Below are 54995 nucleotides of genomic sequence, written 5' to 3'. Positions count from 1 at the left end.
AAGCCCTGTGGAACCACGACTTCGTAGCCCCAGGTCTGACCGCTCTGCCAGCCATCCTTTTTCAAGTTGTTGGCGGTCGAGAAAATCAGATCGGTCGGGTTGTCCACCACGTCACGGCGACCATCGCCGTCGCCGTCCACCGCAAAGCGTTTGAACGCGGTCGGCATGAACTGGGTCGGGCCGAATGCGCCGGCCCAGGAGCCGCGCATCTGTTCAGGCCTCAGATCGCCGCGATGCAGGATTTCCAGAGCAACCAGAAACTCATCCTTGAAATAGGCCTGGCGGCGGCCGACGCAGGCTAGCGTCGCCGTCGAGCGCAGCACACTGCGATCGCCGATCATCGTCGAGTAGTTCGACTCGATGCCCCAGATCGACGCGACGATGTAGCGATCGACGCCGTAGGCCTTCTCGGCCGCATCGAAAATGGTCTTGTACTGCGCCAGCACCTCGCGGCCCTTGGCCATTCGGTTGTCGTTCACCAGGATGTCGAGATAGTCCCAGATCGCCTTGGTGAATTCCGGCTGCGAATCCATCAGGTCCATGATTCGCAGATCCGGCGTCAGCCCGGCGGTGAAACGCTGATAGCTGTCCTGCGAGATGCCGCGGCGTGCGGCATCAGGCCACAGTCCGGCAATGCAGTTGTCGAAATTACCAGCGGCCTCGCGGATTGCCTGTGCAGTCATCAGCGGATGGCCGGATGCGCCGTCCTCGCCGCTCCAGGGCTGCGCTCCGGGCGCGCCGGGCAGTGCCGCCTGTGGCGGCGGGTCCTGGGTCTGCGACGATCCGCTAAAGATATTGTCGAACAGGCTGAAAGGGCCGCTCTTGCTCTGCGCCTGCGCCGCCACGGGCAGGGTTACCGTAAGCAAAACTGCGCCGAGCGCAGCTACACCGCATGTCAGGCTACGCGCCATCTTCGTCGCAGATTTCATCACTATCCATCTCGGGAATCTGACCGGAATTTGGTCATGACTGTGGCATGACAGGAGGCCCGGCGAGGGTTTCCATCAGCTTAACACTATTCCAGTTTTGCGTGGCTGGGCGAACGTGCCGCGCGGCAGAAAGGATAATTGCAGACATGTAGCCCGGCACCACACATCCGCCTTTGTTCCCGGTTGCAAACGGAACCAGCAGGCGCAATCTTCGTTGGCCTGCCTGCGTCGTTCCCCTCCAAGGTCATTGCAAAGTCCCCTGATGAAAATTCGCAAAGCCGTTTTTCCGGTCGCCGGCCTCGGCACCCGCGTCCTTCCCGCCACCAAGGCGATGCCGAAGGAAATGCTGACTATCGTCGATCGGCCGTTGATCCAATATGTGGTCGACGAAGCCCGCGAGGCCGGCATCGAACATTTCATCTTCGTTACCGGCCGCAACAAGGGCATCATCGAAGATCACTTCGACCGCATGTTCGAGCTCGACGAGACACTCAAGAGCCGCAACAAGTCTGCCGAGATCGAACAGCTGGCGCTGTCCCAGCCTGCCGCCGGCGCCATGAGCTTCACGCGCCAGCAGGCGCCGCTCGGGCTTGGCCATGCTGTGTGGTGTGCCCGCGATATCGTCGGCAATGAGCCCTTCGCCGTGGTGCTGCCGGACGAACTGGTGCTGAATTCCCCGGGCTGCCTGAAGCAGATGGTCGATATCGCGGGAGCGCTTGGCGAAAAGTCCAACCTCGTTGCCGTCGAGGAAGTCCCGATGGACATGACGCATCAATACGGCATCTGCGGTGTCGGCGAGCGCCACCCAACTCACGAAGCCGCTTTCACCATCGACGGCATGGTCGAGAAACCCCCGAAGGGCACCGCGCCGTCCAACCTTTCGATTACCGGCCGCTACATCCTGCAGCCGGAGATATTCAAGATTTTGGAGACCCAGGAGCGCGGCGCGGGTGGCGAAATCCAGCTCACCGATGCGATGATCGGCCTCGCCAAGAGCCAGTCGTTCTACGGCGTGGAATTCGAAGGCGAGCGGCACGATTGCGGTTCGAAGTCGGGCTTCCTGCGCGCCAATATCGCGTTCGGCCTGCAACGCCCTGATCTGCGCGAAGGTCTGCGCGCCGAAATGCTGCGTTACCTCGGAGAGTAAGCGCTAGGCTGCAATCGCCTGGTGCGCATCGCCTGCGATGACACACTGGTTGCGGCCTGCGGCCTTCGCCGCATAGAGCGCCTTGTCGGCAGCTTCGACCAGTCCCGTCCACTCCATCGTCACCAGCGGCTTCACGCTGGCGACGCCGATGCTGACCGTGAGCATCGCAGGATCGGCCGGCACCTGTTCGACGCGACGTCGAATGGTTTCGGCAACCTCATAGGCATCCTGCACGGTCGCACCGGGCAGCAGCACGGCGAACTCTTCCCCGCCATAGCGCGCGGCACAGTCGCCGGCCCGCTTCGCCGCTCCTGCGATGCAATTCGCGATCGCGATCAGGGCAGTGTCTCCGGATTGATGACCGAAGCTGTCGTTGAAAACCTTGAAATGGTCGGCGTCGATCAACAGCAGTGCCATCGGCCGTGAATGCCTGATGGCGCGACGCCATTCCAGCTCCATCGCCGCATCGAATTTGCGGCGATTGCGCAGTCCAGTGAGACCATCGGTCGTGGCCAGTTCTTCGAGCTTGTGCTCTGCGTGTGCGCGGCGGCCTATTTCGCGTGCCAGAAACAGTGTCACCGCGGTGATGAAGATAATCAGCGCCAGCATGATGCCGCCGATCTTGATCGCCTGCTGATACCACAGACTGTAGATGCCGGCCCACGGCCGGCCGACGATCACGAGCAACGGCCGACCGCTGTCGCGCCACACATAGAGGCGCTCGATCTGGTCAACGACACCGACGCCCGAATACGACCCGTTGGACCGGCTCAGCGCCCGCATCACGCCGGGGGTCTTGCTCAGATCCCTGCCGACCACGTCGAGATCGAACGGCGTACGCATGATGACGACGCCGTCGCGGCGGATCACTGTGATGTTGTCGTCCTTGTTCAGCCGCAAGCGGCCGAACAGATCATGAAAATAGGCGAACCGGATGGCACCCGCGACGACGCCGGCAAAATTGCCATCGACGTCGGTGATGCGGCGGCTCAGCACGACGGAATACGCGCCCCGGTGCAGCATCGGTTTGCTGACATAGAGCCCGCGCTCGCCGTCGAACTTGTGTACCTTGAAGAACTCTTCGTCGGCACTGCTCTGCTTGGCAGGATCGAGCGATGCCGCATCGATGATAAGATCGCCATGCGCATCGAACACCTGAATGGATGCGAACTGGCGCGCTGATGCCGCATTGTCGAACAGGATCAGCTGGCGCATTTCCTTGCTGAGCTTGTCGATCTCGGGCGTATTGATGCCGGAAATGACAGCGCGCAACGACAGATCGTATTGTTCAACGGTTCGACCTATATCAGAATCGATGGAGGTGGCGAGGTTCTCGGCAGTCTGTCGCGCGAGCGCTTCCTCGCCGCGGCGCATATCGAGCATCACAGTGCCGCAAACGGCCGAAAAGCCAATGATCGTGACCAGCGACGACAGAATCAACAGCTTGGCCGATAACGGCCAGCGTCGAATTCCCGTGCTTGCATTGCCCGACTTCATCATGTGCTCCGTACCCCACGGATCGCACGCGAATGCTTGCCGAGCGCTTAAGTACCGGCTTTGGGTTCCACACGGCGTTAACGAACGGTTGCGGAAAATGCTCGGATGACGCACTTCCGATGTCGATTTACCGAAATCGCGCTGTAGCGCCTGATCGCGCGGGCGCGTATGACGTTTGCGAGATTATACCGAGGACAATTCCGTGCCTGACTACGACCTGCTCCGCGCCTACCTGGCCAGCCAGACCAAGGACGAATTCGTGCTGAGCATGGATGCGATCGAGGAGATCATCGACGACGCGCTGCCGCGCGCGTCGCACCGGGCCTCGTGGTGGGAGACCGAGCGCGCGCCCGATGAGCACATGCCGCAGCGCGAGGCCTGTATCGCAGCCGGCTTCATCGCCATCCGATTGCCCGATGGCTCCGGTGTGAAATTTCGCCGGAAGACGGCCAAGTTCATGCGGAAGTGGAATTAGGACGAGCGACGTGGCGCCCAGCGATTTTTGACCGCTATCGCTGCAGTCTCACACCCAGCATCACCACCGTCGAGGCCGTGCTCGCGCCAAGGATGTTTGAATCCAGGATATCGCGGCGCACCTGCGCCTTGAGCTGGATTTCACGGTTCAGCTTGTAAACGAGATCACCCTGCAGCGAGTAGATCTTATCGAAGCGGAAGTTTTCCTGATAGTCCTGCGTCACGTAAGTGAACTTGCCCGTGGCCGTCAGCCAGCGCCGGAAGTCGTGATTGACCTCAACCGTATAGGTGCGTGTGAGAATGCCGGGAACGCCGGGCACGGTGGTCTCGTCGATCGACGTGGTCGAAACGAATTTCGCAGTCGTCAGCGGTGTGGCCGTCCAGATCAGCGACGCTGACGTCAGCAGGCCCTTGAGAACCTCCAGCCGCGTATCCGTATAGCTGCGCGCTGCATAACCGATTGAGGCTTCGCCCGTCAGTAGACGCGTGAATTCAAACGTCGTGCCGGCCTTGATATAGCCGCCGCTGGAATCCCTGAGATAGCCGAAGCGATCCGCCCGATCGTCGTGCACGCGCACATCGCCTTGGACTTCGGCGAACGGCTTCAGACCCGGCAGCACTTCATAGGTGGCGCGGCCGACGCCGCCATACTGATTGAAATTACGGTCATTGTTGTTGGTCTGGGTGCCGTCGGTCAGTTTCGAATCCTGATAGACAGTGCGATCGACGAGACCATCGACCTTGATCTGAAGGCGGTTGAAGTCCTTCTCGACCCCCAGCGACCCACCAGTCGTCGTGAACAGCGGGAACTCCTTCAAGCCGGCCTGAATGTTCGGGCTGCCCGGATTATCCGCGCCGACCCGCATACGCATTTCGCTGTTAACGCGCAGGTCGCGGGCGACATCGAGACGACCGGCGATCTTGCCGTTGAATTCGGCGCGATCGACATTTTCGGGTGCCGGCGAAGTCTGGAATGGCGCTGCGGGAAACTGCTTCTCATAGCCGGTGAAGGATCCGCGCAGATCCACGATGATCGAGTGCCGCGTCCAGTCGGTTGCGGCCAGCAGCTCCGGCGCGACCTTGTAGAACGACGACCCCTTCGGCTGCACGAAACGCGCCGGATTGTTGTCGAAACCGCCATAGATTTCCACGGCTGACTTCACGAGAAAGCTGCCGACGCGCACGCCGGTCGGGGCATAAGGATCGGGATCAATCGGCAATCGCCGGCGCGGCGGCTGACCCACCACGGTGCCGGCAACCGACGGCGCAACGGGGGGCTTGGCGGCCTTGGCCGATGGCGGTGACGGCCGCGTCTCGGGCACCAGCGGCGGCGGCGGGCTGCCGGGGCCCACTGGCGGCTTCGGCTTCTTCGCGCCCGGATAATATTTGGTCTGCTTGCGCTTGCGGTTGAGCGCATCGAACCCGGTGCCGGCGGCGCCCGATGCAGCGGGCAGCGGCGGCGTGATGATCGATTGCGGGATGCGATCCGGCGATAGCTGGCTGGTCTGCAGCGTTCCAGTTGGCTGGAGCGGCGCATCCGTCGTTCGGCGCGTCGGCAGATTCTGCGGTGACACGAAACCGCCCGGGACCGGCGCCAGCAGGTCTGACGTCAATGCTTGCGAGAATGCCGGAGATGGCGTGAGGAGGCTCAGGCACAGACATGCCGAAACCGCGCCGTTGGCCCAGGCGCGGTTGCGGCGGTCGCGTACTCGACCCATCCTCACGATCAGAAAAACTCCAACACTATCAAAAGCTTACAAAATCAACCAAGAGCGACGCCGGAGGCGCGCGCGACAACTCATGGTTAAGGGAGTTAAAACGCTTATGGTTAATGGCCCGTTGAGATCGCATCGGCGGGGTTTCGCCAGGCAGGCCCAGCCGTGCTAAGAGGACGGCGACACAGCCGGACAATTTACGGCCCCAGGATGCTATTGATGCCCCTCTCCAAGACACCCGGCCTTCCGACGAAAACGACGGCAGCGATGAGCGATCAGGCCATTGAAGCGATTGCCTCGGCGCTGCGTACGCTGGAGGCCGAAGCCAGCGGCGTCACTGCGCTGGCCACCGCGCTGCAATCCGACCTCGGCCCGGCCTTCGTCGCGGCCGCCGACCTGATCCTCAAGGCCAAAGGCCGCCTGATCATCACGGGCCTCGGCAAGTCCGGTCATATTGGCCGCAAGATCGCCGCGACCTTCGCATCGACCGGTACACCCGCCTTTTTCGTGCACGCCGCCGAAGCCAGCCATGGCGATCTCGGCATGATCACGCCCGACGACGTCATCATGGCGCTGTCCTGGTCCGGCGAGCAGCCGGAGATGAAGAACCTTATCACCTATGCCAAGCGTTTCAGGATCGGCGTGGTCGCGATCACCTCCGAAGCCACCTCGACGCTGGCCGAGGCCGCCGATGTCGCGCTGACGCTGCCGAAGGCGCGCGAGGCCTGCCCGCATAATCTCGCGCCCACGACGTCGTCGCTGATGATGCTGGCGATGGGCGATGCGCTGGCGATCGCGCTGCTGGAAGGCCGTGGCTTTACGTCGGTGGATTTCAGCGTGCTACATCCCGGCGGCAAGCTCGGCGCAATGCTGAAATACACCCGCGACCTCATGCATTCAGGCGACGCCGTGCCGCTCAAGCCGCTCGGCACCAAGATGTCCGATGCGCTGGTGGAAATGTCCTCGAAGGGCTTTGGCTGCGTTGGCATCACCGATGGCAACGGCCATGTGGTCGGCATCGTCACCGACGGCGATCTCCGCCGTCACATGCGCGCCGACCTGATGACGGTTTCGGTCGATGAAGTCATGACCAAGAATCCCAAGACCATCAGCCGCGACCTGCTCGCCGGCGAGGCGCTGGGAATCCTCAACTCGTCGAAGATCACCGCGCTGCTGGTGACGGACGCCAGAAAGCCCGTCGGCATCGTGCATCTGCACGATCTGCTACGGGCGGGCGTGGCGTAAGCCACGTTAGCTTGCAGTTCGCAGGAACCTTGCCGCATTCGCTTCGAGTGGCAATGCCAAGCCGTTCGCGATGTACGACACCGTACGATAGAATCCACACAGCAGGATGATCTCGAAGATTTTCGCGTCATCGTAGTGAGCGGCCAGCGTCTTGAACTCCTCATCGCTGAGCGTGGCGCGGTGATGCAGCGCATCGACTGCCGCGATCAGAGCTTGTTCCGCTGACGACCAGCATGTCGCCTGTGAGTCACCGTCAACGGTCGCCTTCACCTCAGCTTCCGTCAGTTTCGCCGCTTCTGCAAAGGTCGCGACATGGACGCCCCATTCATATTCGCATCCGCTCAGTGCGCAGGTGCGATCTATGACAATCTCGCGCTCCCGCAGCGACAGCGGTCCACGATCAAGCAGGCCAGCTGCGCGAAATTTGCTCCATGCCCTCGGATGACCGGCGATCACGCGAAACAGCATCAGCGGCGGCGCCCCGCGCATGATCGCATCGAATTGCGTCTGAATGTCGGAAGCATAAGGCGGCTGCAGCGGCGCGATGCGTGACATGCCCAACTCCTGCGCTACAATAATCGTAGCGACATGCTACATATTCTGTAGCGCCCTGCAAGAGAGTAATGTGATGGCAAAGTCCGTTTCCAAGCCGCCCAGACGCGGTGTGCGCGGCTCAACGACCGGCCGACCGATCATGGCGCTGCTCGACCTGCTGGGCCGGCGATGGACGCTGCGCATTCTCTGGGAGTTGCGTGAGCGCTCCCGGACCTCGCGGGCGCTGCGCGAGGCTTGCGACGACGCGTCCCCTACCGTTCTCCAGGCACGCCTGAGCGATCTCAGAGACGCGGGTCTAATCGCGCTGCAGCCGGACGGCTATGGGCTGACGGATACAGGCCGGGAGTTGCAGGACACCTTCCTGCCACTGCATCACTTTGCGGAGCGGTGGAGCAAATCGCTGGCGGCTGACTGATCAGGCCACGTCCACCGTCAGACTGGCCCCATCCGCCTTCACGATCTTCACCCGCGTCCCCGCGGGCGTATCCGGCCCGCTGACGCGCCACACTGTGTCGTCGATCCGCACGATGCCCTCGCCGTCGATAATCGGCCGATCCAGCGTGCAGATACGGCCGACCAGCGCATCGCTGCGCTTGTTGAGGAACGGATTCGGATTGGCGCCGGGCTTCTGACGCGCGATGCGTCGCCATAGCGGCACGGCGGCGACGGCGAACAATCCGAACAGCAGGATCTGCACCTGCCATGACGGCGTAACGATGAAGGACAGCACGCCGACCAGGAATGCGGACAGCCCGAGCCAGAACATGAAGACGCCGGGCGCCAGCAGCTCCAGCGCCATCAGAAGCACGCCGAAGATCAGCCAGTTCCAGCTCCCCAAAGTGACGAACATTTCGGCCATTGCGAAATCCCTAGCTGCGCGGCGGCGTTGTACCCGCCGGCGGCACTGATCCGCTGCGGCGCGCGGCAGCCTGGGCCGAGGTCGAGTTCTCGCCGAAGGTCGCCTTGGCGATCTCGCCGATACCGGCCAGCGAGCCCAGCATGCTCATGGCTTCCACCGGCAGCATGATGACCTTCTGGTTCGGCGATTCCGCAAGCTGGCCGAATGCCTTGATGTATTTGTCGGCGATGAAGTAATTCAGCGCCGCAACGTCACCCTTCGAAATCGCCTCCGACACCACCCGCGTTGCGTTGGCTTCGGCCTCTGCGGAACGCTCGCGTGCCTCGGCGTCACGGAACGCAGCCTCGCGGCGCCCTTCCGCCTGCAGGATCTGGCCCTGCTTGGCACCTTCGGCACGGAGAATTTCCGACTGGCGCTGACCCTCGGCCTGCAGAATGTCGGCGCGCTTGACACGCTCCGCCTTCATCTGCCGGCCCATCGCCTCGACCAGATCGGCCGGCGGCACGATGTCCTTGATTTCGATACGGTTGACCTTGAGGCCCCATGGGGAGACGGCGGCATCGACGACGCGCAGCAGCCGCTCGTTGATCTCGTCGCGATGCGACAGCACCTGGTCGAGATCCATCGAGCCCATCACCGAACGGATATTGGTCATGGTCAGCACGATGATCGCCTGATTGAGGTCGGAGACCTCGTAGCTTGCCTTGGCCGCGTCGAACACCTGGAAGAACGCGACGCCGTCCACGGTGACGGTGGCGTTGTCCTTGGTGATTACTTCCTGCTCGGGGATGCTGATCACCTGCTCCATCATGTTCATCTTGCGACCGACGCGGTCGAAATAAGGAATGATGAGGTTGAGGCCCGGCGACAGCGTGCGGGTGAACTTGCCGAAGCGCTCAATGGTCCAGTCATAGCCCTGCGGTACGGTCTTCACACCGGCAAACAGCGTGAAGATGATCAGCAGCACAACGGCGATGGCGAAAATGTCGTAACCGGACATCAAAGTCTCCCTGCGGCAAAATGGACGCGCAACATATGGCGCCTCGTTGTTTTGTCGACGTGGAGGATTTTAAGGTTCGAAATCGGGAAAAGCGAGAGCGCCGACGTGATCGCGAGCCACGGACCTCTCAGCCGTCATTGCGAGGAGCCCTTGCGACGAAGCAATCCAGTCTTCGCTTGTGGCTTCTGGATTGCTTCGCTGCGCTCGCAATGACGTGGATGGGTTGGAGCGCCCTTAGATCCAGCCCTGCAGCTCGCGCAGCACAAGCTGGCGGATCGTGTCCATGCCCTCGTCGCTGTCGTTGAGGCAGGGGATCGCAGAGAATTGCTCGCCGCCATTATGCATGAAGATCTCGCAATTCTCCTGCGCGATTTCTTCCAGCGTCTCCAGGCAGTCGGCCGAGAAGCCAGGCATTACGACGGCAATGCGACGCACGCCGTCCTTGGCGAGCTGCTCGATGGTCTTGTCCGTATACGGCTGAAGCCAGGCATCGAAGCCGAAACGGGACTGGAAGGTCAGCAGCAGCTTCGGCGCGTCCGGTCCGAGCCGCTTGCGCAGCGCTTCGGTTGTGGCCACGCATTGCGCCTGATAGGGATCGCCCTTGTCGATATATTTCTGCGGCATGCCGTGGAACGACGCCACGATCATTTCCGGCACGAAGGACAGCGTCGCCAGATGCTTCTCGATCGAGATCGCCAGCGCGTCGATATAATCCGGCTCATCATAATAAGGCGGCGTGACCCGCAGGGTCGGCTGCGCCCGCATGGTGCCGAGCACGCGGAACACTTCGTCGCAGACAGTCGCAGAGGTCGCCGCCGAATATTGCGGATAGAGCGGCACCACCAGAATGCGGTCGCAGCCTTTTGCGGTGAGTTCAGCGATGCGGGAACGGATCGACGGATTGCCGTAGCGCATCGCCCAATCCACCACGAGATGGGTATGACTATCGAGCGAGGCTGCGAGCTTGTCGGACTGCGCACGCGTGATCGTCTTCAGCGGAGACTCGTTCTTCTCCGTGTTCCAGATCTTCACATAGTCCTTGGCCTTGCGGCGCGGCCGCGTGGTCAGGATGATGCCATTGAGGATCAGCTTCCACAGCAGGCCCTGGTTCTCGATCACGCGTGGATCGGACAGGAACTCTCTGAGATAGACACGCACGCCGCGGGTATCCGCCGTGTCGGGAGTTCCGAGATTGACCAGCAAGACGCCGACGCGTTCCGGTATCTCCAGGGTGGAGGCCGGTGGCTGCTCAAGGGAAACGACATTTGTCATGATGCCGGTGGCTTCGCGCTTTGGCTGGACCTTGTCAAGACGACGGACTGTCCATCAGGGCAGGACAGCGATCAGAAACAGGTGACGCGTTCGGCCGCGACATAGCCCAGCAGCAGGCCAACGCCGAACAGCATCACCAGCGCCGCCGCGCCGAACTCAATCCCCCGCATCACCAGCGCGCCACTGCCATCGCGGCCACCGGCCAGACGGCCGGCGAGACCCTTGGCGGAGACGGCGAGGACGGCAATGGTCGCCACGGTGATCGCGGTTCCCAGGCCCATCACGAAAGTCGCAGCGATGCCTGCCCAGAACATGCCCTGCGCCAGCGCGAAGACCAGCACGAGGATCGCGCCGGAACACGGCCGGATGCCCACCGTGAACACCGCCGATAATCCACGCGCCCAGCCGCCGGGGCCTGCGAGCTGATCCGGCGTCGGACCGTGGGAATGGCCGCAATGCTCGTCATGAACGTGATCATGATGACTGTCGTCATGGTGCACATGTGCTGAAGCCGTCGCCTCAGCATGCGCCGTATGGGCGTGCGCATGAGCATGCGCGTGGCCATGATGATGGTCGTGGTGATGGTGGTCATGGCCGTGATCGTGCGTATGCGCGGACGCGCTGGCATGCGCCATCGCGAGCTGCGGGCCAGCGGCCGGCAGCGACGGTCGCAAGGCGCGGACAAAGCCGCGCCCCTTGGTCCAGACCAGCCGCGCGCCGAACGCCGCGATCAGCCCGTAGCTCGCAATCTCCACCCAGCGCTCGGTGCTGCACATGGTCTTCGCCGTGACATTCAGCAGCCATGCGCCAATGCCCACGATCAACACCGCCACCAGCGCCTGCATCAGCGCCGAGACGAAGGACAATATGATACCGCGCTTGGCGGTCTCTTCATTGGCGACCAGATAGGACGAGATCACCGCCTTGCCATGGCCGGGGCCGGCGGCGTGGAAGATACCGTAGGCAAAGGAGATCGCCAGCAGCGTCCACACCGCGCTGCCGTCGGATTTTGCGGCACGGATGGTCGCCGACATCGCCCGGTAGAATTCGGACTGCTTGGTGAGCAACCAGCCGATGATGCCGCCGACTTGCGAGTCCGGCACGCCTTTCGGCGCACCGAACGGATTCTGCGCCAGAGCGTGATGCAGCGAAGCGTCGGTCATGGCGGCGACGACCAGCACTGCCGCACAAACAAGAACGACACTCCATCCGCTCGTCATGGCCGGGCTTGTCCCGGCCATCCACGTCTTCCGGATGCCGGTGTCTAGGCGTGGATGCCCGGGACAAGCCCGGGCATGACGCGGAGAGAGACCTGTCGATGAAGTTACACTCATGGGCAATCGACCGTGATCTTATTGGCGAACATGGCGCCGTAATTGCTGTTCTCGCCATTCATGAAAGTGTCTTCGTTCATGGTCTGCGCCTTGGCGGCGCCGTCCGACGGGCGCTGGATCGCCGTCGTACAGGAGGCCGGCGCGCCGGCGAGCTTGATCGGATCCTTCTTCTCAAGGCCGAAATCGACGAAGAAGCTTGGATCGAAGATTTCGAGCTCCATCTTCTTGGCCTTGAACGGCGTCTTGAAGGGCAGCGTGAAGTGCAGCACCAAAGCTGCATCACGCTTTTCCAGATAGTAGTCGACGGGATCGTTGAAGCGCTGCTTCTTGCCTTCCACCTTGGCGAAGGTGAAGAAGGCGAATTCCTTCAGCGACTCCACATTGGTCTGTGCCAGCGGCGCCAGTTCCTCGCGGGTATAGACGCCCTTTGTCTTGCTCTCGATGCCCTGCAGCGCATAGGTCGAGAACATGTCGTCGAACACCCAGGCATGACGCACACCTGTGATCGTGCCGTCCGGCGCGTAGATCAGTTCGCTCGATGCCGTGACGAAGACATGCGGGTGGGCGGAGGCAGCAGTGATGCCGCTGGCCAGCGCAGTCATGATCGCGATCAAACCCAAAAAGCGGTTCATCAGAAGCATCACCTCACGCCGCCTCAGGCTCTTCCAGCAACCCGCGCCGCCGCAGCAGCGCATCCGGCGCGGGGGCACGGCCGCGGAACGCTATATAGGCCGCCTCCGGATCGACCGAACCGCCCGACGAATAGATGTCGTCATGCAGCCGCTTGGCCACTGCGGGATCGAAGATGTTGCCGGCTTCCTCGAAGGCGCCGAAGGCGTCCGCATCCATCACTTCGGACCACATGTAGCTGTAGTAGCCAGACGCATAATGATCGCCGGAGAAGATGTGCCCGAACTGCGTCGGCCGGTGTCGCAGCGCGATTTCCTCGGGCATGCCGATCTTCTCCAGTTCCTTCTTCTCGAAGGCCGCGACATCTGCCGAAGCAGACGCCGGCTGGGTGTGGAATTCGAGGTCGATCAGCGCCGACGAAACGAACTCCACCGTGGCAAAGCCCTGGTTGAACTTGCGGGCAGCGATGAACCGCTTCAGCAGATCGTCGGGCAGCGGCTCGCCGGTCTGGTAGTGCTTGGCGAAAGTCTGCAGCACCTGCGGCTGCTCCTGCCAGTGTTCATAGAGCTGCGACGGCAGTTCGACGAAGTCGGTGAACACCGAGGTGCCCGACAGCGAGGGATAGGTGACGTTCGAGAGCATGCCGTGCAAGCCATGGCCGAATTCATGGAACAGCGTGCGCGCATCGTCCGGCGACAGCAATGACGGCTGGCCGTCTGTGCCCTTGGCGAAGTTGCAGATATTCAGCACCAGCGGCGCCACGTCGCCGTCGAGCTTCTGCTGGTCGCGCAGCGAGGTCATCCAGGCACCGGAGCGCTTCGACGGGCGGGCGAAGTAGTCGCCATAGAAGATCGCCTTGAGCGCGCCCGCGGCATCCTTGACCTCCCAGACGCGGACATCCGGATGCCAGACCGGCACGTCCTTGCGCTCGGCGAAGGTGATACCAAACAGACGCGTCGCGGTGTCGAATTGCGCCGCGATCATGTTGTCGAGCGTCAGATACGGCTTGATCGCCGCATCATCGAAATTGGCGCGGCGCTGGCGCAGCTTTTCGGCATAATAGCGCCAGTCCCAGGCGGCGAGCTTGAAGTTGCCGCCCTCCTCCGCGATCAGCTCCTGCAGCGCATCGCGGTCGGCGAGCGCGCGTGCGCGTGCCGGCTTCCAGACCCGCTCCAGCAGCCCGCGCACGGCCTCCGGCGTCTTTGCCATGGAGTCTTCCAGGCGATAGGCCGCGAAGGTCGGGAAGCCCAGGATCTTCGCGGTCTCCTCGCGCAGCTTCAGGATTTCGACGATGGTCTCGTTGTTGTCATTGGCATTGCCGTTGTTGCCGCGCTGGATGAAGGCCTTGTAGGCCCTCTCGCGCAGGTCGCGCCGCGCCGCGCTTTTCAGGAACGGCTCCATCGAGGACCGCGACGTGGTGATGATCGCCTTGCCAGTCATGCCGCGCTCGTCAGCCGAGGCCCTGGCCGAGGCGACGAAGCTCTCGGCGAGCCCATCGAGATCGCCTTCGCCCAGCTCCATGAACCACTTCTGCTCGTCGCCGAGCAGATGATGGCTGAAACTGGTGCCGAGATGCGCGAGACGCTCGTTGATCTCAGCCATCCGCGCCTTGGCGGTCTCGTCGAGGCCGGCGCCGGAGCGGTGGAAGCGGGTATAGGTCCGCTCCAGGAGACGCATCTGTTCGGTGGTGAGGCCGAGCTCGGCGCGTTTGTCGTGCAGCGCCACGATGCGGCCGAACAACACGGCATTCATCATGATCGGATTCCAGTGCCGCGCCATCCGCGACGACACGTCCTTGTCGATCTCCAGGATCGCCGGATTGGAATGCGCCGACACCAGATCGTAGAACACCGATGCCACACGGCTGAGCAACTTGCCGGAGCGCTCCAGCGCCGTGATCGTATTGGCGAAGTCAGGTGCGGCCGGATCGTTCACGATCGCGGCAATCTCGGCCGAATGGTCGAAAAACGCCTGTTCGAAGGCCGGCATGAAGTGCTCGGGCTTGATCTCGTCGAACGGCGGGGTCTCAAACGGGGTCTGCCAGGCTTTCAGAAGCGGATTTTCGAGACCTTTCGACGCAACCGGCGAGACCGACGTTTCTGACATAAGAAATCCTGCTTTGAAGCCCATAGAATGCGTCGATCTATACCACGCGATGGGGCTTTTTTGGGCCCTTTAGTGCTTGCCGCAGCAGGCTTTTTCGGAGAGATTGCGGCCCGAAACAGGACCTTGAGATTATGACCACCTCCACCGCCCCTCGCCGCATCTACTGGCCCAGCGTCATCACCGTCATCTCGGCGGCGATCCTGATCGGCGCGGAAGTGTTCGGCGCCGCCTTCGCGGGCGGCTGGGCGCTGTCGATCCTGTTCGGCCTCTCCACCACCGGCGAGCACATCCTGCAGGTCTGCCTGTTCCTGTGCGGCGTCGCCATCATGGTCGCCTTCCTGCGCACCGCCGCACGGATCGAGCCGTTCACCCGCCGCGGCTGATCGCTGCGTGCTCGCGCAGCTCCACTCTCTGGCTTCCTCACACTCGACTGTCATCGCCCAGCCAGGCGCGCAATTGCGTGCTTGAGTCGAGCGCCAGTCACCCGGGCTGCTCGTGATTCGTCGCTAGCTGTAGCGTTTACGGGATCCTTCCTCTCGCGGAAGAAGACACCGAGAGCGAGATGACAGCCGCACGAGAGGACGACTACAGGACCATGACGCTGGTGTAGTTCAGCACTCCACGCCAGCCCCAGACTACGCCAATTCCTTAACCGAACTTAACATCCGTTCATGTTGAGCGCGCTGAGTGCGTCTCGTTTGCAACGCTGCGCGATGGCGTTGAATAAAATGCCCCGCAGCCCAAAAAAATTGTTGCGTAGCAGGGTCAAAGAACCTATTTCCGGTCTTGCCCAATTTCGCACGTGCCTGTGGTCGTGTGTCAGTCGGTAGGTATCCGGACAAGAGGCCGGACAGCCGCCAAGGGATGAAGAAGCCGAGGGTCGTTCGCGGAGTTTTGCGAAAGGCCAGCATCTCTCTCCAGAGATGCCGTTGAAGGTGACTTTGTTCTTTGCAACCGTGACTGGCAGCCGGAGGCGAACCGGCGCACCTCGTTCTCAACGGGGGACGCGACTTAAAGCAACGACGGAGCGGGCTTTTTTGGTCTCTGCTGGCTTTCCAACAGCCAGCGCGAATACCGAAGAGGCTTGTCCTTCATTGCCAGGTGTGCGGTAGGGTCACCCCCAACCAATCCACGGCAGCACTTACGGTCTGTACTTTTGGCTTTGTCACGCCTCCATCGCGTGCCTGGGTCCGAAAGCGCTGAACCGTCATCATTTTTTGAACGTGACCCTTTCGCGGGGCCGTTTGGGAGAGTGCTATGACCGAACGTATTCAGGAATTCCTCCGCGCCCGCCGCAACGAGGGCACCGATGTTGAGCCGTGCCTCGTCGTCGACCTCGAAGTCGTGCGCGACAACTTCCAGAGCTTTGCGAAGGCTTTGCCTGATAGCCGCGTGTTTTACGCGGTGAAGGCAAACCCGGCGCCGGAAGTGCTGTCGCTGCTGGCCTCGATGGGCTCGTGCTTCGACTGTGCGTCGGTGCAGGAAATCCAGATGGCGCTCGACGCTGGCGCCACGCCGGACCGCATCTCCTTCGGCAACACCATCAAGAAGGAACGCGATATCGCGCGCGCCCACGCGCTCGGCATCGGCCTGTTCTCGGTCGACTGCGCCGCTGAGGTCGAGAAGATCGCGCGTGCAGCTCCTGGCGCCCGCGTGTTCTGCCGCATTCTCTACGATTGCGCCGGCGCCGAGTGGCCGCTGTCGCGCAAGTTCGGCTGCGATCCGGAAATGGCTGTCGACGTGCTGGACCTCGCCAAGCGTCTTGGCCTGGAGCCCTATGGCATTTCGTTCCATGTCGGCTCGCAGCAGCGCAAGGTGAAGGCATGGGACCGTGCGCTGGCGATGGCCTCGTCGGTGTTCCGTGACTGCGCTGAGCGCGGGATCAACCTGTCCATGGTCAATATGGGCGGTGGCTTCCCGACCAAGTACCTCAAAGAAGTCCCGGCGGTCGTGCAGTACGGCCGTTCGATCTTCCGTGCGCTGCGCAAGCACTTCGGCAACGCGATTCCGGAGACCATCATCGAGCCGGGGCGCGGCATGGTCGGCAATGCTGGTATCATCGAAGCCGAAGTCGTTCTGATCTCGAAGAAGAGCGACGAGGACGACGTGCGCTGGGTTTACCTGGACATCGGCAAGTTCGGCGGTCTCGCCGAGACCATGGACGAGTCGATCCGCTACGCCATCAAGACGCCGCATGACGGCGCCGAGATGACGCCCTGCGTGCTCGCCGGCCCGACCTGCGATTCGGCCGACGTGATGTATGAGAAGCTGCCGTATCCGCTGCCCGTGACTCTCGAGATCGGCGACAAGCTGCTGATCGAAGGCACCGGCGCCTATACGTCGACCTACTCGGCGGTGGCGTTCAACGGCTTCCCGCCGCTGCGCACCTTCCATATCTGAGCGTTGCAAATTTAAGTTCGCTCACTATATCCGGCATCCACCCCGGATATGACTAATCGGAGAGCCGGCCCGCCGGCTCTCATCCCGTCACCTTCCAATTCTGGATGACAACACTCCGTGTGAAAAACGGAGTGGGGACCGACATGCCATGACCGATCTGCACGAGACCGCCACCAACAACACTGTTGCTTTGCCCATCGCAGCCCCTTCGTACGAGATCCGTGCGGAACGTGGCTCCGACGTCGCCGCCCGTGAATCTCTGCTGGATGTGTGCTTCGGCGCTTCGCGCCATGCCCGCACCTGCCAGCGACTGCGTGACGGACGACTGCCCGCCGAAGGCCTGGCCTTCTCGGCGGTGGTGCAAGGCAGGCTGGTCGGCACGATCAGGCTTTGGCATGTCGACGCCGGGGGCCGAGCTGCACTGATGCTCGGCCCCCTCGCGGTCGATCCGGGTGCCCGCGACCTTGGCCTTGGCGCCGCGTTGATGAATCACGCGATCGCCGAGGCCTCGGCGCGCGGCCATGGCGCCATCGTGCTGCTCGGCGATGCCCCCTATTACGCGCGTTTCGGATTCTCGCCGGACAGGATGGCCGCGCTGGCGCTGCCCGGGCCGTTCGAGCGCGATCGCCTGCTCGGCCTCGAACTGAAGCCCGGAGCGCTGGATGGCGCCCGCGGCATCATCTTCGGAAGCGGTAAATGGGTCCGCAAGGCTGCTGAGCCTGCCGATCTGGCCCACGCAGCTTGATTTGACCACCAAGGCACGGCATTGCGGAGCTCACCTCTGCAGGAGAGCCCGGTAATGACGCGCAAACTGATTTCCACCGGATCGCCATTCGAAAAGACCGCTGGCTACAGCCGTGCGGTGGTCGACGGCGATTTCTGCTTCGTGTCCGGAACCACCGGCTACGATTACACCACCATGATCTTGCCGGTCGATGTCACGGCACAGGCACAGAACTGCTTCAAGACCATCGAAGCCGCGCTGAAGGAGGCCGGCTTTACCATGGCCGATATCGTGCGCGCGATCTACTACATCACCGACGCCAGCGACGCCGACAAGGTGTTCGCGGTGACCGGTGCCCATCTCGGCGAGATCAGGCCCGCTGCCACGCTTCTCGTGGTCGCCGGGCTCTACAAGCCCGAGATGAAAGTCGAAATCGAAGTCACCGCCAAGCGGCGCAGCTGATCGTCAACCGAGCGTCAGACACACCCGTTGGACGTCGCTGCTAGCAACGGCGCCATCGCCGGTTGACTTTCACTGCAGGATACATAGGTTTCGGCCATCATGACGAACCTGCCCCGCAACCGCTTACTGCTCCGCGCCGGTCACCTTCAAGCAGGAATGTGACCCGGGCGCACGCGCGCGTGCCGTCCGGGCTTGTTCGATTTCAGCATCCTCATCATTCTTGGCATGCTCGGGCGCTTTGCGCGCCGGGCGTCATTTGGCTGTGAAACCCATGATCCATTCCCTTCGCACTGAGCTGCCGCCCATCACACTCCGCCGCAGCGACCGTGAGCGTCTCGGCGTACTGGCCGAGGCCGCTGCAGAGAAATACCCCGTGACCGCCGACTTTCTGGCCGGCGAAGTTGAGCGCGCGACGATCGTGCCTGACACTCATCCATTGCCCGGAATCGTCGGCATGGAGTCCGATGTGACGTTCCGCGACGATATCAGCGGGCAGGAAAAGCACGTCACACTGGTCTATCCGACCTCCGCCGACGTGGACGCCGGGCGAATTTCGGTATTGACCCCGATCGGAGCCGCGCTTATCGGCCTTTCTGCGGGGCAGTCCATTACATTCGAGACGCCCTCGGGGGAACCACGTTCGCTGACCGTTCTCTCAGTCGGCATACGGCGCTGAGCTGCATTTAATACCGGCATCGAGATTTCATTCCCGAAATTTCATTCTGATGTCACATCGTCACTGTCCTTTCCCAACCGCGCACGACGCAGCGCGTTCATCTTGATCCTGTCTGGAGTTAGAAGCTGATGTCCTCATCCCCCGCCTCGCCGATCTACGCGAAGATCACTGGCCCCATCGTGATCGTCGGCTTCGGCTCGATCGGCAAAGGCATGGTGCCGATGATTGAGCGGCATCTCGACTACGACAAGTCGCGCATCACCGTGCTCGATCCCAAGGACGAAGGCCGCATGGCGCTGTGCGACAAGCATGGTCTGCGCTTCATCCAGCAGGGGCTGACCAGGGAGAATTATCGCGAACTGCTGACGCCGCTCCTCACTGAGGGCGGCGGCCAGGGTTTTTGCGTCAACCTGTCGGTCGATACCGGCTCGGTCGATATCATGGAGCTCTGCAACGAGCTCGGCGCGCTCTACATCGACACGGTCAACGAGCCCTGGCTCGGCTTCTATTTCGACGCATCGAAGGGCGCCGAAGCGCGCTCCAACTACGCTTTGCGCGAAACGACGCTGGCCGCCAAGAAGGCACGCAAGGCCGGCTCGACCACGGCCGTCTCCTGCTGCGGCGCCAATCCCGGCATGGTCTCCTTCTTCGTCAAGCAGGCGCTGCTGAATGTCGCTTCCGACCTGAAGCTCAATGCCCCCCAGCCGAAGACCAAGGCCGAATGGGCGGACCTGATGCGGCAGGCCGGTATCAAGGGCGTCCACATCGCTGAGCGCGACACCCAGCGCTCCAAGTCGCCGAAGCCGCCAGAGGTGTTCGTCAACACCTGGTCGGTCGAAGGCTTCCTCTCGGAAGGCGTGCAGCCGTCCGAACTCGGCTGGGGCACCCATGAAAAGTGGATGCCGGAGAATGCACACACCCATGAGGCCGGCTGCGGCGCTGCGATCTACCTGATGCAGCCCGGCGCCAATACGCGCGTGCGCACCTGGTGCCCGACGCGCGGCGCGCAATACGGCTTCCTCGTCACCCACAACGAGTCGATCTCGATCTCCGATTATTTCACAGTGCGTGACGCTTCGGGCACCGCGGTGTTCCGGCCGACCTGCCACTATGCCTATCACCCGGCGGACGATGCGGTGCTGTCGCTGCACGAGATGTTCGGCTCCGGCAAGATGCAGACGAAGCACCACATCCTCGACGAAAACGAAATCGTCGACGGTATCGATGAACTCGGTGTGCTGCTCTACGGCCACGACAACAATGCCTACTGGTTCGGCTCACAGCTCTCCATCGAGGAGACGCGTGAACTCGCGCCCTATCAGAACGCCACCGGCCTGCAGGTGACCTCCGCCGTGCTCGGCGGCATGGTGTGGGCGCTGGAGCACCCGACCGAAGGCATCGTCGAAGCCGACGAGATCGACTTCGAGCGTCTGCTGGAGATCCAGACACCCTATCTCGGCCCGGTGAAGGGCTACTACACCGACTGGACGCCGCTCGAAGGCCGCCCGGGCCTGTTCCCGGAAGATATCGACACGAGTGATCCGTGGCAGTTCAAGAACGTGCTGGTGCGTTGAACTGAGTGCTCAGCCTGAATGAGTAACGACGAAGGCGGCAGTGTCGGACACTGCCGCCTTTTTTGTACCTTCGCATTTTATGGTGAGGCTCTACCTTCTCCCCACGTCATGGCCGGGCCTGACCCGGCCATCCATCTTCGTTGGACGGTGCAGAAAGGTGGATACGCGGGTCAAGCCCGCGTATGACGTCGGCGTGTGAGGAGGCCCTGGACAGCTCACTTCGCCAGATAATCAAACGCCACTTCGCCCAATCCCAGCGTCAGGTCGCACTTGAAGTGCAACGCCGACACGACCTCTTTCACCGGCAACCGCGCCACATCCGCCAGCGCATGCGGGAACAGCCCGAGTGCCGCAGGTCCGGTCCACGCTTCCTTCAGATTGATCTCTTCCAGATGATAGCGCACCAGCTCGCAGATGCGCGGCGAGCCGTCCACATGCGGGATGATCTTCAGAATAAAGTTTGGCACCGTCAGCGCATGCATCACCGTGTCATGATCCACCGGCCGGTGCTTGTAGCCCATAGTGCCTGAAGCGCAGAGCACGGAGCCGTAATGCAGCGTGCCGACCAGCACGTCGCTCTCCACCACGATCTTCGGGGTTGCGCGCTTCTTCGGGAAGCCCCAGAGCTCGCGGCCACCGGCAATCGGCGCATCGTCGTCGAGATACATCGAATGGATATAGACGCCCTCGACGCCGTTGAGGCGGACCGGAATCGCCTGCCCGGTTTCGGTGTAGTCGCCGAAGCCGGTGGAATCGGGCATGCGGATGAATTCGTATTTGACGATGTTGTCGACGATCTCCAGCGGCTCCGGCACCACGGCCTGCAGCGCGTCCATGTCGGTACGATAGCTGATGATGAAATATTCGCGGTCGTAGAATTTGTAGGGCCCGCGCGGGAATGACGGATTGGTCAGCGGCATCGAATAGGCGTTACGCCTGATATCTTCGATCTTCATGGTGCCCCCTATGAAACTGTTGGCAGGGAGTATGAAGGCGGTCGATGAAACTGGCGAGACTATTGTGCGGGCAGCGTCAACAAACACCGTCCTCATCCTGAGGAGCGCGCTCTTCGCGCGCGTCTCGAAGGATGGCGGCACACTGGGAGAACCCGGCCTCATGGTTCGAGACGGCGCAAACGCGCCTCCTCACCATGAGGGACTTTGACAGCGACCTCGAAAGCTCCGCTATTTCATGGTGATCGGCGGCGCCGTTTTCTCAGCCGGCGCTGGTGGCAGCGCCGGCTTGGCGCCGGCATCGCGTGCTTCTGCATCCGGACGCGCCGGCTGCGGCGGCGTTTCCTGCGGGCGCTGGCCAGTGGTCGCGGGTTCTGCGGGGGCCGACGGCTTGTTTTCGGCACCAGGCGTCGACTGCAGTGGCGGCGTCGCCTGGGCAAATCGAGCGGATGGTGGCGTCAGCGTGAGCCGCGCCATTGCCGACGTCGATGCGCCCAATCCTGCTGCGGTCGCCAAGATCGCGATCGTGAAATACGTCCGGAACACGCGCGTCTGGGTCGTCGGGATCATGGCATCCACCGCAGTTAATGTGCGGTGACAACGGGAGCCGGCCGCCAAAGTTCCCGAGCCGGAAAGTCGCAGATCGCCTATGGCGCCCTGGACTTCTTCTGGACGACTAGTCCTTGGTGCTGACGTCCCATGTGGCGTTGCGCACGCCGGCATACGCCTCGAGCCGGGCGGCCACGGCATCCAGCTCCTTGGGATCGACGGCCGTCGAGACCAGCGTGGCCACGATCTCCTGCTGGGTGTCGCTCTGCTCGATCACATCGACATCGCCGACCGGATATTTTGCGGCTTCCAGCGCCTCCTGCAGGCGCTCGCGCATCTCGGGCACCACCTCGGGGGAGACCGTGAGCCGCACGTAATAGGTCACTTCGGACGACTTCGCGTCCAGCGGCGCCCGGTTGATCGCATTAACCAGCGGCCGCAGCAGCGTATTGCCGGCCAGCACGAAAACGGTAAGCGCGATAGCCTGTGCGATCATGTCCGCGCCGGCGCAGGAGCCCACCGCGGCCGAACTCCACAGCGTCGCTGCCGTATTGAGGCCGCGCACATTGGTGCCTTCCTTCATGATGACGCCCGCGCCGAGAAAGCCAATGCCGGAGACGACATAGGCGATCACGCGCACCGCGCCATCGGCACCGTGCAGCTGCATTGCGAGATCGACGAAAGCGGCCGCCCCGAGCGCCACCAACACATTGGTGCGCAGGCCCGCGGTGCGCTGGCGATATTGTCGCTCCGCACCGATCAGCGTGCCCAGCACAAAGGCCGTGGCCAGGCTGAGCAGCGTGTCGAGGAAGTCGTAAGTCTGGAATGTCGCCAAAAATCGCATGATGCCTGCATGCGTACAGGAAGTGACGGGCGGATGACAATGCCGCCTCGCACCAACCGTCGTGAACTCCCTCTCCCCACAGGGGAGGTGAAAGAGCTACAGCTCCAGCAGCCCGGCGTCGCCGTCCTGATCGGCAAAAGCCAGCAGCGTACCCTTGGCATTCCAGGCCAGCGCGCTGACGGGCTGCCCTTTGTTGGCCCGCACCAGAATTTCCGCGCCATCGGTCATGCGAACCATCAGGATAGTGCCGTCACTGTAACCGGCGGCCAGAATGTCCTGCTTGGGATGACAGGCCACCATGGTGACCTTGGCCTTGAGCGGCGCCAGCATCGCCGGCTCCTTGCCCATCGGGCCGTCCTTGCTGGCAAACGGCCAGATGATGACCGTATCGGCGCCCGAGGTCGCGAGACCCTTGCCGCCGGCGCTCCAGGAAATCGAGCGCACGCGTGCCGGATAGCCGGTCATGCGCATGTGCTTGCCGTCCACGAGACGCCAGCCATGCAGCGCCGGCTCATGCATCGCGGTGACCAGAAACTTGTTGTCCGGGCTGAAGGTCACGCCGAGATGCGAACCGGCCCATTCCAGCACTTCGGCATTGCCGGCCATGTTGGGAAACCACAGCGTCACGCCGTTGTAGTGGGCTATGGCGAGCCGCAACCCCTTGGGTGCAAATGCCAGACCGCCAACGGTCGATGGCACCTCGAAGAATTTCACCTCGCCTTTCGGCGCCTGCACGAAGGCCGTCTTGCCCGCCGACCACGCAACAGCACCGTCGGGATGCAAAGCTACACTGTCGATCCAGCGCCGCTTGGCGTCGGTCGCAAAGGTCGAGACTGTGCCGTCGCGGTCGAGCACGACGACCTTGCCGTCGTCGCAGCCCATCACGATGCGCTTGCCGTCGGAGGTCGAGCACAGGATGCCACCGAACGCGACCTCGACCGGCAACATCGCGCCTGCCGGATCGACCAGCGTCACCTTCTCCTCGGCGCCGACAAAGGCCGCCTTGTCGCCGAGAAAATGCACTGATGTGACCGACGCACCGATGGCCACCGGCAACACGCGGTCGGTGACCGAAACGATGGATTCCTGCTCCTGCAGCGGATTGAAATCGGACATCATCAGGCGGGGATGCAGCGTTCGAAGCCGTCGCGGATCAGCTGCTCGGGCAGATCGCGACCGATAAAGACAAGACGGCTTTCGCGCTTCTCGCCGTCCTTCCACGGCCGCTGATGATCGCCTTCGAGCATCATGTGGACGCCCTGAAACACGTAGCGGTCGTCGTCGCCGGAGAACGACAGGATACCTTTGGAGCGCAAAATCTTGCCGCCCTCCTTGGCCATCAGATCCTGCAGCCAGGGCATGAAGGTCGATGCATCGAGCGCCTTGTCGGTGCGCAGCGACATCGAATGCATGTCCTCGTCGTGATAGTGCTTCAGACCACCGTGGCCGTGATCATGATGGTGATGATGGCCGTGATCGTGGTCATGATGATCGTGACCATCGTCCGCATTGAGGAATTCCGGTTCGATCTCCAGAATACGATCGAGATCGAACGCGCCGCGCTCCAGCACGTCGGACAGCTTCACCTGCGCGCGTTCGGTCTTGTGCAGCTTGGCGTAGGGGTTGATGGCGCGGATGCGCGCCTCGACTTCGGCGAGCTCAGCCTTCGACACGAGATCGATCTTGTTCAGCACGATGACGTCGGCAAAGGCGATCTGGTTCTTGGCTTCCGGCGCATCCTTGAGGCGATCGCTCAGCCATTTGGCATCGGCCACGGTCACGACCGCATCGAGCCGCGCATGGGCCTGCACGTCTTCGTCGACGAAGAAGGTCTGCGCCACCGGCGCGGGATCGGCGAGACCCGTGGTCTCCACGATGATCGCGTCGAACTTGCCCTTGCGCTTCATCAAGCCGTCGAGAATGCGCACGAGGTCGCCGCGCACGGTGCAGCAGACGCAGCCGTTGTTCATCTCGAACACTTCTTCATCCGCGCCGATGATGAGATCGTTGTCGATACCGATCTCGCCGAACTCGTTGACGATCACGGCGTATTTCTTGCCGTGGTTTTCCGACAGGATGCGGTTCAGCAGCGTGGTCTTGCCGGCGCCGAGATAGCCGGTCAGCACGGTCACGGGAATTTTGTTGGCAGTCGCTTCAGACATGATCTCTCCGGCGGGGTCTTGTGCAGCGCCGGCAGCAGGGGTGCCCCTGCGCTAACTGGTCAGCGCGCTCGTCAGCGCCTTTATATTGTGCCTGACCATATCAATGTAAGTGGGTGCATCGCCGTTTTCGGGCGTCAGGCTGTCGGAATACAGCGTTCCGCCGATTTTTGCCCCGGTCTCGGCGGCAATCCGGCGCATCAGCCGGGGATCGGCGATGTTTTCCAGAAAAACCGCCGGAATTTTCGAGATCTTGAGCTGAGTGATGATGACCGCGATATCCTTGGCGCTGGGCTCGGAATCCGTCGAAACGCCCTGCGGCGCAATAAATTCGATGCCATAGGCCGCCGCGAAATAGCCGAAGGCGTCATGGGTCGAGATCACCTTGCGGTGTGCTTCGGAAATGGTGGCGATGGCCGCCTTCACATCACTGTCGAGGGCAGTCAGCTTCGCGAGATAGGCCTCGGCGTTCGCCTTGTAGATGTCGGCACCTGCCGGATCGGCCTTGGCCAGCGCATCGCGAATGTTTGCGACATAGACCTTGGCATTGCCCACCGATTGCCAGGCGTGCGGATCCTCGTGCGAGTCGAGCTTGCGCGGTGCGATGCCCTGGGTTGCGGTGACGATGACAGCCTTACCACCCGATGATTTCACCAACCGCGGCAGCCAGCCTTCGAAGCCGAGGCCGTTAACGACAACGAGCTTCGCATCGGCGATCTTTTTCGCGTCACGCGGCGTCGGTGTGTAGACATGCGCATCCCCATTCGGGCCGACCAGGGTCGTTACAGCGACTCGCTCGCCCCCGACATTGCGCACGAAGTCACCGAGGATAGAGAAGCTGGCGACGACATCGATCTTGTCCTGCGCCCGCGCCGGGACGATCGCCGTGACAAGCGACAGGACAGCAGAAAGGACGAATATGCTGGATTTCCGCATGACTGACACACCTACGCCTCAAGATGCCGGCCGGGGAACAACTGCCTTACCAAGCCACTGACATTGCCGAACAAAACCGAAAATACGTAGAGTACTGCGGCGACCAGAATGATCGCGGGACCGGACGGCACCTTGGTCTGGAACGACAGCACCAGACCGAAGTAACCGGAGACCATCGCGCTCGCGACGGAGATCATCATCATCCCCGTGATATCGCGCGACCAGAACCGCGCGATGCCCGCCGGCAGGATCATCAGCCCCACCGCGAGCAGCGTACCGAGCGCATGAAAGCCGTTGACGAGATTAACGACGACCAGCGCCAGAAACGCCAGATGCGCGGGTGCACCGGCGCGCGAGACAGTGCGCAGAAACACCGGATCGACGCATTCGATGACCAGCGGGCGATAGATCACCGCCATCACCACCAGCGTAATCGTCGCGTTGAACGCGATCACCAGCAGTGTCTGATCGTCGAGTGCGAGAATATTGCCAAACAGCACATGCAGCAGATCGATATTGGTGCCGCGCATCGAAACGATGGTGACGCCGACTGCCAGTGATACGAGATAGAACGCGGCCAGCGACGCATCTTCCTTGATGACGGTGACGCGCGACACCAGACCTGCCAGCAGCGCAACAGAAAAACCTGCAATCAGGCCACCAAACGTCATCGCGAACAGATTGAGCCCGGAAAACAGGAAGCCGATCGCAGCCCCTGGCAGGATGGCATGCGCCATCGCGTCGCCGACAAGGCTCATCCGCCGCAACATCAGGAAGACGCCGATCGGCGCGCCACCGAGCGCCAGCGCAACCACGCCGGCCAATGCGCGGCGCATAAATTCAAATTCGAGGAAAGGCGCGATCAGCGCATCGTAGAGCATGTCGATCAGGCCGCCCGCGAGTGTGCGGCATCGACAACACAGGTGCCGGCGCCATCGTCGAAGGCTTCGCACATGCGCCGCGCCTCCAGCAGGTTATCCGCCGTTAGCACCTGCTGCGTTGCACCCCAGGCCACGGAGCCGCGGGCAAGCAGCAACGTCTCCGGGAAATGCGAGCGCACCATCTCCATATCGTGCAGCGCCGCCAGCACCGTGCGCTTTTCTGCGTGCCAGTGACGCACCAGCGCAATCAGATCAGCCGACGTCTTGGCGTCGATCGCATTGAACGGCTCGTCGAGCACGATGACGCGCGCATCCTGCAGCAATACACGCGCGAACAGCATGCGCTGCATCTGGCCACCGGACAGCGTGCCGATATTGCGGTTCTCGAATCCGTTGAGGCCAACAGCGGTGAGGGCCCGTCCAATTTGCTCGCGTGCGTTCTTGCCAAGGCCGCCCAATATCCCCGTCGTGCGCCAAAGCCCTGTGCCGACGAAGTCGAACACCGAGATAGGGAATGTGCGGTCGATATCGACGCTCTGCGGCAGGTAAGCGATGTCGCGCGCCTTCAGGCCGCCAAGTGTGATCGCGCCCGTCAGCGGCTTCAGTATGCCGACGATGCCGCGAAACAGCGTGGATTTGCCGGCGCCGTTCGGCCCAACCACCGCGAGCAAACTGCCAGCGGCGATCTCGCCATTGAGGTGATGCACCGCCGGATGCCGGTCATAACCCAGCGTGACGTTCTGGAAAGCGAGCTGTGTCGTCATGATGGCCTCATCGCCAGCAGAACCACCGCCCAGAGCGCTGCGGAGACCGCCAGCGCAGCCCCCAGCCGTGCGGGCAACGTCATGCGCAGGATCGACCAGGGCGCGGGCTGGGCCGGATGCGGGCTTGCCGGGCCATGGCTGTGGGTATGACCGTGGCCGTGCGCGTGACCATGGGAGTGGTCATGACCGTGGGAATGGGAATGCGCCATGAAATCGGGCCTGAGCCAGTGGAAACCCGGCGCCAAAACGCCTCACTGTCATTTATGTTATATTATAACATACCGCAAGCCCGGAGCGGATCAGGCGAAATGGCGGACCAGCGCCAGGCCGGCAAAGAGCCCGGCAATCGACAGCACCACTGAGCCCAGCACATAGGCCAGGGCAAGGCCCAATTCGCCGCGCTCATAGAGCACTGCCGTATCCAGTGAAAAGGCCGAAAAGGTCGTGTAGCCGCCGAGGATGCCGGTCATCAGGAACAGGCGCCAGGGCTGCGAGGCCTCACCCTTGTAAGCGAGATAGCCGGCGATCAGGCCCATCACCGTGGAGCCAGTGATGTTGATGATGAAGGTGCCCCACGGGAACGCCGCTCCCATGCAGCGAGCGCAGGTCATGTTGATGACATGGCGCAAGGTGGCGCCAAGGCCGCCGCCGACAAAAACCAAAACATAATTCATCTAATACCCGCTGCGCTTAGTGGCTCACGTCATTCCGTTTTGCCGCAGCGTGCCTGCGGCGGCAAGTCGCAGCAGGTCAACCAAGACACGAAAACGTCACGACAACGAAAAAAGGCGGCAGCTTGCGCCACCGCCCTTCCCGCGCGTCATTAAACGCAGATCGAAAGCGATCAGACCGCCTTGCCGAACTGCTCGTCGACATATTCCCAGTTCACGAGATGATCGACGAACGCCTTGAGATAGTCGGGACGACGGTTGCGATAGTCGATGTAGTAGGAGTGCTCCCAGACGTCGACGCCGAGGATCGGGGTCGCGCCATGGACCAACGGGCTTTCGCCGTTCGCGGTCTTGGAGATTTCCAGCTTGCCGTTCTTGACCGAGAGCCAGGCCCAGCCGGAGCCGAACTGGCCAACGCCTGCAGCGGCGAAGTCGGTCTTGAACTTCTCGAGACCGCCGAGATCCTCGGTGATCTTCTTCTCCAGACGGCCGGGTAGCTTGTCGCCACCGCCGTTCGGCTTCATCCAGTTCCAGAAGTGGAGATGGTTGTAGTGCTGGCCGGCATTGTTGAAGAGCGCGGCATTCTTGCCGAACGAGCCCTTCACGATTTCTTCAAGCGATTTGCCTTCGAATTCGGTGCCCTTCAGCAGGTTATTGCCGTTGGTCACGTAAGCCTGATGGTGCTTATCGTGATGGAATTCCAGCGTTTCCTTCGACATATGCGGCGCGAGCGCGTCATAGGCGTAAGGCAGATTGGGAAGCGTGAAGGTCATGGGTCAAGATCCGCAATAATGGGAGAGTTGGCTTAACGGGAACCCTTATAGAAGGTTCCGCCCGGCTCCGACACTCCCATCTTTGCGATCCCCGATCGCTTCGCGATCAGGCCGCGCTCGGCATTGCGGCGGAGACGGCATCGCGCCGCACTGGCGGCTTCACATTCATCAGCATCTGGAAGCATCCGGCGATCATCCCGATCACGACGGCGAATTGCCAGGCACGATCGTAATTGCCGAGATGAGAGAAGATCATGCCGCCGCCCCAGGCGCCCAGGAAAGATCCTGCCTGATGGCTGAGGAAGGCGATGCCCGTGAGTGTCGCCATGAAGCGCAACCCGAACAGCTGCGCGACGAGGCCGTTCACCAGCGGGACCACGCCGAGCCAGAGCGACCCCAGCACGGCTGCGAAGACCATGGTCGTGGTCGGCGTCGCCGGAAAATAGAAATAAGTGGCGAGCGCCAACGAGCGAACGATGTAAATTCCGCCGAGCAAAATCTGCTTCGGATAACGGCCGCCAAGCCAGCCAAAGGCATAGGAGCCAAACACATTGAACAGACCGACTATTGCCAGCGCGGTGGCGCCAAGCGACGCGTCGAGGCCGCAGATCGCCAGATAATTCGGCAGATGCGTGGTGATGAATACTAGCTGCAGGCCGCAGACAAAGAACGACAACGCCAGCACGATATAACCGGAATGACCGAGTGCGGACTGCACCACTTCTCCCAAAGATTGCTGCAGCTCATCCGCCGGTGCGCGTTCGATCTTGTCAGACTGGCCAGCAAACAGCGCAGCGGGGAGCATCACCGCAGCGAGGCCGAGAAAGCCGATCAGCGCCACTTGCCAGCCCGCCGTCGAGATCAGCGTCTGCGCCAGCGGCGACGCGATGACGAGACCGAGCGAACCTGCAGCCGACACCGCGCCCATGGTGACGCTGCGCTTGGCGGCGGAGACGCTGCGCGAAGCTACCGTCATGGTCATGCTCGACGCCGTGCAAGACAGTGCGAGGCCGACGCAAAGGCCGGCGCCCAGGGTGAAAACCAGCGGCGTGGTCGCGACCATCATGAAGACGAGGCCGGCCGCATAGATCAAAACGCCGATGATCATCACGTGACGGGTGCCGAAACGATCGGCGATAGCACCGATGAAGGGCTGCGAGATGCCCCAGATCACGTTCTGCAAAGCGGTGGCCAGGGAGAAATCGGCCGTGGTGATGGCAGTGTCGCGCAGAATCGAGGGTTGAAACAGGCCGAAGCTCTGGCGCATGCCCATGGCCAGGCTGAGCAGCGTCGCCGCGCCGGCCAAAATCGCCCAGCGCTGGTATTTGGAGAGCTCCGCCTCAGTCATTCCAACGTTTCCTTGATCCCTAGAATATTATTCTCAGATAAGCACTGGATTCGACAGGTTTACTACCCTCGGACCGACCTATAAGGGCTGCACAAAGCGCAGAGGTGGCGACCGAAATGAGCATCGAAATCGAGATTGTGACTGGCGATGCCTCATGGCCGAGCGTCAAACCGCTGTTCGACCTCGCATGGCCGCGGGAGGCGGTCGAGAAACTGCCCTGGGGACACGTGATCTTCGCCTATCCCGAATTGCGGGTGATCGTCGAGGACGACGGACAGCCGGTCTGCCATGTCGGCCTGTATCGGCGCGAAGGCATGTGGAAAGGCCACAAGACGCGGATTGGCGGCATCGGCGGCATGGTGACACACCCGGACTATCGCCGGCGTGGTCTGGCCAGTGTGGCCCTGACCGCAGCATTGCATACGCTAAAAGACGAACGCGCCACCGATTTTGCGCTGCTGTTCTGCGAACCGCACAATGTGGATTTTTACACGCGCCGCAACTGGAAGCCGTTCACCGGCGAGGTCTATGCCGAACAGCACGGCGAGCGGGTACGCTTCGATGTCATGACCCCGCTGGTGTCCTACCTGAAGCGAGCGCCGCATGAAGGCGAGATGGACCTGTGCGGGCTGCCGTGGTGACCGCCATCGGTTGACCTGAGCAAGCTGCGTCAAATTGAATCGATCATGATCATTTGAGACGCTGAGTAGTCTCAAACGCATCGCCGCGGCATTGCACAAATCCCATTTCTTGTTATGCAGACCGCCTGATCCGAGGAGACACGCATGGCCGCCAGATTCACTGTTATGATCGCATTGCTGGGTGCAGTGTTCGCAGGCTCCGCTGCGCAAGCCCAATCGGGCGGCGAAGCAACGGGTGTCTGGCAGACCCAGGCCGGCGATGCACAGGTGCGGGTCAGCAAATGCGGCACCATCCTGTGCGGCACCGTCGTCTCGCTGCGTGACAAGATCGATCCGCAGACCGGCAAGCCGCCGATCGACGACAAGAATCCCGATCCCGCGCTGGCCAAGCGCTCGATGATCGGCATTCACCTGTTCTACGATATGCGCCCAACCGGAGCGAACACGTGGTCGGGCCGAATCTACAATGCCGATGACGGGAAGATCTATACCAGCAACGTGGCGCTGGTCGGCCCTAACACGCTGAAGGTCGAAGGCTGCGTCGGCGCATTCTGCGGTGGCGAGAACTGGACCCGCGTCGGCCGCTGATCAGGCGATCTCTTTCAAACTGACATAGCCTTCAATGCGGTGGCCGCCGAGGCATAGCCACCGCGCGCGCCGTCGATGAAATGTACGTGATCGCTGCGGATGGCTGACGGTGTGAAACACGTCATCATCGCAGCATCCTGGCGGTGCAGACCATAGCGCACCGTTCCTTCCGAGCCCGCCGCAACAAGACGCTGCTCCAGCGCGCGTTCGAGATCGGGCGTGCAATCCAGAATCATGCGCAGGCTGTCGTCATATTTGCGGAAATCTGAATTCTCGACCAGTTGCTGCACATAGGTCTTCGGCACGAACCCGCCGACGCTGATGCCGAAGCGCATCACGACGTAGACGAACAGGGTTCGCACGAGCACCCGTATGCGAAAACGCGCCAGCGAGTTCGCTCCTCGGCCGGCCAGAATCTCATAGCCCAGCCCTGCAGGCGGCCACCTCAGCGCTGGGCCGTCGGCAGGCACGGGACGGCCCGCATTAGGACTGCGTTCGACCAGTGCGATGATGTCTTCGATAACGCGACGAAATGCGGATGGGTCGGCTCCCGCTGCAGCCGTCACCAACACCGACAGAATCAAACCATGTGCCGATGGAATTTCCTCGAAGCGACATGAGAGCCCGGAGAGATCGGGATAGGTCCCGACAGGTGCCGGCGTCACCGCGAATTCGCCGCGCTTCATCGCGGCCTCTGCCCAGCCCAATCCGCCACCGGAAAACATCGCATAGGATACGTTCTTCGACGGCCCGAAGCGCGCCACGCGCACATCCACCCCCTGCGCGCGGATGTCTTTGATCGGCACCAGGGCCACGCGCATCGCGAGATCGAGATCGTGCTTCACCCAGGTGGCCGTTGCCGCCAATGCCCCGCGGGCGCGATCGAGATCGTCCGGCGAGACTGCGAAGCTCGCGCCATCGCCGCCGAACACGAAGGGGAATTCGCGGCCGTCCAACGCGTTGGTCACGGCAGCAATGACGGCAGCGCCGGCCATGTTGACGGCCTTGTAGCGCTGTTCGGCGATGGCCTTGGTGGATTCGACGATATCGGCGACGCCGATGATCCAGTCATCCGGCAGCGGCATGTACAAAGCCGGGTCCATCACCCGGTCGAAACCGTAAAATATTGAAATGCCGTCGTAAAACGCGCTGACGCCGGTCGTCATGGTGCGAAATGATCCTGCGACAACGTTGCGTCAACCCAATGACGCTCCCAAGTCAGGACTCATAGCACGCAATTTCGACGAACGTGCGGTATCAGCAATCCAAAGTCGTCTGCCGCTCCCATTCGGTGAGCTGACGGCAGTGCTCATTCCAGTCGCTGTGTTTGAGCTTGAGATACGATCCGACCACGACCTCGCCGAGTTGATCCTTCAACACCGCGGACGCTTCGAGCGCGCGCAATGCATCGAGCAGGTTCAGCGGCAGCTGCTTTGCCTTCGGCGCCTTCGCGCCTTCCGTATACATATTGATGTCGAGGCGCGGGCCGGGATCGCGGCTGTTGGCCATGCCGTCGAGGCCGGCGGCCAACAGCGCCGCAGGCAGCAGATACGGATTGACCGCGCCGTCGGGCAGACGGAATTCAAAACGACCAGCATCGGGAATGCGGATCATATGCGTCCGGTTGTTGCCGCCGTAGGTCACCGTATTCGGCGACCACGTCGCGCCGGAGAGCGTGCGCGGCGCATTGATGCGCTTGTAGGAATTCACCGTGGGATTGGTGATGGCGCAAACCGCTTCGGCCGAATGAACGAGGCCGCCGATGAAGTGATAGGCGGTCTTCGACAGGCCGAGTTCACCGGCCTCATCTTCAAATACGTTGGAGCCATCCTTGGTCGACCAAAGCGACGCATGGACGTGGCAGCCGTTGCCAGTGAGATTGGCAAACGGCTTCGGCATGAAGGTCGCCTTGTAGCCGTGCTTCTCGGCGATCGACTTGACCATGAACTTGAAAAACGCGTGACGATCGGCGGTCTTCAGCGCGGTGTCGAACTCCCAGTTCATCTCGAACTGGCCGTTGGCGTCTTCATGGTCGTTTTGATAGGGCTTCCAGCCGAGCGAGATCATCGCGTCGCAGATTTCAGCGACGATCTCGTAGCGCCGCATCAGTGCCTGCTGGTCGTAGCACGGCTTGGCCTGCTGATCGGCGGGATCGGAGATCGCGGTACCGTCCGGCGAGATCAGGAAGTACTCGCATTCGACGCCGGTCTTGAGTTCGACACCCTGCTCCGCCGCCTTCGCAATGAGGCCTTTCAGCACCTGACGTGGATTCTGCGCCACGGGCTTGCCGCCCATATAGAGATCCCCCGTGACCCAGGCGACGCCGGGCTTCCATGGCAGCAGCGTCAGCGTATCCATATCCGGCATCACGAGCACGTCGGGATCGGCCGGCGTCATATCGAACCAGGCCGCGAAACCGGCAAAGCCAGCGCCGGACTTTGCCACGCCGTCCATGGCCGTGGCCGGCACCAGCTTGGCGCGCATGCCGCCGAACAGATCGACAAAGGCAATCAGGAAATATTTGAGATCGTGCTGTTTGGCTAGTTCGGTCCAGGTCGTCATTGACACGCGCTCCGAAGGTCATCCAGCCATAATGGCTCGTTAGATATTGCTGCCGGGAATCCAGTTCGTCCCCGCGAGAGGGACCCTCGCCATGGCCGCCGACTCCATTGTCAGCGCCACCAGATCTTCCGGTTCGAGATTGTGGACGTGGCTCTTGCCGCAGGCGCGTGCGATGGTCTGCGCTTCCAGCGTCATCACGGAAAGATAGTTTGCGAGCTTGCGGCCGGCGATCACGGGATTGAGCCGCGCGGCCAGCAAAGGATCCTGCGTTGTGATGCCCGCGGGATCGCGGCCCTCGTGCCAGTCGTCATAGGCGCCGGCCGTAGTGCCGAGCTTCTGATATTCGGCTTCCAGTGCGGGGTCGTTATCACCGAGCGCGATCAATGCAGCCGTGCCGATCGCCACCGCATCCGCGCCGAGCGCGAGACACTTGGCCACGTCAGCTCCATTGCGGATGCCACCGGACACGATGAGCTGCACCTTGCGATGCATGCCCAAGTCCTGCAGCGCCTTCACCGCCGGCGGGATCGCGCACATGGTGGGCAGGCCGACATTCTCGATGAAGACGTCCTGCGTCGCAGCCGTCCCGCCCTGCATGCCGTCGAGCACGATGGCATCGGCGCCGGATTTCACAGCGAGCGCGATATCGTAATACGGGCGTGAGGCACCGACCTTCACGTAAATGGGGATATTCCAGTCGGTGATCTCGCGCAGTTCCTGGATCTTGATTTCGAGATCGTCGGGCCCGGTCCAGTCCGGATGCCGGCACGCCGAACGCTGGTCGATTCCCACCGGCAAACGGCGCATGCCGGCGACGCGCTCGGTAATCTTCTGGCCGAGCAACATGCCGCCGCCACCGGGCTTGGCACCCTGCCCGACCACGACTTCAATTGCATCGGCCTTACGCAGGTCGTCCGGATTCATGCCGTAACGCGACGGCAGCACCTGATAGACCAGCAGATCGGAATGACCACGTTCTTCCGGGGTCATGCCGCCGTCGCCCGTGGTCGTCGACGTGCCCACCGCCGATGCGCCGCGGCCGAGTGCTTCCTTGGCAGGGCCGGACAGCGCACCGAAGCTCATGCCGGCGATGGTGATCGGAATCTTCAGATGGATCGGCTTCTTGGCGAAGCGCGCGCCGATGACGACATCGGTGGCGCATTTCTCGCGGTAGCCCTCCAGCGGATAGCGGCTGATCGAGGCGCCAAGAAACAGCAGGTCGTCGAAATGCGGCAGCTTGCGCTTGGCGCCGGCGCCGCGAATGTCATAGATGCCGGTCGCGGCAGCACGACGGATTTCCGCGATCGCGGCATCATCGAAGGTCGCGGACTTGCGCGGCGGCGTATGGATCCAGCGGTCTTGCGCGCTCATCAGTAGGACCCGACGTTGTCGATGTGGAAGTGATAGAGCTTTCGCGCGGAGCCATAGCGTTTGAACTCGTCCGGTCTGACGCCCTCGACGCCGGCCTCATCGAGCAGCTTCTTCAGCTCGACTTTGTGTTCGTCATTCAACGGCTTCTCGATGCAATCGGCGCCGAGGCTCGTGACCGTTCCGCGCACGAAGAGCTGCGCCTCATAGATGGAATCGCCGAGCGCTTCGCCGGCATCGCCGAGCACCACGAGTTTTCCGGCCTGCGCCATGAAGGCCGAGAGATGGCCCACCGAGCCCTTCACGACGATATCGATGCCCTTCATCGAGATGCCGCAGCGCGCCGAGGCATTACCGTCGATCACGAGCAGGCCGCCATTGCCGCTGGCGCCCGCCGCCTGCGAGGCATCGCCGGTGACGTGCACGCGGCCCGACATCATGTTTTCGGCGACACCCTGCCCGGCATTGCCGCGCACGGTGACGCGCGCCTGCTTGTTCATACCGGCGCAGTAATAGCCCACGTGACCGTCGATCTCGATCTCGACCGGAAAATCGAGACCGACCGCGATATTGTGCTGGCCGCGCGGATTCGTGACGGTCCAGTGCGTCTCGTTGGTGCTGGGTGTCAGCTGGTGCAGGGCGCTGTTGAGCTCGCGCAGCGGCGACGAAGCGAGATCGACCGTGGGCATCAGTGACGCTCCCACAGATAGACGCGGGCCGGTTCGGGCTCCCAGACCTTGGCGGCGTCGATGCCCGGCAGATCCACTAACGCACGATATTCGGTGCCGAAAGCAACCCAGCGATCGGTCTCGGCCATCACGGCTGGCTTGCAGGCAATGGAATCGCGCAGCACGCCGAAGCCGGTCTCGGTGCCGATGACGAATGTGTAGAAGCCATCGAGCGCGGACAGCGACGACGTCATCGCATCCTGCAGCGAAGCACCGGCGGCCATTTGCGATGAGATATACCCGGCGGCGACCTCGGAATCGTTTTCGGTGCGGAACGTCATGCCCTGGCGGATCAACTCGCGGCGAACGTCATTGTGGTTCGACAACGAACCGTTATGCACGAGGCACTGGTCCGTGCCCGTGGTGAAGGGGTGCGCGCCATTGGTGGTCACTGCGGACTCAGTCGCCATGCGGGTGTGGCCGACGGCATGGGTGCCGGCCATCGCGTTCAGACCGAAGCGCTTGGCCACGTCAGCGGGCAGACCGACTTCCTTGAACACAGCCATGCGCTTGCCGCGCGCAACCATGTCGACGTCTTTCATGCCGAGGAGCACAGATGCGACAGCAGCCTCGCGATCGGTGGGAACGCTGATGACGGCGTGGGTATCGTGCACCTGATACGCAATCGGCGCACCGGCGACCTTGCCGAGCGACGCCACCAATGCAGCGAAATCAAACGACGGCGCGGCACGCAGCGTCAGCTTGATCTGTCCGGCATCGCCGTCGCCATAAACAGCAAAGCCTGCAGAGTCAGGGCCGCGATCGCTCAGCGCTTCCAGCATGCCAGAGAGCAACCCGCCTAATTCGGGGGCCAGCTTTTGATCTTTCAGAAACAGACCGGCAATGCCGCACATGGCTCGCGTCTCGCTCGTTGAATGCGCGTGGACCTTGCCCGAAACAAAACCGCCATGTCAACCACAGAGAAAATAGTTTTCCTAACAAGAAATATTGCTATTGTCGGGAAATCAACGCTGCAGGAAACGCCATCGTGAAAGTGAAACCGAAGAAAACGAAATCATCGCCCGCCCGCTCAAAGCTGGAGGAGCTGCGCACCGGTTCGAACGCGCCGCTGGAAGTCGGTGGCTCCCTGGAATCCAAGATCGGCAATGAAGTGCGGCAGCTCCGCAAGGAGCTGGAGCTGACGGTGGCCGAGCTCAGCACATCGGCGGGCATCTCGACCGGCATGCTGTCAAAGATCGAGACCGGCAGCATCTCCGCATCGCTGGGCACGCTGAATGCACTCTCGAAAGCGCTCAACGTGCCGATCTCCAGATTCTTTCGCGAGACCGAGGAAGAGCGCGATTGCTCTTTCGTGAAGGCCGGCACAGGCGTCAAGATCGAACGCCGCGGCACCAAGTCCGGTCATCATTATCAACTGCTCGGCCAGTCGATCCACGGCGAGCTCGGCGTCGAGCCCTATCTAATCACGCTGAATGAGGATGCCGAGGCGTATAGCAATTTCCGCCATGCCGGCGTCGAGATGATCTACATGCTGACCGGGAAGGTGCGCTATCGCCATGCCGACCAGACCTATCTGATGGAGCCCGGCGACACCCTGTTCTTCGACGCAGCCGCACGGCACGGGCCGGAAGAACTGGTGAAGGCACCGATGACGTATCTATCGGTGATTATTTATCCGCGGCGGAGCTAGGCCTCACTTCGCCTTGCTCTTCCCCGACATCCGGTCCTGCGACGGTGGCACATCGAAGGCCCGCCGATACATCCGTGCGAAATGGCTGGCGCTGGCGAAGCCGCATTCGGCCGAGACCTCGACCACCGGCATACTGGTCTGCTGCAGCAGTGCACGAGCTTTCCCGAGGCGCAGAGTCATGTAATGCTGCTCAATGGTTACGCCGAGATGTGCGGTGAACAGCCGCTCGAGCTGGCGCACGGACACGCCGGCCGCTTTTGCCAGCTCGTCGCGCGGCGCAGGGCTGGCCAGACGCCGTTCCATCACGGTGATCGCCGAGAGCACGGCGCGATTGCTGGTGCCGAGGCGTTCACACAATGAAATGCGCTGGCTGTCATCGCCAAGGCGCACGGCGGTTTGCAAGAACCAGTCGCTGACTTTCGCCGCCAGCGCCTGGCCGTGATCGCGGCGGATGATCGCATGCATCATGTCAAGCGCGGCAACGCCGCCGGCGCAGGTCAGGCGGTTGCCATCGATCTCGAACAAAGTGCGCGTCGGCTCGATCTCGGGAAAGGCTTCGATGAACGCATCGAGATGCTCCCAATGGATCGTGCAGCGAACGCCATCGAGTATGCCGGCCTTGGCCAGAATGAACGGCCCACCGGAGACGCCGCCGATGGCGCAGCCCGAGCGCGCGAGGCGACGTAGCCACGCCAGCGTCTTGGCATCATCGAAACCAGCGGGATTGCCGCCGGCACAAACCAGCACCGTGTCGTAACGCACGCTGTCGGCAATGGTGTGATCGGAGGCCACCGACAATCCGTTCGACGCCAGGATCGCTTCGGTGCCGGTCGAGATCTGCAGCCACTGATACAGCTTCTTGCCGGCCAGCACATTGGCCGCGCGCAGCGGTTCGATCGCCGAGGCGAAGGACATGAGCGCGAAGCCGTCGATCAGAAGAAAGCCGACGCGGTGGGGCTGGGCCATAGATTTGAAGACTCAGTTTCCGCGCCCGTTCAGATCATTGCTGCAGCGTTACGCCCACTCGCCCTTGCGGAACACCGGCACGCGACGGCCGTCGGTGTGGACACCGTCGATGTCAATCTCGCCGGAGCCGATCATCCAGTCGATATGGATGAAGCTCTTGTTGCCGCCCTGCGCCGCGATCTGCTCGGGCGTGAGATCGCCGCCATTGACGAAGCACTTCGAATAGCACTGGCCGAGCGCAATATGGCAGGCGGCATTCTCGTCGAACAGCGTGTTGTAGAACAAGAGGCCACTCGCCGAGATCGGCGACGAATGCGGCACCAGCGCCACTTCGCCGAGCCGACGCGAGCCTTCGTCGGTGTCGAGCACCTTGTTGAGCACTTCCTCGCCGCGCGAGGCCTTCGCCTCGACGATCTTGCCGTCCTCGAAGCGCACCGCGATGTTGTCGATCAGTGTGCCCTGATAGGATAACGGCTTGGTTGATCGGACATGACCGTTGACACGCGCGGCATGCGGTGTGGTGAAGACTTCCTCGGTCGGGATGTTGGCGTTGCAGATGATGCCGTTCTTGGCGGTCGACGCGCCGCCTTCCCATTCATGGCCGTCGGCAAGACCCACCACAAGATCGGTGCCCGGCCCGGTGAAATGCAGCGCATGGAAGCGCTGGCCGTTCAGCCATTCGGTGCGGCTACGCAACGCAGCATTGTGCTTCGCCCAGGCGGCGATGGGATCGGCATTGTCGACGCGCGACGCCGCGAAGATCGCATCCGCAAGCTTTTGCACGGCAACGTCGTCTTCGTCGCCCGGAAACACCTGCTTGGCCCATGAGAGCGTCGGATAGGCGATGATATTCCAGTTGATGTCGAAGCCGGCGATCTTCTGCAGCGCCGGCTGATAGGCGATGGAATTCGCCTTGCTGGCGCGCGACACCTTGGCGGGATCTTCGTTAGACAGCAGCATCGGATTGTCGCCGACGATGGCAAGGCGCGCGGTGTTGTTGCCGAGCGCCTTGGCCATGCCCTCATAGAGCCAGCCGGCGGCGCGATCGAACGACACATCCTGGCCGTAGCGATAGCGCGCCAGCGTCATCTCTTCATCGGAGAAGAACGGAGTCACCAGGCCTGCGCCGGCCTTGTAGGCATGTTCAGCGATCTTGCGCACCAGCGGCAGCGCCGCGGCGGGGCCGGTCAGCAGCAGATCCTGCCCAGGCGCAAGTTGCAGCCCAACTTTTACGGCGACTTCGGCCAGACGGTCGAGCTTCACGGGATCGATGGGGGTGGACAAATTGCGCTGGTGAACGGTCATGCAGAGGCCCTGACTGATGTGGAAGTGGCTGGACCGAATGTAGGCGCAGATGCGCCTTGCCGCCAGCCGGTCCGCCGCAGGGCTTACCGGACGCCTACGACAGCCCGGGCTGCGGGACGAGGGCCTGGTAATGGGCCAGCGCGTAAAGCCTGATCGCCGAGGACAGGTTATTCTGCTGTCGGTTTTTGTCGATCTCACCGACGAGCTGCGACATCGTGATCCGGCGCATGCCGGCGATCTCCTTCAGCGCCGTCCAGAACGCCTCTTCGAGGCTGACGCTCGTCTTGTGTCCGGCGACGACGATCGATCGCTTTACGACGGGTGACTTCACCGCGCCTTCTCCATTTCCACCCAGTGATCGGTTTCTTTTCAGCCAGCTTATACGGATTGAAAGCTGCGGCAACAGATCAGATCATCCAACCTTAGACGAGTACTCGCACACAACCTCTTGATCACGACACAACCTCTACGGAACTATCGATACGTTGCCTTCGTGGCGCGCATTGGGCAGAAGCAGCATAGCGCATGCCTCTGGATCAAACTTCCCGATCGACTCGATGAATTCCGCCACGCTCCCCGATGCCCAGCACGCCGCTGATCAGATCGATCGCTGGATGAAGGAGCACGCCGTCTTCGCGCTGCTGATGGAGCATTCCGACAATGCATGTTCTGTGCTGCGGCAGTTTGCAACGATCAACCGCAACCATGGCCAGCATGACGTCGCTATCGACGCGCTTCTTGCTGCACTTGCGCTGATGCCGACGGACGTCACCGCCTGGCGTGAGCTCGCGACGGACTATCAATTGAGCGGTCGCGATGAACTGGCGGAAGCAAGTGCGTTGCGCGCGCTCGCCATCGATCCGGACCACGCGACGACATGGCTGCAATATGCGAGCCTCGCCTACCGGCTGCAGCGTATCGATGATGCTGAAACGGCCTATCTGCGCGCTCTGTCGGGCGATGCCTCGCTTGGCGACGCTCATCTCGGCCTGGGCGTGCTATATCTGGGCTCCCGCCGTCCCGAGCAGGCGATCATGCATCTGCAACACGCACTATCCTGGGGCGGCATCGACGCGGTCACGCATCTTTGCCTCGGACAGGCCTTCTACATGGCCGGCCGGTTTGGCGAGAGCGCCGATGCCTTGGCAACCGCAAACGGCTTTGTGCCACTGGAAGGCGTGACACTGCGTCTCTACGCCCGCGCGCGTACCTTTGCTTCGATGCTGGACGGCGACATTCAGGGCGCCATCGACCGCTACCCGACACTTGCGGGACAGGAGACCGAGCCATTGGATGAGGTCTTGCGCACCGCATTCGCGCTGTTCAGCGCCTATGGCATGCATGAAGCCGCTGCCACGGTCGGACATCTGCGACTGGAAGGCCAGCCGGACGATCCCGTGCAGCGCTACTTGCTGGATGCCGTCGGTGGACAGACGCATGATCGCGCACCAGCGGCCTATGTCGAATCGCATTTCGACGAATTCGCCGAGGGCTTCGACAGCAAGCTTGTGGACATTCTTGGCTACAAGGTGCCGCAGCAACTCGCCGATATGGTTGCGTCCTGCCGACCGACACTTGCGACCATTCTGGATCTCGGCTGCGGAACGGGGTTGGCTGCAGAGCCACTCGGGCGGTTCGGCGCGCGGCTGACCGGCATCGACCTGTCGGAGAAGATGCTCGCCATCGCAACACGGCGGAACGCCTATCACGACCTTATCAAGGCCGATGTCGTGAGCTATCTCGCGGACAGCCCGCGCAGCTTCGATCTCGTCTTCGCTGCCGATCTTCTGATCTATCTCGGCCGACTGGAAGAACTCATCGGCCTGATTGCGCGCGTATTACCTGCAGGCGGCCTCTTCGCAGCGAGCATCGAGCGCGCGGGTCACGGCGACTTCACGTTGCTCTCGTCAGGCCGGTTCGCCCATAGCGAGAGATATTTCGAAGCCTGCGCCACGACGAACTTCGAGATCGTGTGCAAGGAGAATTCCGAACTGCGCCTCGAAGCCGGGCGCCCTGCCCTCGGTACGCTTTACGTACTGCGCCGCCATGGCCGGCCGAGCACAGAGAACGGCCAGCTCACCACTACAACGATCCTCTAATAAATCGACGAGATCCTCGCCGAGCGCGCGTCGGTCGTCGAACCTGTGGTCTGCACAGACAGAGCGCCATTATCGCACCTGAAATGCATCGCACAATATTTAACCATCTGCCTAGGAAATCAGTAACGCCGCTCGTTTTAACGGCACGACTGATCTTCGACAGCAGAGCCCATTTAGAAATGCTCGAAAAATCAAAATGTTAGACGACAGGTATGTTGGCACGCCATTTGCTAATAATATCTACGTCAATGATGACCGCCGTCCGCCGGATGCTGAAACCGCTGCTGGTTTCAAGCGCAGGGACACAGCTCGCTTCCTGATTGTCAGGTGCGAAGCGGTCATCGTGACTCCATCCCTACCGGGCTTGGTGAGCGAGTTCCTGTTTCCGATCGGCAGCGGTCCAAACAGGTTTGCACATGCTCGATCAACCGAACGCAAAGAAGCAGAAGCTCGTCATCCTCGGCAACGGCATGGCCGCCGGCCGCGTCATGGACGAGCTGTTCGCACGCGCACCAGACCGCTACGACGTAGTGGTGTTCGGCGCGGAGCCGCGTGTTAATTACGACCGCATCATGCTGTCGCCGGTGCTCTCCGGCGAGAAGGCATATGACGACATTCTGATCCACACCGATGAGTGGTACGCGACCAACAAGGTTGATCTCAGGCGCGGCGAACTCGTCGTCGCGATCGATCGCGTTGCGAAAACCGTCACCACACAGTCCGGCGCGGTCGAAGCTTATGACACGCTGATTATCGCAACCGGCTCGAAGCCGATCCTCATTCCGGTACCCGGCGCGGAACTGCCCGGCGTCGTCACCTATCGCGATCTCGACGACGTCAACTTGATGCTCGATGCAGCCGGCAAGGGCGGCCACGCTGTCGTCATCGGCGGTGGTTTGCTCGGCCTCGAGGCTGCAGCCGGCCTCGCCATGCGCGGCATGACAACGACCGTCGTCCATCTGATGCCAACACTGATGGAGCGCCAACTCGATCCCAACGCCGCCTATCTGTTGCAAAAGGCGATCGAGGCGCGCGGCATCGAGGTGCTGACCGGAGCCAACACAGCAGCCATCCTCGGTGACACATGTGTCGAGTCAGTCCGGCTCGACGATGGTCGGACCCTACCGGCCGATCTCGTCGTGATGGCGGTCGGCATCCGCCCGAACACCGCACTCGCCAAGCTAGCCGACCTCAACGTCAAGCGCGGCATCGTCGTGGACGATCATCTGCGGACCAGCGACGACAACATCTATGCGGTCGGCGAGTGCGTCGAGCATCGCGGCCAGTGCTACGGCCTTGTCGCGCCCCTGTATGACATGGCGAAGACCCTCGCGGCGACCCTCGCCGGCGAAACCGTGGACGGCTATATCGGCTCGACCACTTCGACCAAGCTGAAAGTCACCGGCGTAGATCTGTTCTCGGCCGGCGATTTCGCCGAAGGCGACGTCAAGGATGAGATCGTGCTACGCGATCCTGCCCGCGGCATCTACAAGCGTGTCGTCTTGCGCGACGACCGCATCATCGGCGCGGTGCTCTATGGCGATACGGCCGACGGCTCGTGGTATTTCGACCTCCTCAAAAAGAACGCCGATATCGGCGCCATGCGCAACGCGCTGATCCTCGGCCAGGCCTATCAGGGCGGCGTTGCCCTCGATCCGGTCGCTGCTGTCGCAGCGCTGTCCGACGATGCCGAAATCTGCGGCTGCAACGGCGTCTGCAAGGGCGCGATCACGCAGGCGATCACCGCACACGGCCTCACCACCCTCGACGATGTGCGCGCCCGCACCAAGGCATCGGCTTCCTGCGGCCAGTGCACGGCGAAGGTGGAATCGCTGCTCGCGGCCACGCTTGGCGACAACTACTCCGCCGCCGGCCGCAAGCCGATGTGCAAATGCACTGACCTCACCCATAGCGAAGTCCGCGGCTTCATCCTCTCGAAGGAGTTGAAGTCCGTTCCGGCCGTGATGCAGGAACTGGCGTGGAAAACCTCCTGCGGCTGTCCGTCCTGCCGCCCCGCGCTGAACTATTATCTACTCTGCGCGTGGCCGGGCGAATATGCCGACGATGCGCAGTCGCGCTACATCAACGAGCGCGTCCACGCCAACATCCAGAAAGACGGCACCTTCTCCGTCGTACCGCGCATGTGGGGCGGCCTGACCACGCCTGACGAATTGCGCGCCATCGCCGACGTCGCCGACCGCTTCAAGATTCCGACGGTGAAAGTCACCGGCGGCCAACGCATCGATCTGCTGGGCGTGCGGAAGGAAGACCTGCCCGCGGTGTGGGCGCAGCTCAACAGTGCGGGCCTCGTCTCCGGCGCAGCCTATGCCAAGGGCCTGCGCACGGTGAAGACCTGCGTCGGCTCCGAATGGTGCCGCTTCGGCACACAGGACTCGACCGGTCTCGGCGTCAAGCTCGAACGTTTCATGTGCGGCTCATGGGCGCCTGCGAAGGTAAAGCTCGGCGTTTCGGGCTGCCCGCGCAACTGCGCGGAATCCACGGTGAAGGACATCGGCGTGATCTGCGTCGAGTCCGGTTACGACATCCACATCGCCGGTGCGGCGGGCCTGCATGTCCGCCAGACCGATCTGCTCGGCCATGTCGATACGGAGGACGAGGCGATCGAGTACATCGCCGCCTTCATGCAGATGTACCGCGAGGAAGCGGGCTATCTCGAGCGCGTCTGGAAGTGGGTCGAAAATGCCGGCCTCGACAAGGTACGCGCGGCGATCATGGATGATGCCGACAACCGCCGCGCGCTGCTGGCGCGCTTCGAAAAATCACAGCGCGCGGTCCGCAGGGATCCCTGGGCCGAACGCGCCGCCGGCCGCGAACAGCATGAATTTACGCCGCTCGCAACACTCAACTCGATTATAGCCGTCCCGGCAGAATGAACATGACAATGGTCCCATCCAACGACTTCTGGTTCGACGTCGGCCCACTGCGCGCGATCCCGCAACGCGGCGCGCGCACGGTGAAGACTCCGCGGCGCGAGATCGCGGTATTCCGCACCGCCAGCGACGAGGTGTTTGCGCTGGAAAATCGCTGCCCGCACAAGGGGGGTCCGCTTAGCGAAGGCATCGTGCACGGTCGCAAGGTCGCCTGCCCGCTGCACAACTGGATCATCAATCTCGATGATGGCGAAGCCTCGGGCGCTGATAAAGGCTGCGCGCGCAGCTTCCCGGTCAAGCTCGAGAACGGCCGCATCTATCTCAACATGAGCGTCGCCGCCGCCCCATAGGCGCGCGCCACGTCAACCGAACCCAGCTCAAAAGAAAGTTTTCAAGTAATGGCCTATCTCGTCCCTTCAGAATTCGTGACCAAGATGGTGGATGCCGGCGAATCCAAGATCTTCATGTCCACGCGCGACACCATCATCCGCGCCTTCATGGCAGGCGCGATCCTGGCACTCGCCGCGGTGTTCGCCGTCACCGTCACGGTGCAAACAGGCTATCCGATTATCGGCGCAATCCTCTTCCCGGTCGGTTTCTGCATGCTCTATCTGCTGGGTTTCGACCTGCTCACCGGCGTCTTCGTGCTGACGCCTCTGGCATTGCTTGACAAGCGCCCCGGCGTCACTGTCGGCGGCGTGCTCCGCAATTGGGGGCTCGTCTTCATCGGCAATTTCATGGGCGCGATCATCGTGGCCATCATGATGTCAATCGTGTTTACCTTCGGCTTCTCGACGCCGCCGGACAAGGTGGGTCAGGTGATCGGCCATATCGGCGAAGGCCGCACGCTTGGCTATGCGCAGTATGGCGCAGCCGGCATGCTGACGCTGTTCATCCGCGGCATGCTCTGCAACTGGATGGTCTCAACCGGCGTGGTCGGTGCGATGATCTCAACAACCGTCAGCGGCAAAGTCATCGCGATGTGGATGCCGGTCATGGTCTTCTTCGCGATGACGTTCGAGCATTCGATCGTCAACATGTTCCTGTTCCCTGCCGGCCTGATGCTCGGCGGCAAGTTCACGATCATGGATTACATCATCTGGAACGAGATTCCGACCGTGCTCGGCAACCTCATTGGCGGCCTTACCTTCACCGGCCTAACGCTGTATGCAACACACATCAAGACAGCTCCGAAGCGCGTTGCTAGTCTCGCCCGCTAGGCTGCCCCGCAATCCTCGCAACCCGACGCCCCGGCTTCTCCAGCTGGGGCGTCATTTTATTAGTGTGACCCATGCCGCGTGAATTGACGATTTCGATCGGCCAGCATTCGGACAGGGGCCGCAAAGACACCAATCAGGATTTCCACGGCGCCCTGATTCCGACCGAGCCGCTGTTGACCCTCAAAGGCATTGCCGTCGTCATCACCGACGGCATCAGCAGCAGCGCGGTCAGCGGCGAAGCCAGCGAATCTGCGGTCAAATCGTTTCTCACCGACTATTACTGCACATCCGAATCCTGGTCGGTGAAGACATCGGCGCAACGCGTCATCGCTGCGACCAATTCGTGGCTGCAATCCCAGACCCAGCGCGGCCGCTACCATTACGACAAGGATCGCGGCTATGTCTGCACCCTGAGTGCAATGGTGATACGCGCACGCGCAGCGCACCTCTTTCATGTCGGCGATTCCCGCATCTATCGCGTATCGGACCGCGCACTCGAGCAACTCACCACCGACCATCGCGTCGTGATCTCATCCGAGCAGAGCTACCTCGCCCGCGCGCTTGGCGTGAACCCGCAAATCGAGATCGACTATCAGGCCCTGCAGATCGATGCCGGCGATGTCTACGTCCTCGCCACCGACGGGGTCTATGATTTCGTCAGCGCGCGCTTCATCACTTCGACGATTGCCGATCACGCAGGCGATCTCGATGCTGCCGCGAGGCTGATCGTCGACGAGGCCTATGCGCAGAACAGCCCGGACAACCTCACCGTGCAGATCGTGCGGATAGATGCGGTGCCGGACGGTGAGGCCAGCGACATTCTGATGTCGCAATTGCCGCTGCCGCCACTGCTCGAAGCGCGCATGACGTTCGACGGCTACGGGATCGTACGCGAACTGCACGGCAGCAGCCGCAGCCACATCTATCTCGCGGTCGATGTGGAGACCGGCGAACAGGTTGTCATCAAGATTCCGTCGATCGATCTGCGCGACGACCCGGTCTATCTCAAGCGGTTCATGATCGAGGAATGGGTGGCGCGGCGGATCGACAGCGCGCATGTGCTGAAGCCGTGCCGACAGTCGCGCAAGCGCAACTACCTCTACATCGTCGCCGAATTCATCGAAGGCCAGACGCTGAAGCAGTGGATGCTCGACAATCCGAAGCCGGATTTGGAAACCGTGCGCGGCATCACCGAGCAGATAGCACGCGGCTTACAGGCGTTCCATCGGATGGAGATGATCCATCAGGACATTCGGCCAGACAATATCATGATCGACAAGACGGGCACGGTGAAGATCATCGATTTTGGCTCGACCCGTGTCAACGGCGTCGCCGAAGCTGATTCACCCGGCAAGCACAGCGACATTCTCGGCACGCCGCAATACACCGCACCCGAGTTGTTTTTCGGCAAGCGCGCCACATCGCAATCCGACCTCTATGCGCTTGGGACCCTCACCTATCAGATGCTGTCCGGGACGCTGCCTTACGGAGCAGAGGTCGCGAAGGCGACGAATGCCGCGCAGCACCGCAAGTTGCGCTATCGATCGCTGCTCAACAATGCCAGCGATATTCCGGAATGGATCGACGGCGTGTTGCGCAAGGCCGTGCACCCCGACCCGGTGAAGCGCTACGACGAACTCTCCGAATATATTTACGACCTGCGCAATCCGAAGGCGGAGTTTCTCAATCCGCCGACCGTGCCGCTGCTGGAGCGCAATCCGAACATGGTCTGGAAGGGCCTGTCGCTGCTGCTCGCTATAACTGTCATCGTATTGCTGTCGAGGCGCTAACGGCATCGCCAGTTGGCGCCTGCATCACTGCGGAAACCTCACATTCTTTCCCTGAAAGGCATCCGTCGCCACGACGTAAAAACGAAAAGCCGCCCAGAGGGCGGCTTTTCGTTTTTTCTGAAATATCAATTAGATGTTTGGTTGCGGGGATAGGATTTGAACCTATGACCTTCAGGTTATGAGCCTGACGAGCTACCGGGCTGCTCCACCCCGCGCCAAACCTTTCGGAAAACCAGAGACGAAACGAAGTCGGCCAACGCAAAGGCGTCGATCGATCCCAGTCCGGAGGCTTCCTGAGAAGGCAACCGGGGCAAAGCCCTCGGTGCGAGGGGTATGTACCAATGCCAGCCTGCTTTGGAAAGGGGCTGCGGCGATCTTTTTGCGCTTTTATGACGGTCCGGAAACGCGCCAATCTGCCTTGTTTCGGCACAGTCCGACCCAGTGACGGACCGCACAGAGCCAAACAGCCTTCAAAGACCCGCTGGACGCCCTCTGGCGGCCTAGTTCAGCAGAAAGCCACCATCCACAGTCACGGTGCTGCCGGTCATGTAGCGCGAGGCCTGCGAGGCCAGCAGCAGAATGGCACCGTCGAGGTCGCTCTCATGACCGACCCGGCGCTGCGCGATGCGCTTGATCAGCTTCTCGCCCACGGGCGTGTCCCAGGCGGCGTGGTTGATGTCGGTATCGATGTAGCCTGGCGCCAGCGCATTGACGCGAATGCGGTGAGCGGCGAGTTCCAGTGCCAGTGCCCTGGTCGCCTGCACGATGCCGGCTTTCGAGATCGCATAAGGCGACACCGCCTTGGTCAGCCCGAAGCCGAGGACGGAAGCGATATTGACGATATTGCCCTCCACTTTATGCGCGATCATGCGGCGCGCGGCTTCGGTCGCCGCGAAATAGGCGCCCTTGAGATTGGCCCCGATGACCGCGTCCCAATCCGCCTCAGTCTGATCGATGGCCATCTTCTCCACCGCGATGCCGGCATTGTTGATCAGCACGCTGACCGGCCCGAGCGCAGCTTCAGCGGCATCGAACGCCTTTGCGATCGAGGCATTGTCGGTGACGTCCATCGACACCGCGACAGCGCGTCCCCCCTTGTCCGTGATTTCCTTCTGCAGGCTCTCTAGCTTGCCCATTTGCCGCGCTGCGAGCACCACAGCTGCACCATGCGCGGACAGCACGCGCGCAAATTGTCGGCCGAGGCCCTGCGAGGCTCCGGTGATGAGGATGGTTTCTTTACTGACGTCGAATATCCCGGACATGGCATTTCCCTTTGATTTTGCCCTAGTGATACCCGGCCTTGCCGCGATCGCAAACCGGCGCGCTCCGCCGATTTCTTTGACGCGGAATTGCCGCATGGGGACGAAGCCGCGATGAACAGTTTCGATGTCGTCGTTTATGTCGGCCTGATCGTCGCCATGGTCATCGGCTTCCGCGCCGGCCTCTTGCGCAGCGCCGTGACCATCCTGGGCTATCTGCTGGCCATGCCGATCGCCGTCTGGATCACCGGGCTGATCGCGCCACATCTGTCCGGCAGCACCACCAGCTCGACCTCGCAGAATTCGTTGCTGTTCTTCGCCAGCTTTCTGGTGACCGGCATTGCGCTGGGCTCGCTGCTGCGCATGGCGATCAACGACATGATCGGCCACGAGATCGGCATCGGCGACCGGCTCGGCGGCGCTTTGCTCGGCGCCATTCGCGTCGGCCTGATCGCGGTGACGCTGGTGCTGATCTTCGACCAGTTGGTGCCGGCCGACAGGCAGCCAGCCTATATGACCGGCTCACAGCTGCGGCTCCTGCTGTCGCTGGCCGGGCAGAAGGGCGTCAAATCGCTGCCGCCGGACGTGACGGCCACCATCGAGCAATGGAAACGCGCGCACCGGCTCTGACGGGAGCGCCCTTATCAGACCCCACCGGAACCGCTATAACGCGGCCCTCGGATTATCGAACTTCAGGAGTGACATCGTGGATCTTGGAATCAAAGGCCGCCGCGCGCTTGTCTGCGCATCCAGCAAGGGCCTCGGCCGTGGCTGCGCCGAAGCGCTGGCCGCAGAAGGCGTGCATGTCACGATGACTGCACGCGGCGGTGACGTGCTGGCGGCAGCCGCTGCCGATATCCGCAAGGCCTATCCCGGCGTCGAGGTCACCGAAGTCGTCGGTGACATCACCACGGTCGAAGGCCGCGAAGCTGCGCTGAAGGCAGCCGGCCAGATCGACATCCTCATCAACAATGCCGGCGGCCCGCCGCCCGGCGATTTCCGCAACTGGACTCGCGACGACTGGATCAAGGCCATCGACGCCAACATGCTGACCCCGATCGAGCTGATCAAGGCGACGGTAGACGGCATGATGGAGCGCAAGTTCGGCCGCATCGTCAACATCACCTCAGCCGCCGTGAAAGCGCCGATCGATGTGCTCGGCCTGTCCAACGGCGCACGCAGCGGCCTGACCGGCTTCATCGCCGGCCTGTCGCGCAAGACGGTACGTGCGAACGTCACCATCAACGGCCTGCTGCCAGGCCCGTTCTACACCGACCGCCTGAAGGGCGTCGCCGCCGGACAGGTCAAGGCCACAGGTCTTTCGGTCGACGAAATCCTGGCCAAGCGCGCCGCCGAAAATCCGTCGGGCCGGTTCGGTCATCCCGATGAATTCGGTCAGGCCTGCGCCTGGCTGTGCAGTTCGAAGTCCGGCTTTATCACCGGCCAGAACATCGTGCTCGACGGCGGCGCCTTCCCCGGCACGATGTAAGTCGGCAGCATCTCAAGACGCAAAAAGGCGATCGGCTGCACGGCCGATCGCCTTTTCTTTTGGGTTGCGCAATCAGTGGACGGGTGTGGTGCGTTCGCTCGACCAATCGACGCCGAATTCTTCCAGGCCTTCGGCAAGAAGATCACCGAGCAATGGCTCGCCGAGCAGATAGCGCGCTGTGCGCCCGTTGCGGCCTTCTGCGGCTTCGCGGCGCAAGTCGCTCCATTCCTCGATGGTGGCGTCGCCGCGTCCCAGCCGCATCAAGGCGACAAGATCGATCTGCTCGTCCTCGGTGAGCGCGCTGATGAAGCCCGCGATTTCCCGCGCCACGGGGTCCTCGCCATTGTCCTCCAGCACATCGATCATGTCGTCATCGGCGCCGTTCGAGCCGGAATCGGGATCCGAGGCGATATCCTTGGCATCGAACTGCCGCGCCTTCTCGATCAGAAAGCCCACTTTCTCGGATGAAATCGCTAGTTCTGGCATCGCACGCTCCTCGCTGCAGGGCCCGGTGTTCCACTCTGACAACGCGCAGCCCCGCGAGATGATCCATTGCGCGCCACGCCGGAAACCCGCATCTTTCCAGCCCTAAAAAGAACAATGGGGTGAACGCCTGATGCAATGGACGGTCGGCAAGGTCAGGATCACGCAGATCATCGAAGGCGAGACGATTGGCAGCACACGCTTCATTCTCCCGCAGGTTGGCCCCGATGAGGTCCATGCGCTGCCGTGGCTGATGCCGGAATTTGCAACTCCTGAAGGCCGGCTGAAAATGTCGATCCATGCGCTGGTGGTGGAAACGCCGACGCAAAGGATCATAGTCGATACGTGTCTCGGCAACGACAAGCAGGGCCGTTCAGTCCCGGCGTGGAATGACCTGCACACGCCGTTCCTCGAAAACATTACAGCAGCGGGCTTCGCGCCGGACAGTATCGACACGGTGCTGTGCACGCATCTGCATGTCGATCACGTCGGCTGGAATACAAAACTGGTCGATGGCCAATGGACGCCGACATTCCCGAATGCACGCTATGTGTTCGGGCAGCACGAATACAACTACTGGGCGGCGCATAGCGATACGGCGTCGCATCTCGCCGTGTTCAACGATTCCGTAAAGCCGATCGCCGATACCGGGCTGATGGATCTCGTTGCCAGCGACGCGCAACTCTCGGACGAGGTCACGCTGATCCCGACACCGGGCCACAGCCCCGGCCATATGAGCGTGCATATCAAATCCGCAGGCGAGGAAGCGCTGCTGACGGGCGACGCCGCACATCATCCGGTGCAGATGGCGCATCTCGACTGGTCGTCCACGGCGGATGCCGATCGCCTGCAAGCCGCCGTATCGCGGCGCGCATTGTTCTCGCGTTTTGCGGATACGCCGACACTGGTGATCGGCGGTCACTTCGGTGCCGGCCACATCATGCGCGAGGGCGATGCTTTCAGATTTGCCGCGCTGCAGCACTGATTTTTGCGGCTCTGACCTTTCTGTCGCGCGGTTGAATTTCCCCGCGCCCTGTTCCACAACCTTTCAGGCAAGCCCCAAGGGAGACGACAATGAAGCTCGTAAGATACGGCGCGTTCGGCAGCGAAAAGCCGGGACTGATCGACAAGGACGGCAAGCTGCGTGACCTCTCCGGCCAGGTGAAGGATCTGGCTGACGATGCATTTGCGCCCGCCAATCTTGCCAAGCTCGCTGCGCTCGACCCGGCATCGCTGCCTGCCGTAAGCGGCTCGCCGCGCATTGGCTCGCCCGTTGGCGGCAAGCCGAAGTTCATCGCCATTGGCCTGAACTATGCCGACCACGCCGCCGAATCCGGCATGCCGATTCCGTCGGAGCCGATCGTCTTCATGAAGGCGCTGAACAGCCTGTGCGGCCCCAATGACGATGTGGAAAAGCCCCGCGGCTCGACCAAGCTCGACTGGGAAGTCGAACTCGCCATCGTCATCGGCAGCAAAGCCAAATATGTGACCGAAGCCGATGCGCTGAAGCATGTCGCCGGCTACAGCGTCTGCAATGACGTTTCCGAGCGCTTCTTCCAGATCGAGCGCGGCGGCCAGTGGACCAAGGGCAAGTCGCACGACACGTTCGGCCCGCTCGGCCCGTGGCTGGTGACATCAGATGAAGTCGGCGACGTGCACAAGCTCAGCATGTATCTCGACGTCAATGGCAAGCGATGCCAGACCGGCTCGACCGCGACCATGATCTTCAATGTGCCGCAGATCGTGTCGTATCTGTCCGGCATGATGACGCTGATGCCCGGCGACATCATCACCACAGGCACGCCACCCGGCGTCGGCCTCGGCATGAAGCCGCCGAAATTCCTCGAGGTCGGCGACGTCATGACGCTCGGCATCGAGAAGCTCGGTGAGCAGAAGCAGAAAGTGGTTGCGGCTTAAGGCGTATCACTTTCCTCGTCATTGCGAGGAGCGAAAGCTACGAAGCAATCCAGAAGGCCACAAAGCAAGGACTGGATTGCTTCGCTGCGCTCGCAATGACGACCAATAGAACTGAGTAAAGGACCAAAAATGAAGCTGACTTTTTCTCCGGGTTCGCCCTTTGCACGCAAGGTGCGCATCGCGGCGATCGAACTCGGACTGATCGACAAGATCGAACTGGTGGCGGCCTCGGTCGCGCCGACGCAGAAGAACGAGACCTATTCCCATGACATCAGCCCGGTCAGGAAATTGCCGGCGCTAATCCTCGACGATGGCAATGTCATCGTCGACTCCTACGTCATCACCGAATATCTCGACGAGCTCGCCGGCGGCAACAAGCTGATCCCGGCCTCGGGTCCGGCGCGCTGGAAGGTGAAGAGCGAGCATTCGATGCTGCAGGGCATGACGGATGCGATGCTGCTGTGCCGCTACGAGGTCGGCGTGCGCCCGAAAGAGCTTCTGTGGCAGGCTTGGTATGACGATCAGTGGGATCGCGCCTGGCAGGGTCTGACGCGTTTCGAAAATCATCCGGACATTCTGACGCGCCCGATGGATGCGGCGCAGATCGCGCTCGTCTGCGTGCTCGGTTATGCCGACTTCCGCTTCCCCGATTGCGGATGGCACAAGGCGTTTCCAAAACTCGACGCCTTTCACAACAAGATGCTGCAGCGGGAATCGGTCAAGATCTCCGTTCCGCCAAAGGGTTAGGGTCGAAAAGCGGCCTGACGCGATTTCACGTCAGCTTGCGAAAATCCTGCGTCAGGCCTGCGGCAATCTTGCGGCAGATCTAGTCGAACAGCGAGGGCGTGTGATTCACATACGCGCCCTCGATGGCGAGCATCTTGAGCTTGGTCTCGACGCCGCCATTGGCCGAAAATCCGCCCGGCTTGCCGCCGGCAGCCAGCACCCGGTGACACGGCACGATCACCGGACACGGATTCTGCCCCATCGCCTGCCCAACATTGCGTGACAGTTCGACACCGCCGAGCTTCTTGGCGATATCGCCATAAGTCAGCGTTGCGCCCGGCGGGATCTGGCGGGCAATCGCATAGACGTTGCGATAGAATTCGGGGACGTCGGTGAGATCGAGATCGATATCGAGAAGATCGACCGGCTTGCCGGTCATCAGTTCGACGATACCGTCGATGGCTGCCTGTACCGCAGGCGGCGGCGCAGCTTCGACGACCTCCGCATGGCGCTGCTTGATGCGCACGCGGGTCTGCTTTTCGTCCGGCTGCGGCAATTGCACGGCAACGATGCCGCGATCGGCCCATGCGATGCCGCAACGGCCAATGGCGGTGTCGAAGAGAGTGAACTGAACGTCGGTCATATGAGCCTCCATCGATCGCATCAGCATCCGATGTGGTGAGGTCCGGAGTTTGCGACGATCTTCAGCCATTCGCCACCCGATTCCGGAGCGGCAAACAGCTTTGTCTCAGCTCTGCTCGCGCGACGGCATGGAGGCGGCCTTGTGGATGAAGGCCTGGCCGAGCATGTCGAGGATTTCCTTGGTGGCCACGAA

Annotated in this window: 57 protein-coding genes and 1 tRNA gene (2 of these 58 running past the window's edge); 23 read left to right on the top strand and 35 right to left on the bottom strand. The window is 61.9% G+C overall.

Annotation, left to right across the window (positions count from 1 at the left end; genetic code table 11):
- Window positions 1–929, bottom strand: the 5' portion of a protein-coding gene (locus tag AB8A23_RS08955) for a lytic murein transglycosylase (RefSeq protein ID WP_120287200.1). 469 nt of this gene lie to the left of the window's left edge; the window shows 929 of its 1398 coding nt (coding positions 1–929); its start codon is at window positions 927–929; its stop codon lies off the left edge, out of view.
- 262 nt (window positions 930–1191) lie between these two features.
- Between AB8A23_RS08955 and AB8A23_RS08950 the strand changes: the two genes are divergently transcribed.
- Window positions 1192–2076 (top strand): UTP--glucose-1-phosphate uridylyltransferase, encoded by an 885-nt coding sequence (locus AB8A23_RS08950; protein ID WP_068728967.1) that lies wholly within the window; start codon window positions 1192–1194, stop codon window positions 2074–2076.
- Window positions 2077–2079: 3 nt separating this feature from the next.
- Here AB8A23_RS08950 and AB8A23_RS08945 read toward each other — a convergent pair whose 3' ends face one another.
- Window positions 2080–3576, bottom strand: coding sequence for a sensor domain-containing diguanylate cyclase (locus AB8A23_RS08945; RefSeq protein ID WP_170849588.1), 1497 nt, complete (start codon window positions 3574–3576; stop codon window positions 2080–2082).
- A gap of 199 nt (window positions 3577–3775) precedes the next feature.
- Between AB8A23_RS08945 and AB8A23_RS08940 the strand changes: the two genes are divergently transcribed.
- Entirely contained in the window at window positions 3776–4048 is a 273-nt protein-coding gene (locus tag AB8A23_RS08940; RefSeq protein WP_089266229.1) for a hypothetical protein, read from the top strand.
- Between the two features lie 34 nt (window positions 4049–4082).
- Here the strand turns inward: AB8A23_RS08940 and AB8A23_RS08935 are convergent, their stop codons facing one another.
- On the bottom strand, window positions 4083–5765 hold the full coding sequence (locus tag AB8A23_RS08935; RefSeq protein ID WP_120287201.1) for an outer membrane beta-barrel protein: 1683 nt from the start codon (window positions 5763–5765) through the stop codon (window positions 4083–4085).
- Window positions 5766–6029: 264 nt separating this feature from the next.
- Here AB8A23_RS08935 and AB8A23_RS08930 point away from each other — a divergent pair, with 264 nt between their 5' ends.
- Complete coding sequence (locus AB8A23_RS08930; RefSeq protein WP_439060548.1) at window positions 6030–7007, top strand: KpsF/GutQ family sugar-phosphate isomerase; 978 nt, start codon at window positions 6030–6032, stop codon at window positions 7005–7007.
- A 6-nt stretch (window positions 7008–7013) separates the two neighbouring features.
- Here the strand turns inward: AB8A23_RS08930 and AB8A23_RS08925 are convergent, their stop codons facing one another.
- The gene (locus AB8A23_RS08925; RefSeq protein WP_120287202.1) at window positions 7014–7562 is read right to left on the bottom strand and encodes a carboxymuconolactone decarboxylase family protein; all 549 of its coding nucleotides are present in this window, start codon (window positions 7560–7562) and stop codon (window positions 7014–7016) included.
- 73 nt (window positions 7563–7635) lie between these two features.
- On the opposite strand from AB8A23_RS08925, the gene AB8A23_RS08920 reads away from it, so the two are divergent.
- Window positions 7636–7977, top strand: a complete 342-nt coding sequence (locus AB8A23_RS08920) for a winged helix-turn-helix transcriptional regulator (RefSeq protein ID WP_439059880.1) — start codon at window positions 7636–7638, stop codon at window positions 7975–7977.
- Here AB8A23_RS08920 and AB8A23_RS08915 read toward each other — a convergent pair whose 3' ends face one another.
- From AB8A23_RS08915 to AB8A23_RS08890, 6 genes are all read right to left on the bottom strand, one after another.
- Entirely contained in the window at window positions 7978–8421 is a 444-nt protein-coding gene (locus AB8A23_RS08915) for an NfeD family protein (RefSeq protein ID WP_120287203.1), read from the bottom strand.
- 10 nt (window positions 8422–8431) lie between these two features.
- Complete coding sequence (locus tag AB8A23_RS08910) at window positions 8432–9421, bottom strand: SPFH domain-containing protein (protein ID WP_089265787.1); 990 nt, start codon at window positions 9419–9421, stop codon at window positions 8432–8434.
- 234 nt (window positions 9422–9655) lie between these two features.
- Complete coding sequence (gene hemH, locus AB8A23_RS08905; RefSeq protein WP_439059881.1) at window positions 9656–10693, bottom strand: ferrochelatase; 1038 nt, start codon at window positions 10691–10693, stop codon at window positions 9656–9658.
- Between the two features lie 71 nt (window positions 10694–10764).
- Entirely contained in the window at window positions 10765–11934 is a 1170-nt protein-coding gene (locus tag AB8A23_RS08900; protein ID WP_439059882.1) for a nickel/cobalt transporter, read from the bottom strand.
- Window positions 11935–12023: 89 nt separating this feature from the next.
- Window positions 12024–12659, bottom strand: a complete 636-nt coding sequence (locus AB8A23_RS08895; protein ID WP_439059883.1) for a DUF1007 family protein — start codon at window positions 12657–12659, stop codon at window positions 12024–12026.
- Between the two features lie 13 nt (window positions 12660–12672).
- Window positions 12673–14763, bottom strand: a complete 2091-nt coding sequence (locus AB8A23_RS08890; protein WP_120288015.1) for a M3 family metallopeptidase — start codon at window positions 14761–14763, stop codon at window positions 12673–12675.
- A 131-nt stretch (window positions 14764–14894) separates the two neighbouring features.
- Here AB8A23_RS08890 and AB8A23_RS08885 point away from each other — a divergent pair, with 131 nt between their 5' ends.
- The 6 genes from AB8A23_RS08885 to AB8A23_RS08860 all read left to right on the top strand — a co-directional run bounded on the left by AB8A23_RS08885 (window position 14895) and on the right by AB8A23_RS08860 (window position 20599).
- On the top strand, window positions 14895–15146 hold the full coding sequence (locus AB8A23_RS08885; protein ID WP_068728984.1) for a hypothetical protein: 252 nt from the start codon (window positions 14895–14897) through the stop codon (window positions 15144–15146).
- 874 nt (window positions 15147–16020) lie between these two features.
- A complete protein-coding gene (locus AB8A23_RS08880; protein WP_068728986.1) occupies window positions 16021–17163 on the top strand; it encodes a type III PLP-dependent enzyme in 1143 nt (380 codons plus the stop codon).
- Window positions 17164–17311: 148 nt separating this feature from the next.
- Window positions 17312–17908 carry a GNAT family N-acetyltransferase gene (locus AB8A23_RS08875; protein ID WP_120287206.1) on the top strand — a complete coding sequence of 199 codons (597 nt, stop codon included), beginning with the start codon at window positions 17312–17314 and terminating at the stop codon, window positions 17906–17908.
- Between the two features lie 54 nt (window positions 17909–17962).
- A complete protein-coding gene (locus AB8A23_RS08870; protein WP_120287207.1) occupies window positions 17963–18349 on the top strand; it encodes a RidA family protein in 387 nt (128 codons plus the stop codon).
- 271 nt (window positions 18350–18620) lie between these two features.
- The gene (rnk, locus tag AB8A23_RS08865; protein ID WP_120287208.1) at window positions 18621–19025 is read left to right on the top strand and encodes a nucleoside diphosphate kinase regulator; all 405 of its coding nucleotides are present in this window, start codon (window positions 18621–18623) and stop codon (window positions 19023–19025) included.
- A gap of 128 nt (window positions 19026–19153) precedes the next feature.
- Window positions 19154–20599 carry a saccharopine dehydrogenase NADP-binding domain-containing protein gene (locus tag AB8A23_RS08860; RefSeq protein WP_120287209.1) on the top strand — a complete coding sequence of 482 codons (1446 nt, stop codon included), beginning with the start codon at window positions 19154–19156 and terminating at the stop codon, window positions 20597–20599.
- Between the two features lie 215 nt (window positions 20600–20814).
- Here the strand turns inward: AB8A23_RS08860 and AB8A23_RS08855 are convergent, their stop codons facing one another.
- The 12 genes from AB8A23_RS08855 to AB8A23_RS08800 form a co-directional block, all read right to left on the bottom strand.
- Window positions 20815–21555, bottom strand: a complete 741-nt coding sequence (locus AB8A23_RS08855; protein ID WP_199711969.1) for an acetoacetate decarboxylase — start codon at window positions 21553–21555, stop codon at window positions 20815–20817.
- A 228-nt stretch (window positions 21556–21783) separates the two neighbouring features.
- Window positions 21784–22122, bottom strand: a complete 339-nt coding sequence (locus AB8A23_RS08850) for a hypothetical protein (RefSeq protein WP_439059884.1) — start codon at window positions 22120–22122, stop codon at window positions 21784–21786.
- 106 nt (window positions 22123–22228) lie between these two features.
- Window positions 22229–22945: an MgtC/SapB family protein gene (locus tag AB8A23_RS08845; protein WP_175367750.1), complete on the bottom strand. Its 717-nt coding sequence runs from the start codon at window positions 22943–22945 to the stop codon at window positions 22229–22231.
- Between the two features lie 96 nt (window positions 22946–23041).
- Window positions 23042–24064 carry a WD40 repeat domain-containing protein gene (locus tag AB8A23_RS08840; RefSeq protein WP_439059885.1) on the bottom strand — a complete coding sequence of 341 codons (1023 nt, stop codon included), beginning with the start codon at window positions 24062–24064 and terminating at the stop codon, window positions 23042–23044.
- Complete coding sequence (locus AB8A23_RS08835) at window positions 24064–25107, bottom strand: CobW family GTP-binding protein (protein WP_068729004.1); 1044 nt, start codon at window positions 25105–25107, stop codon at window positions 24064–24066. Before AB8A23_RS08835 ends, AB8A23_RS08840 begins: the two co-directional genes overlap by 1 nt.
- Before the next feature lie 51 nt (window positions 25108–25158).
- Complete coding sequence (locus tag AB8A23_RS08830; protein ID WP_120287212.1) at window positions 25159–26040, bottom strand: metal ABC transporter substrate-binding protein; 882 nt, start codon at window positions 26038–26040, stop codon at window positions 25159–25161.
- A gap of 11 nt (window positions 26041–26051) precedes the next feature.
- A complete protein-coding gene (locus AB8A23_RS08825) occupies window positions 26052–26921 on the bottom strand; it encodes a metal ABC transporter permease (RefSeq protein ID WP_089265777.1) in 870 nt (289 codons plus the stop codon).
- Window positions 26922–26926: 5 nt separating this feature from the next.
- On the bottom strand, window positions 26927–27685 hold the full coding sequence (locus AB8A23_RS08820) for an ABC transporter ATP-binding protein (RefSeq protein ID WP_120287213.1): 759 nt from the start codon (window positions 27683–27685) through the stop codon (window positions 26927–26929).
- Entirely contained in the window at window positions 27682–27894 is a 213-nt protein-coding gene (locus tag AB8A23_RS08815) for a hypothetical protein (RefSeq protein WP_081421648.1), read from the bottom strand. Before AB8A23_RS08815 ends, AB8A23_RS08820 begins: the two co-directional genes overlap by 4 nt.
- Window positions 27895–27984: 90 nt before the next feature.
- Window positions 27985–28359, bottom strand: a complete 375-nt coding sequence (gene crcB / locus AB8A23_RS08810) for a fluoride efflux transporter CrcB (protein WP_089265774.1) — start codon at window positions 28357–28359, stop codon at window positions 27985–27987.
- Window positions 28360–28529: 170 nt separating this feature from the next.
- On the bottom strand, window positions 28530–29129 hold the full coding sequence (locus tag AB8A23_RS08805; protein ID WP_093757222.1) for a superoxide dismutase: 600 nt from the start codon (window positions 29127–29129) through the stop codon (window positions 28530–28532).
- Between the two features lie 106 nt (window positions 29130–29235).
- Window positions 29236–30477: an MFS transporter gene (locus tag AB8A23_RS08800; RefSeq protein WP_120287214.1), complete on the bottom strand. Its 1242-nt coding sequence runs from the start codon at window positions 30475–30477 to the stop codon at window positions 29236–29238.
- Window positions 30478–30593: 116 nt separating this feature from the next.
- Between AB8A23_RS08800 and AB8A23_RS08795 the strand changes: the two genes are divergently transcribed.
- Together AB8A23_RS08795 and AB8A23_RS08790 are read left to right on the top strand one after the other, a co-directional pair.
- Window positions 30594–31118: a GNAT family N-acetyltransferase gene (locus AB8A23_RS08795; RefSeq protein WP_175367747.1), complete on the top strand. Its 525-nt coding sequence runs from the start codon at window positions 30594–30596 to the stop codon at window positions 31116–31118.
- Window positions 31119–31262: 144 nt separating this feature from the next.
- A complete protein-coding gene (locus tag AB8A23_RS08790) occupies window positions 31263–31706 on the top strand; it encodes a DUF2147 domain-containing protein (RefSeq protein ID WP_092145969.1) in 444 nt (147 codons plus the stop codon).
- 14 nt (window positions 31707–31720) lie between these two features.
- On the opposite strand, the gene AB8A23_RS08785 is transcribed toward AB8A23_RS08790, so the two are convergent.
- The 5 genes from AB8A23_RS08785 to AB8A23_RS08765 all read right to left on the bottom strand — a co-directional run bounded on the left by AB8A23_RS08785 (window position 31721) and on the right by AB8A23_RS08765 (window position 37218).
- Window positions 31721–32872 carry a DUF3095 domain-containing protein gene (locus tag AB8A23_RS08785; RefSeq protein WP_439059886.1) on the bottom strand — a complete coding sequence of 384 codons (1152 nt, stop codon included), beginning with the start codon at window positions 32870–32872 and terminating at the stop codon, window positions 31721–31723.
- A gap of 91 nt (window positions 32873–32963) precedes the next feature.
- Window positions 32964–34268 carry a type III glutamate--ammonia ligase gene (gene glnT, locus AB8A23_RS08780; RefSeq protein ID WP_439059887.1) on the bottom strand — a complete coding sequence of 435 codons (1305 nt, stop codon included), beginning with the start codon at window positions 34266–34268 and terminating at the stop codon, window positions 32964–32966.
- A 39-nt stretch (window positions 34269–34307) separates the two neighbouring features.
- On the bottom strand, window positions 34308–35639 hold the full coding sequence (locus AB8A23_RS08775) for an FMN-binding glutamate synthase family protein (protein ID WP_184512087.1): 1332 nt from the start codon (window positions 35637–35639) through the stop codon (window positions 34308–34310).
- Complete coding sequence (locus AB8A23_RS08770; protein ID WP_184512088.1) at window positions 35639–36325, bottom strand: protein glxC; 687 nt, start codon at window positions 36323–36325, stop codon at window positions 35639–35641. Before AB8A23_RS08770 ends, AB8A23_RS08775 begins: the two co-directional genes overlap by 1 nt.
- On the bottom strand, window positions 36325–37218 hold the full coding sequence (locus AB8A23_RS08765) for a class II glutamine amidotransferase (RefSeq protein WP_439059888.1): 894 nt from the start codon (window positions 37216–37218) through the stop codon (window positions 36325–36327). Before AB8A23_RS08765 ends, AB8A23_RS08770 begins: the two co-directional genes overlap by 1 nt.
- Window positions 37219–37358: 140 nt before the next feature.
- Between AB8A23_RS08765 and AB8A23_RS08760 the strand changes: the two genes are divergently transcribed.
- Window positions 37359–38015, top strand: coding sequence for an XRE family transcriptional regulator (locus tag AB8A23_RS08760; protein WP_176454660.1), 657 nt, complete (start codon window positions 37359–37361; stop codon window positions 38013–38015).
- A 3-nt stretch (window positions 38016–38018) separates the two neighbouring features.
- Here AB8A23_RS08760 and AB8A23_RS08755 read toward each other — a convergent pair whose 3' ends face one another.
- The 3 genes from AB8A23_RS08755 to AB8A23_RS08745 all read right to left on the bottom strand — a co-directional run bounded on the left by AB8A23_RS08755 (window position 38019) and on the right by AB8A23_RS08745 (window position 40617).
- Entirely contained in the window at window positions 38019–38981 is a 963-nt protein-coding gene (locus tag AB8A23_RS08755; RefSeq protein ID WP_439059889.1) for a GlxA family transcriptional regulator, read from the bottom strand.
- Window positions 38982–39029: 48 nt separating this feature from the next.
- Window positions 39030–40286, bottom strand: a complete 1257-nt coding sequence (locus AB8A23_RS08750) for an aminopeptidase (protein WP_439059890.1) — start codon at window positions 40284–40286, stop codon at window positions 39030–39032.
- A 94-nt stretch (window positions 40287–40380) separates the two neighbouring features.
- Window positions 40381–40617 (bottom strand): ribbon-helix-helix domain-containing protein, encoded by a 237-nt coding sequence (locus tag AB8A23_RS08745; protein WP_439059891.1) that lies wholly within the window; start codon window positions 40615–40617, stop codon window positions 40381–40383.
- Window positions 40618–40843: 226 nt separating this feature from the next.
- Between AB8A23_RS08745 and AB8A23_RS08740 the strand changes: the two genes are divergently transcribed.
- The 5 genes from AB8A23_RS08740 (at window position 40844) to AB8A23_RS08720 (ending at window position 48286) form a co-directional block, all read left to right on the top strand.
- Entirely contained in the window at window positions 40844–42385 is a 1542-nt protein-coding gene (locus AB8A23_RS08740; protein ID WP_439059892.1) for a methyltransferase domain-containing protein, read from the top strand.
- 416 nt (window positions 42386–42801) lie between these two features.
- Complete coding sequence (nirB, locus tag AB8A23_RS08735) at window positions 42802–45279, top strand: nitrite reductase large subunit NirB (RefSeq protein ID WP_439059893.1); 2478 nt, start codon at window positions 42802–42804, stop codon at window positions 45277–45279.
- 2 nt (window positions 45280–45281) lie between these two features.
- A complete protein-coding gene (nirD, locus tag AB8A23_RS08730; RefSeq protein WP_374725601.1) occupies window positions 45282–45626 on the top strand; it encodes a nitrite reductase small subunit NirD in 345 nt (114 codons plus the stop codon).
- A 48-nt stretch (window positions 45627–45674) separates the two neighbouring features.
- A complete protein-coding gene (locus tag AB8A23_RS08725) occupies window positions 45675–46496 on the top strand; it encodes a formate/nitrite transporter family protein (RefSeq protein ID WP_175367737.1) in 822 nt (273 codons plus the stop codon).
- A 71-nt stretch (window positions 46497–46567) separates the two neighbouring features.
- Window positions 46568–48286: a protein kinase domain-containing protein gene (locus AB8A23_RS08720; RefSeq protein WP_439059894.1), complete on the top strand. Its 1719-nt coding sequence runs from the start codon at window positions 46568–46570 to the stop codon at window positions 48284–48286.
- Window positions 48287–48424: 138 nt separating this feature from the next.
- On the opposite strand, the gene AB8A23_RS08715 is transcribed toward AB8A23_RS08720, so the two are convergent.
- Together AB8A23_RS08715 and AB8A23_RS08710 are read right to left on the bottom strand one after the other, a co-directional pair.
- A tRNA-Met gene (locus tag AB8A23_RS08715) sits at window positions 48425–48501 on the bottom strand.
- Window positions 48502–48786: 285 nt separating this feature from the next.
- Window positions 48787–49548 (bottom strand): SDR family NAD(P)-dependent oxidoreductase, encoded by a 762-nt coding sequence (locus AB8A23_RS08710; protein WP_184512096.1) that lies wholly within the window; start codon window positions 49546–49548, stop codon window positions 48787–48789.
- A gap of 111 nt (window positions 49549–49659) precedes the next feature.
- Between AB8A23_RS08710 and AB8A23_RS08705 the strand changes: the two genes are divergently transcribed.
- Both AB8A23_RS08705 and AB8A23_RS08700 read left to right on the top strand, forming a co-directional pair.
- A complete protein-coding gene (locus AB8A23_RS08705) occupies window positions 49660–50175 on the top strand; it encodes a CvpA family protein (protein WP_439059895.1) in 516 nt (171 codons plus the stop codon).
- 76 nt (window positions 50176–50251) lie between these two features.
- On the top strand, window positions 50252–51034 hold the full coding sequence (locus AB8A23_RS08700; RefSeq protein WP_175367646.1) for an SDR family oxidoreductase: 783 nt from the start codon (window positions 50252–50254) through the stop codon (window positions 51032–51034).
- Between the two features lie 72 nt (window positions 51035–51106).
- On the opposite strand, the gene AB8A23_RS08695 is transcribed toward AB8A23_RS08700, so the two are convergent.
- Window positions 51107–51520 (bottom strand): DUF3775 domain-containing protein, encoded by a 414-nt coding sequence (locus tag AB8A23_RS08695; protein WP_089266221.1) that lies wholly within the window; start codon window positions 51518–51520, stop codon window positions 51107–51109.
- A gap of 130 nt (window positions 51521–51650) precedes the next feature.
- On the opposite strand from AB8A23_RS08695, the gene AB8A23_RS08690 reads away from it, so the two are divergent.
- The 3 genes from AB8A23_RS08690 (at window position 51651) to AB8A23_RS08680 (ending at window position 54181) form a co-directional block, all read left to right on the top strand.
- A complete protein-coding gene (locus AB8A23_RS08690) occupies window positions 51651–52502 on the top strand; it encodes an MBL fold metallo-hydrolase (protein WP_439059896.1) in 852 nt (283 codons plus the stop codon).
- An 89-nt stretch (window positions 52503–52591) separates the two neighbouring features.
- Window positions 52592–53434: a fumarylacetoacetate hydrolase family protein gene (locus AB8A23_RS08685; protein WP_439059897.1), complete on the top strand. Its 843-nt coding sequence runs from the start codon at window positions 52592–52594 to the stop codon at window positions 53432–53434.
- A gap of 129 nt (window positions 53435–53563) precedes the next feature.
- Window positions 53564–54181, top strand: a complete 618-nt coding sequence (locus AB8A23_RS08680; RefSeq protein ID WP_439059898.1) for a glutathione S-transferase family protein — start codon at window positions 53564–53566, stop codon at window positions 54179–54181.
- 79 nt (window positions 54182–54260) lie between these two features.
- Here the strand turns inward: AB8A23_RS08680 and AB8A23_RS08675 are convergent, their stop codons facing one another.
- Window positions 54261–54803: a methylated-DNA--[protein]-cysteine S-methyltransferase gene (locus AB8A23_RS08675; RefSeq protein ID WP_439059899.1), complete on the bottom strand. Its 543-nt coding sequence runs from the start codon at window positions 54801–54803 to the stop codon at window positions 54261–54263.
- Window positions 54804–54908: 105 nt separating this feature from the next.
- A protein-coding gene (locus AB8A23_RS08670) for a hypothetical protein (RefSeq protein ID WP_068729147.1) crosses the window boundary here: on the bottom strand, window positions 54909–54995 show its final stretch. Its footprint extends 117 nt past the window's final position; only the last 87 of its 204 coding nucleotides appear in the window; its start codon lies off the right edge, out of view; the stop codon is at window positions 54909–54911.

This window comes from Tardiphaga sp. 619_E2_N8_4, assembly GCF_051810905.1.
Taxonomy (GTDB): Bacteria; Pseudomonadota; Alphaproteobacteria; order Rhizobiales; family Xanthobacteraceae; genus Tardiphaga; species Tardiphaga robiniae.
This window is presented reverse-complemented; position numbering and strand designations above follow the sequence as displayed.

Excerpts from the sequence above, each read along its gene's own strand:
- AB8A23_RS08880 (WP_068728986.1), top strand. The coding sequence starts at position 16,021 with ATGACCGAACGTATTCAGGAATTCCTCCGCGCCCGCCGCAACGAGGGC.
- nirD (WP_374725601.1), top strand. The coding sequence starts at position 45,282 with ATGACAATGGTCCCATCCAACGACTTCTGGTTCGACGTCGGCCCACTG.
- hemH (WP_439059881.1), bottom strand. The coding sequence starts at position 10,693 with ATGACAAATGTCGTTTCCCTTGAGCAGCCACCGGCCTCCACCCTGGAG.
- AB8A23_RS08945 (WP_170849588.1), bottom strand. The coding sequence starts at position 3,576 with ATGATGAAGTCGGGCAATGCAAGCACGGGAATTCGACGCTGGCCGTTA.
- AB8A23_RS08935 (WP_120287201.1), bottom strand. The coding sequence starts at position 5,765 with ATGGGTCGAGTACGCGACCGCCGCAACCGCGCCTGGGCCAACGGCGCG.
- AB8A23_RS08775 (WP_184512087.1), bottom strand. The coding sequence starts at position 35,639 with ATGAGCGCGCAAGACCGCTGGATCCATACGCCGCCGCGCAAGTCCGCG.
- AB8A23_RS08705 (WP_439059895.1), top strand. The coding sequence starts at position 49,660 with ATGAACAGTTTCGATGTCGTCGTTTATGTCGGCCTGATCGTCGCCATG.
- AB8A23_RS08930 (WP_439060548.1), top strand. The coding sequence starts at position 6,030 with ATGAGCGATCAGGCCATTGAAGCGATTGCCTCGGCGCTGCGTACGCTG.
- AB8A23_RS08835 (WP_068729004.1), bottom strand. The coding sequence starts at position 25,107 with ATGTCTGAAGCGACTGCCAACAAAATTCCCGTGACCGTGCTGACCGGC.
- rnk (WP_120287208.1), top strand. The coding sequence starts at position 18,621 with ATGATCCATTCCCTTCGCACTGAGCTGCCGCCCATCACACTCCGCCGC.
- AB8A23_RS08765 (WP_439059888.1), bottom strand. The coding sequence starts at position 37,218 with ATGTGCGGCATTGCCGGTCTGTTTCTGAAAGATCAAAAGCTGGCCCCC.
- AB8A23_RS08875 (WP_120287206.1), top strand. The coding sequence starts at position 17,312 with ATGACCGATCTGCACGAGACCGCCACCAACAACACTGTTGCTTTGCCC.
- AB8A23_RS08925 (WP_120287202.1), bottom strand. The coding sequence starts at position 7,562 with ATGTCACGCATCGCGCCGCTGCAGCCGCCTTATGCTTCCGACATTCAG.
- AB8A23_RS08850 (WP_439059884.1), bottom strand. The coding sequence starts at position 22,122 with ATGATCCCGACGACCCAGACGCGCGTGTTCCGGACGTATTTCACGATC.
- AB8A23_RS08720 (WP_439059894.1), top strand. The coding sequence starts at position 46,568 with ATGCCGCGTGAATTGACGATTTCGATCGGCCAGCATTCGGACAGGGGC.
- AB8A23_RS08920 (WP_439059880.1), top strand. The coding sequence starts at position 7,636 with ATGGCAAAGTCCGTTTCCAAGCCGCCCAGACGCGGTGTGCGCGGCTCA.
- AB8A23_RS08885 (WP_068728984.1), top strand. The coding sequence starts at position 14,895 with ATGACCACCTCCACCGCCCCTCGCCGCATCTACTGGCCCAGCGTCATC.
- AB8A23_RS08795 (WP_175367747.1), top strand. The coding sequence starts at position 30,594 with ATGAGCATCGAAATCGAGATTGTGACTGGCGATGCCTCATGGCCGAGC.
- AB8A23_RS08950 (WP_068728967.1), top strand. The coding sequence starts at position 1,192 with ATGAAAATTCGCAAAGCCGTTTTTCCGGTCGCCGGCCTCGGCACCCGC.
- AB8A23_RS08695 (WP_089266221.1), bottom strand. The coding sequence starts at position 51,520 with ATGCCAGAACTAGCGATTTCATCCGAGAAAGTGGGCTTTCTGATCGAG.
- AB8A23_RS08750 (WP_439059890.1), bottom strand. The coding sequence starts at position 40,286 with ATGACCGTTCACCAGCGCAATTTGTCCACCCCCATCGATCCCGTGAAG.
- AB8A23_RS08915 (WP_120287203.1), bottom strand. The coding sequence starts at position 8,421 with ATGGCCGAAATGTTCGTCACTTTGGGGAGCTGGAACTGGCTGATCTTC.
- AB8A23_RS08740 (WP_439059892.1), top strand. The coding sequence starts at position 40,844 with ATGAATTCCGCCACGCTCCCCGATGCCCAGCACGCCGCTGATCAGATC.
- AB8A23_RS08755 (WP_439059889.1), bottom strand. The coding sequence starts at position 38,981 with ATGGCCCAGCCCCACCGCGTCGGCTTTCTTCTGATCGACGGCTTCGCG.
- AB8A23_RS08870 (WP_120287207.1), top strand. The coding sequence starts at position 17,963 with ATGACGCGCAAACTGATTTCCACCGGATCGCCATTCGAAAAGACCGCT.
- AB8A23_RS08770 (WP_184512088.1), bottom strand. The coding sequence starts at position 36,325 with ATGCCCACGGTCGATCTCGCTTCGTCGCCGCTGCGCGAGCTCAACAGC.
- AB8A23_RS08845 (WP_175367750.1), bottom strand. The coding sequence starts at position 22,945 with ATGCGATTTTTGGCGACATTCCAGACTTACGACTTCCTCGACACGCTG.
- AB8A23_RS08895 (WP_439059883.1), bottom strand. The coding sequence starts at position 12,659 with ATGAACCGCTTTTTGGGTTTGATCGCGATCATGACTGCGCTGGCCAGC.
- AB8A23_RS08675 (WP_439059899.1), bottom strand. The coding sequence starts at position 54,803 with ATGACCGACGTTCAGTTCACTCTCTTCGACACCGCCATTGGCCGTTGC.
- AB8A23_RS08840 (WP_439059885.1), bottom strand. The coding sequence starts at position 24,064 with ATGATGTCCGATTTCAATCCGCTGCAGGAGCAGGAATCCATCGTTTCG.
- AB8A23_RS08910 (WP_089265787.1), bottom strand. The coding sequence starts at position 9,421 with ATGTCCGGTTACGACATTTTCGCCATCGCCGTTGTGCTGCTGATCATC.
- AB8A23_RS08815 (WP_081421648.1), bottom strand. The coding sequence starts at position 27,894 with ATGGCGCATTCCCATTCCCACGGTCATGACCACTCCCATGGTCACGCG.
- AB8A23_RS08890 (WP_120288015.1), bottom strand. The coding sequence starts at position 14,763 with ATGTCAGAAACGTCGGTCTCGCCGGTTGCGTCGAAAGGTCTCGAAAAT.
- glnT (WP_439059887.1), bottom strand. The coding sequence starts at position 34,268 with ATGACGACCTGGACCGAACTAGCCAAACAGCACGATCTCAAATATTTC.
- AB8A23_RS08680 (WP_439059898.1), top strand. The coding sequence starts at position 53,564 with ATGAAGCTGACTTTTTCTCCGGGTTCGCCCTTTGCACGCAAGGTGCGC.
- crcB (WP_089265774.1), bottom strand. The coding sequence starts at position 28,359 with ATGAATTATGTTTTGGTTTTTGTCGGCGGCGGCCTTGGCGCCACCTTG.
- AB8A23_RS08685 (WP_439059897.1), top strand. The coding sequence starts at position 52,592 with ATGAAGCTCGTAAGATACGGCGCGTTCGGCAGCGAAAAGCCGGGACTG.
- AB8A23_RS08800 (WP_120287214.1), bottom strand. The coding sequence starts at position 30,477 with ATGACTGAGGCGGAGCTCTCCAAATACCAGCGCTGGGCGATTTTGGCC.
- AB8A23_RS08825 (WP_089265777.1), bottom strand. The coding sequence starts at position 26,921 with ATGCTCTACGATGCGCTGATCGCGCCTTTCCTCGAATTTGAATTTATG.
- AB8A23_RS08790 (WP_092145969.1), top strand. The coding sequence starts at position 31,263 with ATGGCCGCCAGATTCACTGTTATGATCGCATTGCTGGGTGCAGTGTTC.
- AB8A23_RS08820 (WP_120287213.1), bottom strand. The coding sequence starts at position 27,685 with ATGACGACACAGCTCGCTTTCCAGAACGTCACGCTGGGTTATGACCGG.
- AB8A23_RS08710 (WP_184512096.1), bottom strand. The coding sequence starts at position 49,548 with ATGTCCGGGATATTCGACGTCAGTAAAGAAACCATCCTCATCACCGGA.
- AB8A23_RS08725 (WP_175367737.1), top strand. The coding sequence starts at position 45,675 with ATGGCCTATCTCGTCCCTTCAGAATTCGTGACCAAGATGGTGGATGCC.
- AB8A23_RS08855 (WP_199711969.1), bottom strand. The coding sequence starts at position 21,555 with ATGAAGATCGAAGATATCAGGCGTAACGCCTATTCGATGCCGCTGACC.
- nirB (WP_439059893.1), top strand. The coding sequence starts at position 42,802 with ATGCTCGATCAACCGAACGCAAAGAAGCAGAAGCTCGTCATCCTCGGC.
- AB8A23_RS08860 (WP_120287209.1), top strand. The coding sequence starts at position 19,154 with ATGTCCTCATCCCCCGCCTCGCCGATCTACGCGAAGATCACTGGCCCC.
- AB8A23_RS08690 (WP_439059896.1), top strand. The coding sequence starts at position 51,651 with ATGCAATGGACGGTCGGCAAGGTCAGGATCACGCAGATCATCGAAGGC.
- AB8A23_RS08785 (WP_439059886.1), bottom strand. The coding sequence starts at position 32,872 with ATGACGACCGGCGTCAGCGCGTTTTACGACGGCATTTCAATATTTTAC.
- AB8A23_RS08830 (WP_120287212.1), bottom strand. The coding sequence starts at position 26,040 with ATGCGGAAATCCAGCATATTCGTCCTTTCTGCTGTCCTGTCGCTTGTC.
- AB8A23_RS08805 (WP_093757222.1), bottom strand. The coding sequence starts at position 29,129 with ATGACCTTCACGCTTCCCAATCTGCCTTACGCCTATGACGCGCTCGCG.
- AB8A23_RS08900 (WP_439059882.1), bottom strand. The coding sequence starts at position 11,934 with ATGGCCGGGACAAGCCCGGCCATGACGAGCGGATGGAGTGTCGTTCTT.